This window comes from Massilia sp. CMS3.1 (genome assembly GCF_051262535.1).
GTDB lineage: Bacteria > Pseudomonadota > Gammaproteobacteria > Burkholderiales > Burkholderiaceae_D > Telluria.
Genome location: NZ_JBIMES010000010.1, coordinates 112,886 through 168,786, shown reverse-complemented (window position 1 = coordinate 168,786; position 55,901 = coordinate 112,886). Strand labels below are relative to the sequence as shown.

The window sequence follows — 55,901 nt, the reverse complement described above, 5'->3', positions numbered from 1 at the left end:
GTGCAGTTCGAGCGGGCGCTCGAGGTTGGGCGCGCAGGCGAGGCTGTAGGCGCGGCGCTTGCCGTCTTTTAGCAGGAATTCGACATACTGGCCGGCGCGGTAGGCGAGCGCCTCGTTGGCCGGCAACTGCAGCGTGACGATCGCCACGTCGGGCGCGGCGCGCGTGATCGATTGCACCCGGGTCGGCATCTTGCGGATCGGGTAATCGCTGCTGCCGCCGATTTCGCGCGCCTCGATCACGACGTCGCCCTCGGGCAGCGCGCAGCAGAACAGCGACATGCCCCCCAGCTTTTCCTGCTCGGAGAGGGCGCGCGCCTGGTGCGGCTTGTGCGTCACCGCACCGCCAACGACCTTGCCCTTGCATGAACCGCAGGCGCCGTTCTTGCAGCCGTACGGCAAGCCGACGCCGGCGCGAATCGCGGCCGACAGGACGGTTTCGTCGGCCTCGCACGCAAATTGGGTGCCGCTGGGCTGGACAGTGATCTGGAACGTCATACAATCCTCTAAATGAACTTCAATAATATGAACCACAGCACTACGAAGTGCCACAAAGGTCACCGGCTGGGACGTCCGCGCCTGCTGTTGATTGGCTGCGGCGATGTCGGCATGCGCCTGCTGCCGCTGCTGTGCGCGCGCTTTCGCATCTTTGCGGTGACGCGCGATCCGGACCATGCCGCGGCGATCCGTGCTGCCGGGGCGGTCCCGATCCTTGCGGACCTCGACCGGCCGGCCAGCCTGGCGCGCCTGCGCGGCCTGGCTCCCTACGTCGTACACCTGGCGCCGCCACGGCCGGAAGGCGCTCTCGATCTGCGTACACGCAATGTGACCGCCATTCTACCCGCGGGGGCGCACCTCGTGTATGTGAGCACGAGCGGGGTCTATGGCGATTGCGGCGGGGCGCTGATCGACGAGACGCGCACGGTGGCGCCGAAAAATGCGCGCGCCGCACGCCGCGTCGACGCCGAACGGGTGTTGCGCGCCTGGGCAAACCGCACGGGCGGCAGCGCCGCGATCCTGCGCGTGCCCGGCATTTATGCGCGCGAACGCTTGCCCCTCAAGCGCCTGCGCGAAGGCACGCCGGCGCTGCGCGCGGAAGACGACGTCTACACGAATCACATCCAGGCCGACGACCTGGCGCGCATCGTCGCGCTGGCGCTGTTTCGTGCGCGCCCGGGCCGGGTCTATCATGCGACCGATGACACGCGCCTCAAAATGGCCGACTATTTCGACGCCGTGGCCGACGCCCTCGGGCTGCAGCGTGCGCCGCGCCTGCCGCGCGCCGATTTGCGGCAGGTGGTCTCGCCGGTGCTGATGTCGTATATGTCGGAATCGCGCCGCCTCGACAACACCCGCATGCGCCGCGAGCTCGGCGTGCGCCTGCGCTATCCGGACGTCGGGCAGGCCCTGGCGGAATGGGCGCTGGTAGAATAGCGGCCCTCCCGAAAAGCATTTTACAAAGAGCTACCATCATGACGACCCTGACCTACGAAGCGTTCCTGGACGAAGTAACGACCCTGCTCACCGAGATCTACGAACTCGATGACGCCGCCGCCATCAAGCTGGTCGTGGATGCCCAGGATGACGATTATTTTGTGGCACACGATGATCACGAAGAAATGCGTACCGTCGAGCAGGCAAAAAAAGAGGCGACGGCCTTGTTCGAGGGTAAGCAGAACAAGGTGCGCACCCAGGAGCGGCAGCAGCTGCGCACGCGCCACAAGAAAGCGTAACGCCCCGCAAGCGGGGCGTCAGCACAGGCATGACTGCTGTGTTCCAGCGGTGGCCTGCCGCCGGAACCGCAGGCTCAGGCCGCCAGGGCCAGGGCAGGGGCCCGGCCGCACCAGGCGGTCTGCGCAGTTTCTGCTTTTACCGGAGCGCGGCCGCACCAGGCCGTCTGCGCGCCTTCGGCTTCCACCGGAGCACGGCCGCACCATGCCGTCTGCGCCTCTTCGGCTTTGACCGGAGCTCGGCCGCACCATGCCGTATTAGCCGCCGTGGACACGCCAGCCTCGGGAGCACGGCCGCACCAGGCCGTCTGCGTCCCTTCGGCTTTCACGGGCGCACGGCCACACCATGCCGTATTGGCCGCCGTGGACACGCCAGTCTCGGGAGCACGGCCACACCAGGCGCCTGCCGCGTCATACGAACGCAGATAGGCTTCACCGAAGGTCGCCTCGTACAGTTCGCGCATCCGGTCGCCGGCCTGTCCCTGCACGTCGGCGCCGTCCTCGCCTTCCAGGCCGAGGTAGGGATAGTGGTGTAGGAAATATCCGAAGGCCTGCTCGCAATCGCGGGCATACTTCATCGTGTCGAGGATGTGGTAGTGCCAGAAGGTGTCGACGTCGACCAGCGGCGCGGTCTGCTCGTTCGGGAACGCTTTCATCAGGTACAAGAAGCGGCGATACTCGGTTTCCATCCCATCCGCTTTTTCCAGCGACCAACCTTCGCCGGATTCCTTGTGCATCAGTTTGACTTTGATCGGGTTCAGGTCCAGCGCGGAAATGAGATCGACATCCTTGTTCGAGATCATGATTCATCCTTTAGTTTTGGATACTGCATCGTTTATTTTTGATTGTTTAGTACTAGGTTCGATGAAGTCGTGCTGGCAAATGGTCGATCCTCCTTGGTCGTTTGGGCGTAATTGACGAGAAGCATTGATATGGATTCTCTACCCCAAACTTCAGGAAATCGTTGATTTAACGCAAGTTGAACACCGTCAACTAATTTCTTGTGGTAAATGCGCCTACAGCGACTGGAGGCCGCTGATAGCCCGCTTGCAGGGCCGCCTATGGGTTCCCTTACAGGGAATGCCTACAAGCTGTCGACAGGGGTACGCGTGATGCCGGCCGGTGTGGGCACGGTTGCGATGGAAAGGAGATTCTCGGCCGCCGGGATCGAGACATGCACGGTCGTGCCGGCATTCGGACGGCTGCTGATGACGCATTTGCCGCCGAGTATCCGGACCCGCTCTTCGATGCCGACCAGGCCGAACGAGCCGGGCTTCTGGCGACCCGCCTTGTGCAGGCCGATGCCGTCGTCGCTGACCGTCATCGAGATCGAATCCGGGTCGACGGCGAGTTCCACCCGCACCGACGTCGCGCGGGCATGGCGCGACACGTTGGTCAGCGACTCTTGCAGGATGCGGAAGAGAGTGGTGGCGCAACGGTCGCTCACGTGCAGGTCGTGGTTGTCCGACACCAGCTCGCAGAGGACCCCCGTGCGGCGCTGGAACTCGGCAATCTGCCAGTCGACCGCGGCCGTCAGGCCGAGATCGAGCACATGTGGACGGAGGTCGTTGATGATCTGGCGCACGCTCTTGATCGTGGCGTCGATCTGTTCGAGCATCCAGCGCGTGCGCGCGTGCAGGCGCGGATGGCGCCCGGTGCGCGATGCCAGCAGGTCGACTTCGATGCGCAGCGCCAGCAGGTTTTGCCCGAGGTCGTCGTGGATCTCGCGGGCAATGCGCTTGCGCTCGCTTTCCTTGATGCTTTCCGCATGCGCGGCCAGGCGCCGCAGGTTTTCGTTGGTTCTCTGCAGTTTCGTTTCGCTGGCGCGCAATTCCTTGGTCATGTCCTCGGCCAGCACGATGGCGCGCCGGCGCGAGGAACTCAAGGTCTGGAACAGCGCGTACAGCAAAGCGGTGCCGATCATGCCGGCGAGCATTGCAGCCCAGGGCAGGAAACTGTCGATCTCGGAATACATGCTGCTCTTGCGCACGCTGAAGTCGATATCCCAGCCGCGCCCGCTGACGCCGACCGGCAGCAGCGCCCGGAACACCTTCGCTTCATCGAGCGCCACGCCGGGCTGGTTGTCGAAGTAGATCGCGCGCCGGTACACGCCGGGTGGTCCGCCCGGTTCTTCGATCGGGCTCATGCCGGCGATGACGAGCCGCGTCGCCGCTTGCGGCATGTTGTCGAGCACGCCCTGGGCGAGGCGCGCGACGGAAAAGCCGATGCCGACCGAACCCAGATAGGCGGCGCGGCGCTGGGCCACGTCGCCCAGCGCCATGGCCGGGCGGTAGACCGGCATCCGCATACCGAGGCCGCTCGGCGTGGAGGCGATCCGTACCCGGGTTCCCGAAGTCGATACTTCGCCGGTATCGCGCGAGTGCGCCAGTGCCAGTGCCACCGCGGGACGCGCCTGCAGGTCGACGCCGATGCGGTCGGCCCAGATTGTCCCCGGCTCGATGAAGGTGAGCACGGTGTATTCGGGCCGACGGCCGACGGGCACGATCAAAAAACTGCGGCGTCCGTCGACGTTGCGCAGCATCGTGGCTTCGAAGTCGGCGCGCCCGGCATCGACCACATGGGCGGCGAAATTGATCGTTTCGACGCCGGGAAAATTGTTCGTCATATCGAGCCCCGCCACATAGCGCCGGAACTGGTCGCGCGTGACGGTGTCGGTCGTCAGGAACAGGCTGGCGGTACCGCGCAGCAAGTCAGCGTAGGTCTTGATGCGGCTGTCGAGGATCGATTGCACACTGCGCGCCATGTCCTCGAAGCGTTGCTGAGCGTCATTTTCGATGGCCTGGCTGGTGCTGACATGCAAGCCTGCGCCGACCCCGAGCGACAGCAGGAGGCCCAGCCAGGAGCCGAGCCTGATCGCTTTGGTTCTTGCCAGCCAATCGGCCGTAGTTGCCATAATTCATCCAGGAATCGGAGCTCGTTTGATGTGGATCAGCATCGCGCAACCAGCCCGGAATGAGACCTAGCAGGCCTGATAGGTGAGCAGGCGGCAAAAGTGGACGTAAAAAAATCCCGCCGCGGAAAGCCCGGGGCGGGATGTGCTTCCGAATGGCCTTTACTTGCCCCAGCTATCCTTCAGCGTGGTGACGCGGTTGAAGACCGGCTTGCCTGGTGTCGAATCGACCTGGTCGGCGACGAAATAACCGTGGCGCTCGAACTGGAAGCGTTGCTCGGGCGTTGCCGCCGCCAGTCCCGGCTCGAGATAAGCGGTGATCGTTTCCAGCGCGTTCGGATTGAGCAGGGCTTTGAAATCCTTGCCGCCGGCGTCCGGCTGCGCATCGAGGAACAGGCGGTCGTACAGGCGCACTTCAGCTTCCAGTGCAGATGCAGCGCTGACCCAGGTGATGTTGCCCTTGACCTTGTAGTTGTCCGCACCCGGTGTGCCCGATTTCGAATCCGGGAAGTAATTTACGTGTACAGCGGTTATCTTACCGTCGGCATCCTTCTCGAACCCGGTGCACTCGACCACATAGCCGTACTTCAGGCGCACGCGGCTGCCCGGCTGGTCGCCCACCGGTGGCGTGAAGCGGAAATAGCCTTTGGTCGGGGTTTCCATGAAGTCTTCCTGCTCGATCCACAGCTCGCGCGTAAACGGGAAGGTGCGCACGCCCATCTCCGGATGGTGCGGGTGGACCGGCGAAGTGCAGGCATGCGCCTCGCCTTCAGGGAAGTTGCCTACGATCAGTTTCAACGGACGCAGCACGGCGATCGCGCGCGGCGCTTTTGGATCGAGGTCGTCGCGCAGTGCACCTTCGAGCGTGCTCATGTCGATCCAGCCATCGGACTTCGAGACGCCGATGCGTTCGCAGAACAACTGGATCGATTCGGGCGTATAGCCGCGCCGACGCAGGCCGACGATGGTCGGCATGCGCGGGTCGTCCCAGCCGGACACGATACCTTCGTCGACCAGCTGGCGCAGTTTGCGCTTGGACATGACTACGTACGTTAAGTTCAGCCGCGACATCTCGTACTGACGCGGCACCGGCGGTGTGAAGAAGCCGCCCTCGGTCACGGTGGCGATCAGCCAGTCGTAGAAGGGGCGGTGGTCCTGGAATTCGAGCGTGCAGATCGAATGGGTGATCGACTCGATCGCATCCGACAGCGGATGGGTGTAGTCGTACATCGGGTAGATGCACCAGTCGTCGCCCGTGCGGTGGTGGTGCGCATGGCGGATGCGGTACAGGGCCGGGTCGCGGTTGGTCATGTTCGGCGACGCCATCGCGTCCTCGCTCATCTTCGCGCGCAGGATGTGTTCGCCATCCTTGTACTTGCCGGCCTTCATGTCGCGGAACAGCTGCAAGGACTCCTCGACCGGGCGATTCCGGAACGGCGAATTGGTGCCGGGCGTGCCGAAGTTGCCGCGGTTACGGGCCATGTCTTCGGCGCTCTGGCTGTCGACATAGGCAAAACCTTGCTGGATCAGGTATTCCGCCATCGCGTAGAGCTGGTCGAAATAGTCGCTGGCGTAGTGCAGGTATTCGTCACCGCCTTGTTCCCAAGAAAAGCCGAGCCACTCGACGCTGTCCATGATGGTGTCGACGTATTCCTGGTCTTCCTTCTCCGGATTGGTGTCGTCGAAGCGCAGGTGACAGCGGCCGGTGTAATCGCGCGCCAGGCCGAAGTTCAGGCAGATCGATTTGGCGTGGCCGATGTGCAGGTAGCCGTTCGGCTCCGGCGGGAAGCGGGTGATCACCGAAGGCATGCCTTCGCGCGTGTGGGTACCGGCCGCCAGGTCGTTATCGATGATGGCGCGCAGGAAATTCGACGGGGGCACAGGCGCTGCCGCCGCCTTGTTCTTGTCGTTGCTCATGAATGGTATTTTGGATAGCTAAAGTTAATGGCATTTTACCGTAGACAGCCCGGGCAGGGGCCGCCTATGTGGTGGAGCGCACGGTTCGCCGCGTATGCAAAGTTCATACTGGGGGTACATTGGCCTCACTGAGGCTTTCTATAGGATAATCTCGTTTTGCCGTTGATTCGGCACCAGCCGGAGAGTTCCAAAGTGGAAAATTTATACGCGATTCTCGGCGTCGCGCCGAATGCCAGCGACGAAGAGATCAAGAAGGTCTACCGCTCGCTGGCAATGCGCTACCACCCCGACCGCAACGATGCGCCGGGCGCGGAAGCGCGCTTCAAAGCTGTGACCAAGGCCTACGAGATCCTGTCGGACGCCGCCAAACGCGACGAATACAACCAGAGTGTGAACCACCGCATCGTGCTCGACGCCGAAGCCGAAGCCTTCGAGCTGTGGCGCTCGCTGTTCGCGCTCAACGGCGTCACCTTGCAGGTCTGAGCTCCCCCATTACAGGACAGAACATGAAAAGAGTACATCCCGAATTCGCCTACCAATCGCGCGAGCTGGAGGGCCAGATCGACGGCACGCTGGGCGACCCGCCGAACCGCAAGAACTACACCATGATGGTCGACGCCCTGGTGTCGGAGTATGCCGGCGGATCGGGTATCGACGACGTCAACCTGATGGCCTTTGCCCTGGTCGACAAGATCAAGTTCCTCGATCCGAAGGGCCTGCTGCTCGAAGCGGCCGATTACGAAGGCGATGGTGCGGACAAGGTATTCGCGATGGCCGAATGCACGGGCGAGGAGGGCGCGGCGATGTACGCGTCGATGACGGCAAACCACCCTGAGCTGGCGCGCCAGGCGATCATCACCGCCTTCCTCTACAAGCACCAGCAGCGCTGGGAAGACGACGACCAGTCGCTCGAGCAGCTCGGCAGGAACGACGACGGCGACGACGCGAATGAAGACGAAGAAGGCATGGTCTCGGACGACTTCACCGGGATCTTCGACGGCGAAGGAGAACGCGAATGAGCGACAAAGCCAACCTGCCTGCGCTGACCCGCCAGGTCAGTGAACTGGTGCTGGCCGGCTCGCTGGGGCACGCCGAAGAGGCGTTCTCGAAGGCGGCCGACGAGCACGGCGACTACGCCGTGACCGAAGTGCTGGCGACGCTGCCGCCGCAAGTGACGGCGCTGCACCTGGCTGGCTTCGACGGCGGCAAGACTTCGCTGGCGACCCTGCTGGTGCCGCCGAAAGCCTGGGCCGACAGCCTGGCCTACATGGCCGCGACCTGGCCCGACAACATGATCGAGGACGACCCTGAGCGCATTGCCGAGGGCCTGTTCAACCACGTGCACGGCGTTGTCTACGCAACCGACGACGAAGACCGTCGCCACGAGCTGCTGCTGGAAGCCGCGGCCACCGACCACGGCGCGACCGTGTTCGCGATCCTGTGGTCGCTGGCGCCGAAAGAGATCCTCGAAGTGGCCGGCGAAATCATCTCGAAGGGCCGCTACGTGACGGGCCAGACCTCGTCCGACAGCGACATCGTGCCGATGGCGATCGACCTGGCGCGCGCCAGCGAAGATGGCTGGGAGCGCTCCCTGATCGAGCTGTTCCCGGAATTCCGCCACAGTGCCGAGATGGCCGACGCCGAGTTCCCGGACGACCCGGACGAAGACCCGAACTTCCAGCAGCGCAGCACGCGCGACCTGCTGTATCGCCTGCGCAAGCAGGTGCCGTCAGTGCGCACCATGCCAAGGCGCAGCACGCGCAAGAGCATCGGTTCGGACATCTTCTCGTGAGCGGAACGCCATCGATGCTGCCGGCAATCGTCATTGAAAAGCTGCCGCGCCTGGTCCGTGCGATCAGGCTGCTGCCGACCCATGCCGACGCTGAAGAAGCGATCGGCCTGGCCGACGAGCTCTCTTCGATCACCGCGATGGTGGCCGAGAAGTTCACCAACGACCGCACCGCCGAAGGCATCCAGCGCGCGCTGCTGCTGACGGTCGGTGGCATGTCGCTCGGCCTCGAGCACCTGATCGACGACGACAGCGACGAAACCGCGCTCGACATCCTGATCGCGGACGGCGCCGAGTACGTATTCCAGGCCGGTTTTCGCATGATCCGCGAACTGTCCGCGCTGCCCGAGGACAGCCTGGTCGGCGAATACGACAACGACCCGGTGTATTCTGGCCGGCGGTTAAAAGAGCTGTTCGTCGACATCTGCACCGCCGACCCGGGTGAAACCTGGACCGGCTACGAACGCTACCTGGGCCAGGTGCGCGTTCGCGAAGGCGTGCAGGCGATCGTCAACGCCGCCAGGTGGCTGCGCAAAAACCACTATGAAGGCGCGATTGCCGACCCGGACCTGAACGCCGAAGGCGTGCTCGCGCTGGCCGTGATCTTCGCCGTCGAAGGCGGCACGGTCGTCGCCCGCGCCGGCCAGAAGGATTTCGAGCGCTTCGTGAAATCGGTACGCAAGAACAATCCCGACTACGAGACCGGCTGGGCCGCGTTCCTGGAAAAGGTGCCCGCGCCGCACCGCGCGATCATCGCCGAGCGCGTTGCCTCGTATCGCGACCACTGCACGGTTTTGCAGAGCATCCGTACCAAGGCGCCGATGACGCAGCTGATCGCGGAGCTGGAGAATTATGTGGGGTCGGAGCTCGATACGGAATATCCGTAACGGCTGCATACCTTGAACGCGTGGGCGGGAGAACCCGTCCACCCTACGGCGCGTGCGGACGTTTTTCGGTATCATCCCCCGTCGAGTACCAGGATTGCCCATGTCTTCTCCCGCCATCGCCGCCGGCAGCCTTGAGTTCAAACGCATCAACCGCGCCATGGCCTTCGGTGGATTTTCCACCTTCGCGCTGCTCTACAGCGTCCAGCCCCTGATGCCACTGCTGGCACGCGACTTCGCACTCACGCCCGCCCAAAGCAGCCTGGCCCTGTCGATCTCCACCGCCACGCTGGCCATCTCGCTGCTGATTTCGAGCGTGCTGTCCGAACGCTTCGGACGCAAGCCCCTGATGGCTGCCTCCATGCTCAGCGGCGGCCTGCTGACGCTATTGGCCGCCTTCACCAGCGACTACACCCAGCTCCTGATCCTGCGCGCGCTGCTCGGCTTCATGCTCGGCGGGATGCCGGCCGTGGCGATGGCCTATCTCAGCGAAGAAATCGAAGGCGCTTCGCTCGGCCTGTCGATGGGCATGTACATCAGCGGCAGCGCCTTCGGCGGCATGTTCGGGCGCGTACTGGCCTCGGTAATCAGCGATTTCTGGTCATGGCGTTCGGCACTTGGCGTGCTGGGCGCGGCGGGACTCTACGCGGCCTGGGAATTCTGGCGCAGCTTGCCAGCCTCGAAGCGATTTCGCCCTGGGCAGGGCGGTTTCGGCGGCCTGGTCGAGGGCCTGCGCAGGCATGCACGCGACGCGGGTCTGCCCTGGCTGTTCGCCTTGTCCTTCCTGCTGATGGGCTCATTCGTGAGCCTGTACAACTACATCGGTTACCGCCTGCTCGGCCCGGAGTTTGGCCTGCGCCCGAGCGCGGTCGGCGCCTTGTCCGTGCTCTACCTGCTCGGCATCTTCAGCTCGATCTGGGCCGGGCGCCTGGCCGACCGGCTCGGGCGGCGCAACGTGCTGTGGCTGGTGATGTCGGTGATGTTCGCCGGCCTGCTGCTGACACTGTTCGGCAACCTGGTGGCGGTGGTCGTCGGCGTCGGCCTGTACACCTTCGGCTTTTTTGCCACGCACTCGGTGGCCAGCAGCTGGGTCGGCCGCCGTGCCAGGGCCCCGCAGGCGCTGGCCTCGGCGCTCTACCTGTTCTTCTACTATCTCGGCTCGAGCGTGGTCGGCTGGTTCTGCGGCTACGTCTGGGAACACGGCGGCTGGCCGGGCGTCGTCGGCCTGCTGGGTGCCGTGCTGCTCGGCGCCATGCTGATCGCATTGCGCCTGCGCGGCCTGGCGCCGCTCGACGCCACCCCGTCCGTCGTTCCCGCGCCACCACCCGCCTAAACTCGGCGCAGTGTTGACGCCAGTCAACCAGTACCCACCATCGCCATCTTTACGTCCGGTAGCATTGACGGTTGGTAAGCAGAAATGCTTGCGGTCGATTCTTCCGACGAAGGAGTTCGCGAGATGGCAATGCACTTCCCGCTGGCCGACGCATGAACGCGCCCGGCTTTCCCACCCTCGGCCTGTTCGGTACAGGCCTCTCCCAGCATGCACGGCTCATCACCCTCACCAGCGGCCAGGGCACCGACCTGCCCGAAGCGCTGGCGGCCGAACGGTTCGACGGGCGCGAGGCGCTCAACGAGCTCTTCTGCTTCGACATCGATGCACTCAGCACCTCGACCGACCTCGATATCGTGCAGTTCATCGGCGAAGAACTCACGCTCGAGCTGTTGCAGCCCGACGGCAGCCAGCGCGCCTGGCACGGGCTGTGCACCGGCGCCGCCTGGCTCGGCGCCGATGGCGGCGTCGCCCGCTACCGCCTGCGCCTGGAGCCGGCGCTGGCGCTGCTGGCGCGGCGCCGCGACAGCTACATCTTCCAGGACAAGAACGTACGCGACATCGTCACCGAACTGCTGGCCGACTATCCGCAAGTCGAGTTCGATTTCGACCTGACCCAGGACTTGCCGGCCCGCGCCATCTGCACCCAGTACCGCGAAAGCGACCTTGCATTCTTCGTGCGCCTGCTGGCCGCGGAGGGCCTGAGCTGGCGCTTCGAACACGAACCCCAGGGGCGGCACCGCCTCATCATCTTCGACAGCCGAGCGCAGGCACCCGGCACGCCAGGCGGCGACATCATCCGCTTCCATGGCGTGCGCGCCACCGAGCGCGACGATGCCATCGACGGCTTCAGCGCGCGCCGCCAGCTCGCCGCCAACGCGGTCGCCATCAGCAGCTGGGATCCGGCCCAGCTGATCGCCCCGGCGTTTGAGCAGCGCTCGAACGTGGATGCGGGCGAACTGCCGACCTTGTGGCTGTTCGACGGCAGCGGCGAACGTATCGCCAGCACGCGCGATACTGCCGATACGCACAGCGAACTGATGCTGCAGGCGCTCGAGTTCGAGAACAAGGTATTCGAGGGCACGGGCGCCGCGCGGCGCCTGGCCGCGGGACACGGCTTCCAGCTGACCCAGCACGACCACTATCCCGCGGGTGGGAACGCCTTCACGGTGGTGTGGGTGCGGCACGAGGCGCGCAACAACTTCGATACCGGTATCGCGGACGCTACGCGCGGCGGCATCGAAAAAGGCAGCTACCGCAACAGCTTCGGTTGCGTGCGCGATACGGTCGCCATCGTCCCTGCGCTGACGGCCGCGCCTTGTGAAATCACTGCACCCGGCGCGCAGTGCGCACTTGTCGTCGGGCTCGCCGATTCCGTCTCTACCACTACCCGTGACCACCAGGTCCGCATCCAGTTCGCCTGGCAGCGTGGCAGCCGGCCCAATCCTTGCGGCCTCGCCCATGACACTGACCAAAAGGGCTGCGCGCCGGGTGACGACCGCTCCGGCACCTGGGTGCGCGTTGCCGAAGCCCTCGCCGGCCCGAACTGGGGCACCTTGTTTACGCCACGTGTCGGGACCGAGGTATTGGTCGATTTTATCGAGGGCGATATCGACCGTCCCGTGATCGTGGCCCAGCTTTTTACCGGATCCGATCTTCCTCCGTTTGCCGCCGGCGTCGCGTCAGGCGTCGACCATGCGGGGACGCTGTCGGGCATCCACAGCCATAACTTCGATGGCGGGGGCTACAGCCAGTGGCAGCTCGATGACACGGCCGGGCAGGTACGCACGCGCCTCGCAACCAGCACGGCCAGCACGCAGCTGAACCTCGGCTACCTGATCCAGCAAGCGCCGGGATCGGCGCAGCGCGGCGCCTGTCGCGGCAGTGGTTTTGAACTCCGCACCGATGCGTGGGCCAGCGTGCGCGGCGGAGAAGGAGTGCTGCTGTCGACCAGCGCACGTTCGGAGCAGGGTTGCGGGGTCACATCGACGCAGATGGATGCGCTGGAAGCGGTATCCCTGCTGAAGGGCGCGCAGGCCCTGGGCAAGACGCTCGGGAACGCGGCAGCGCAGCAGCAGGCGCTGTTGAGCAAGGATGCGGCGGCGGCGCAGTCAGGGTTCATCGAACAGGTCGACCCGAAGGCGAAGGGGAAGTATGCCGGGGCTGTGAACGGACAGACGGCGCTCAAGAGCAAGCGTGGATCACGCGATCTCGACGCTGAACAGCCGGTCGAGAAATTCGGTGCGGCGGTCGTGCTGATGGATTCGGCGGCCAGCATCAACTGGGCCACGCCTGCTTCGACGCTCATCTACGCCGGACAGCAGCTGACCTGGACCACACAGTCGGACCTGCACATGACGGCCGCGCATACGGTGTCGTCGGTCGCCGCCAATGCGGCCAGCTTGTTTACGCACGGAGGAGGTATCCAGGCGATTGCCGGGAATGGACCGGTGTCGCTGCAGGCGCATACGGATGGGCTGGAGATTTTGGCGGACAAGGAGATCACGGTGATCTCGGTGAATGACTGTATCGAGATCAAGGCGAAGGAAAAGATCGTGCTGCAGGCGGGGCAGTCGGCGATCACGCTGGAGGGCGGGGATATTACGTTTGCTTGTCCGGGGAAGTTTTCGGTGAAGGGGGGGAAGCACTTCTTTGATCAGCGTAAGAATGCGGCGGCTGTGCTGGAATCGCTACCGACTCGCTTGGCGACCGTATCAAAGGAAACAGCCGAGGAACTGCGTACTCCGCAGTACGACGAACAGGTCGTCTACAAAGATACGCACGGCGACGCGATCGCAGATATCCCTTTCCTCCTGACAAATAAGGCTGATGACAGTCAGCGCCTAGTTAATAATACATCAGCGGATGGCGAATTGGATCGCCTCGTCACACCGAGCGCGCAGCCCATTGAATATGCTCTGCGATATGCAGAGTTCAATGTCAAACAGTAACTCGAAATTTTGTGAGGGCGGATAATGGCCAAGATTGAAGAGAAGGGCGTATCGATCGAAGTCCTCGGGACATGTACAACGAATACAACGGAAGGCTCAAAGCACGACGCAAAGGTCGAGTATCGGCATTTATGGTCGTATGCGCAGCAGGCAGCGCTTATTGCGGTAAGCGACAAGAATAGTCAGGACGGATCTTATCACCTCATCTCGGACCCGGAGCGAAGGGCAAAGCGCATCGCCGCACACTACGCACATCTGTACTTTGAAAGCGCTAAAAAGTCCGACACTAAAATCCAGTTTTACTGGCCCGCATTAGCAGCGTTCGTTGTTAAAGACATCGTTGAAGCGTATCGATTCGCACGTGAGGACGTACTGCACCGGGAATGGAAGAATATTGCAAGCGCCGTTCGAAACTCCAGCGCGTCCGATATCGGCAGTCTCCTCATGACCGAGGACTCGCCTTACCAACACGTTTTGCGCACTTACAGCGCTTTGGCGAAAGGAAATCTATGGCTGTTCATGGATATTTACCCCTGGCTCTGGTTTTTTTTGGAATATGTCATCAATGCTGATGGAAGTCTGCAGAACAAGCGGGTAAATGCTTGTCTAGTTGAACGAAATTGGAATACGTTTCAAAAGGCGACAAAGCGGGCGGTAGAGGAACTGCCTTTTGGCCCTAATTGGATGCGGCGACTTGCCAATAAAATAAGCAACGATGCAGTGTACAACAAAGCTGCCGAAAAATTTAGCGTTGTTCCGGAATGGTCCAGTGTAGTTGGTTACGGAAGCCACACCGTGATGGCCCATCAGGCGCATAATTATTGTCGCGTTCATATTAAAGAAAACAACATTGGGTATAGGACGCCTCCAGGAGAATACTGGGGGAAATTCAAGGAGGCGTTTTATGTTATGGAGTCCGAGCATCTCGAGCTAGGCCGTATGTGCAAGGATTCGGCTGCACTAGCGACCATCGAAAAGCTAAGAGATTTCCGTTCAACCGAGGCGATCTCTACGACTTACTCGCAGCTCATCAGGGAGCACGGTGCGCCCAATAAAGCTGCGCGGCAAGCAACTCAATTGAAGGAGCTGATTGCCATTGCCGAGCAAGAACAAATAAATGTGTTGCAGCCATTAATATACGCTGATCCCCTCCTCAAAACCACGATGGATGTTAATCATCGTTTCAGTCGCTTAACGAACGGCTGGTTGTCTCCAAAATTCAATTTTATATACCGCGCGGATGCGAGAAACGTTGATCCGGAACTAGAAACTGTGTTCGATGCTTCAAAATCGCTTATGGATCGATTATCAGGCCCAACGAAAAGTTTGCCAAACAAAAGTGACCGAATGAACTTCGTGGCGGAAATCGCTGCAGACTTTGATCGACTTATGCGTACAAAACGCAGCTTCATGGAAGATGAGCTCAGAAAAATTTGCGGCTGGCTGAACGCATGAGTAAGGAAATGTGGATAGCGGTTTTCGTTGTAATCTCTCTTGCGATTGTAGGTTTTATCGATTTTAAGGCGAATGACATGCTAGAAATTAAATTTGAAATGGGAAAAAACATTCATGAAACTGCCAAGCGGAGTGGGGCGCCCGAGTATGCAACAAGAAACGTTGCTGGGCTCGTTAGCTACAAATTGAGTGATTTACCATCTAATATCGCACTCGTATATGACGTCCCAGGTTATAAGATTAACTCATTGCCAATTTTCGGGTTTACACTATACGCGGATAAGGACAGTAATAACAACTTGGCTGTCGAGGCAGCCAGTCTCCAGTTTAATGCGGACACAATTAATTCGCACGAATCTGCTAACGCTTTTGTGGAACTGTTGACTACGCAATTTAACGGAGGGAAATGGAAGCAGTTTGTTCCTGAGTTATGTCCCGCCGTAACGGGTCGTTCGTCTTTCTTGGACGAGGAGGAGCAGGTTGATCAAATATGGAATTGTCCACTTGATCCGAAATACCAGATTGCGATGGATGATTGGGTTAAATTGATGGTAATGACTCAGAATTTTCAATGGATCGGTGATGGCGTTCTTGCAACTCTTACTGTCGGATTTAGTAATGGTAGTCGGGGAATTACTTATTTAATCCGGCTGGAGTTTGAGGATCTTTCTACAAAGGCACGTAGAGAAAACAAAAGTGAACGCGAGGAATTAGAGAAGGGTGATTCTGAAGGCAGGAATAGCTCTGCCAAGCACATCGCCGAAGTGATGAAAGCAAAGGCTCGAATAGCTCGTCTCGAGGAAAATGCAATAAGACGCGGAGACCCGCTTCTTTCCCGTGAACATAGGTAAAAATGCTCTAGCACTAGTACGCGGAGACGCAGTTCTTCCTCGCCAAGACTCGGTAACAGTGTTTTCACATTTTCAGTGACGAATGATTATTCCGTCTTGCTGTACGCTCCGTATCTGACCAAGTTCGTAGCACGTGTATTCTAGGCTTGAGACATGGAGAAGAAGACGCGCTAGAAATAAAACTTTGGAAGTCAAAATGAAGCATTTCGTTACTTTAATGATCTAAATTAGCATATGCATCACGATGCTTATTCAGATTTCAGGAGCTAATCAGATGAGTGAAGTACAGTTAAATATCGGTATGAAGATTATTGAAGCATCGAAGGCAAGCGGAGCGAGAGGCTATTCCTCACAAAATATCGAAGGCTTGCTTATGTATGACTTCAATCTGTGTCCTGAGGTCCCCGTGCGATACGCCAGGCCTGGCCATGAGATCACTGTCTCGCCAATATTTTAATTAACACTTTATGCGGACAAGAAGATGAACAATAACATTGCTATCCAAAGTGCTTCTTTGCGAGCATCGACGCGCACAATCAAGTCCCACTTCGCTGCGAAGGAGTTCGTGGAGGAATTAAAACTGCAGTTTAAAAAAGGAAGATGGCAGCGGTATATCGACGAGCTATGTTCCGCTCTGACCGGTCGATCTACATTCCTCAATGAAATCGGGAAGATCGAGCAACTAGAAGCATGTGCTCTTGATCCAGATTACAAACTGTCTGATAAAGAGTGGAAGTTTTTAATGCAATCAACGCAAAATTATGAGTGGATTGGAGACGGCGTGTTAGCGAAGTTAACGGTTGGCTTCAACGATTTTGTGCGGGGCCTGGAGTATCCAGTCGATTTTGACTTTGATGATTTTTTGTTAAAACTAAGAGAGGCAAAGAAAACCTTTTAGAACAGTTATCTGCAGGGGATGCGAAAGGTTGGCGAAGCACCGAAAGTCATCTGAAAGATATGACTGAGATGAAAATGAAAATTGCAGTTATAAAAAAAATTCTATACGTCGAGGAGATGAATTAATCCTGCGTCGATAAGCAGGCCGTTGCCCAGGCATTACGCAGTTACTCCTTCGGTTTATCCCAGAAGCGGGGCGAAACGTCTAAGGCCGTTCAGCACGGGCCTTTAAATTTTTCAGTAGCATTGCTTGTCCTAAAAGGAAAAGATGAGGTTTCCAACAGTTTTCGTGATCGGTTTTGTATCCGGCGTTTCTGCTATGGCGGTATGTATTTTTTTATGGAACGCTGAAAAATAACTAAGGTGCACACATTAAATCAACCATTGATTATTACGAGTGATCATGCTGGGAACGCTTTGCATATGCTTCCGGTCGGCACGACGCTTTATTTTGATCGAAGTTTTCCTGAAGGTTTCACACGTTACAAGGTATATGTCAATATCGATCGTATGCCTCTTACTCTCCGCAAACTACCCGACTCAAACGAAATTGAACCGATCGAGGCTCGTGCGTTCTATAAGCCCTAAGCGTTGTCACGCGAAATGTGTATGTAAAACAGGCATCTACGGCGATGTTAGTTCGGGCTCGTAATGGATGTGTTTTAGCCTGTTGATGCCAGCTAACGCACACCGCGCGCACGCCTTTTTGATCCAGCGCTAAAATCAATCCTCTCACTTCATGTTGAGGAGTTGATCATGCTGCAAGCCAACGAAATCCAGCAGCGCTACAGCCACCTGCAGCAGACCCTCGGCGAAGCCGAGCAGGCCTGCAAGGCGTCGCAGGACACACCGCCGGAGATGCGCGATTGTATCGAGCGTATTTCACGGGAGCTGAATCAGGCGCGCGATGTAATGCAGTCGAACGATGAGGCACGCATCGTTCAGTGCGTCGACAGCCTGGAAGACATGGGCGACGAGGCCAAGCGCATCAGCCGGTCATCGCCGCACATGCCGGCGCACCTGGAGGCGGTCGTCACCCGCGTGCACGCCGAGCTGTCCGACTTCAAGCACAAGCTGCACTAAGCGTTTTTCACCATCCGAGATGCCGGTTTAACGCAGGACGCGCCAGGCCGGCGGACACGGAGCACCACACGCCGACATGCACGCATGTCGGCGTACCAAACGGCCCGGCCGCTTACACCACCCCTTGCGCGCGCAGCGCCGCAATCTCGTCGCCGGTCCTGTTCAACACATCGCGCAGCACTTCGTCGGTGTGCTGGCCCAAGAGCGGCGGCGCCTTGTCGCTTGTCGCCGGTGTACCCGACATCTTCATCGGACTGCGCACCAGGGTAACCTTGCCGGCTGACGGATGCGCCAGCTCGACCGCCATCCCGCGCGCCTGTACCTGCTCGTTCGCGAACACTTCGCCGACGTCGTTGATCGGCCCGCAAGGCACGCCGACCGCTTCCAGCAGCGCGATCCATGCGTCGCGGCTGCGCGTAGCCACCATCTCCGCCAGCAGCGGCACGAGCACGTCGCGATGCTGAACACGCAACGGGTTCGTTGCAAAGCGCGGATCGACAGCCAATTCAGGGCGGCCCCCGGCTTCGACGAATTTCTGATACTGGCCGTCGTTACCGGCGGCGACGATGATGTGGCCATCAAGGCAGGCGAAGGTCTGGTAGGGCACGATGTTGGCGTGGGCGTTGCCCCAGCGTTGCGGCGCCTTGCCGCTGTTGAGGTAATTGCTGCCGACATTGGCCAGCATCGCCACTTGCGTATCGAGCAGCGCCATGTCGATGTACTGGCCTTCGCCGGTGCGATCGCGGTGCGTGAGCGCCGCCAGCACGGCGATCGTCGCGTACATGCCGGTCATCAGGTCGGTCAGCGCGACGCCGGCCTTTTGCGGGCCGCCGCCCGGCAGTTCGTCGCGTTCGCCCGTCACGGACATCAGGCCGCCCATGCCCTGGATCAGGAAGTCGTAGCCGGCGCGGTGCGCATACGGGCCATCCTGGCCGAAGCCGGTGATCGAGCAGTAGACGAGGTCCGGCTTCACGGCTTTCAGCGACGCGTAATCGAGCCCATAGCGTTTCAGCTGTCCAACCTTGTAGTTCTCGATCACCACGTCCGCATGGCGCGCCAGATCGCGGATCAGGTCCTGTCCCTCGGGACTGGCGATATCGACCGTCACCGAGCGCTTGCCGCGGTTCGCCGACAAATAGTATGCCGCTTCGCTCGTGTTGTTCCCGTCGGCGTCCTTCGCATATGGCGGACCCCAGGCGCGGGTGTCGTCGCCGCAGCCGGGGCGCTCGATCTTGATCACGTCGGCGCCGAGGTCGGCCAGGTTTTGCGAACACCAGGGGCCGGCCAGCACGCGCGACAAGTCGAGCACGCGGATATGGCCCAGTGCCTTGGGCGCGCCACCTACGTTAGCGGAAGCTATCATGATGTTTTTCTTGCCAGGTTGGTCGAGCCGCGATTATAGCTGGCCGCGTTCGACGGTCCGCACGGACCGCGACTGCGGCTGCAGGCTCGCTTCGATCAGGTCGAGCGCCAATGCGGGGCGCGCCGCGCCGCACATGAAAATGTCGGCCGCTGCAAAGCCGACCTCCGGCCAGGTATGGATCGAGATGTGGGATTCGGCCAGCAGCAGCACGCCGGTCACGCCCATGCCGGGACCGAAGGTGTGGAAGTGGCTGTGCAGGATGCGCGCGCCCGCTGCCAGTGCCGCTTCGCGCAGCAGGGCGTCGATGCGGCCGGCATCGGTCAGCAGGTCGGGCGCAATGCCGTGCAGGTCGGCGAGCAGGTGGATGCCCGCCGGGCGATGGGGCGTCGTCACTTGTTGTCCCCTCCTGCCACCCGCCAGTTGAAGGCGCCCACCGCATGGATCACCTGCGCCTGATAGTCGTACTGGCGGCGGTAGGTGGTCTGGTCGAGGCTGACCGACAGCGCGTCCGGGTCGGCCGGCTGCGGCCAGCCATCGAGCACAGTGGCACCGTGGATGGTGGCTAACTTCATCATGCACAAGGCGCCGCGCGAAGAGGGCGACCTGCCGCTGGCCTGGGACAACGTGGTGCAGTCCGAGCCGGGCCTCGGTTACGTGGTGTCGGCCCACCAGGACATTCGCGTGCACAGCGCCGAGCGCAGCGTGTTCACCGCCTATCTTGCGCTGTCGGATCGCAGCCCGGCAGAGGCGCGCGCCTGGATGCAGAAGGCGGCGCCCGACGAATTGATCGCGCTGGCGAGCATGGACTTGAAAGCAGCCTATGGCTGGAAGCTGGCGCCCTGCGTCGAGCGCGTCGACATCACCTTGCGCGCGCACGCGATGGCGATCCCGGCACCGGGTTTTCGGTCGAATGCGGGACTGGCGGCCTTGCGCGACGTGGATGGCCCGATCCTGTTCGCGCACGCCGACCTCACGGGCTTTTCGGTCTTCGAGGAAGCCGCGCGGTGGGGCTGGCGCGCGGCCGAATGCGCGCTAGGTGCGTGAACCGGGTTCGCGTAACCCGGCATCATTGAGCTGCTCGGCGAACAGATCGCGCTCGCGGTCGACGATGTTGTCGACGGTGCGCTCGTCCAGCCCCATCGCTTCGAGCACGAAGGCCGACAACTGCAGGCTCGCCTCCAGCGTTTCCGGCACCACGACAGTCGCGCCGGCGCGTTTCAGCAGGCGCGCCTGGCGCTCGTCGCGCGAACGCACGAACAGCGGCACCTCGGCAAATTCACGGCGGATGCCGCGCACGGCCTGCATGGCCGACGCCGGATTGTCCATGGTGAGCACGATTGCCGGCGCCTGGTCGGCCTGCACGAGGCGTAGCAGCTCGGGACGCGCGGCATTGCCGAAGTAGACCGGCATGCCTTGCGCGTGCAATTTCGAAACCAGGGTCGCGTCGTTTTCGAACGCGATAAAAGGGATGTTCTGGGCCGTCAGCAGCTTGGCCAATTGCTGCCCGACGCGCCCGAAGCCGGCGATGATGATCTGGCCGCGTTTCGAGGCAAATGTACCCTCGTGGTGCTGCGCTTCACGCTCGCGTACGGCGCGCTCGCCGCCGTCGCCGATCGCCCGTCCCAGGCGCGCCAGCAGTGGCGTGATGAACATCGACAGGCCGACAGCGAGCATCGCGCTGCTACCCAGACCGGAGTCGAGCAGCTTCGTGCTGACCGCGTAGCCGAGCACGATGAAGGCAAATTCGCCACCCTGGGCAAGCAGCAGCCCACCCTCCATCGCGCGGCCCCATGGCAGGCGTCCGGCGCGAAACAGCAGCGTCACCACCAGCGCCTTGATCAGCACCAGGCCGCACACGGCCGCGGCCAGCCACAAGGGCTCCGCCACGATCTGGCGCGTGTCCATGCCCATCCCGACCGTCATGAAGAACAGGCCCATGAGCAGGCCCTTGAACGGCTCGATCATCAGCTCGACTTCGTGCCGGAACTCGGTCTCGGCCAGCAGCAGGCCGGCGATCAGCGCACCCAGCGCCATCGACAGGCCGGCGGCCGCCGACAATCCGGCGATGCCGAAGGTACTGAGCAGGATCAGCGCCATGAACACGTCAGGCTGACGGTGGCGTGCAAAGGCCTTGAACAGCGGCGGGATGATGCGTCCCCCCACGATATAGATCAGGGCGATGGCGCCGCCGGCTTTGGCCAGCGTAATGAGCGCCAGGGTCGCGGCGCCGTCGCCGCTGCCGCGCGCCAGCACGCTAATGACCACGAGGATCGGCACCACCGCCAGGTCCTGCAGCATCAGGACGGCAAACGCCGCCTGCCCGAGGCGGCTGCCGCTGCTGTTTTGCTCGCGCATCAGCTGCATCACGACGGCGGTGGAAGAGAGCGACAGCACCAGGCCGAGGATGGCGGCGGTGGCAAAGGACTGGCCAAGCAGTATGACGGCCCCGCCGATCAGCGCCGCGCTGGCCAGGACCTGCACCGTGCCGGCGCCGAAGACCCAGGCCCGCATCGCCCACAGGCGCGCCGCCGACAGCTCGAGTCCGATCATGAACATCAGGAACAGCACGCCGATTTCGGCCAGCATCGAGATGCCCTGGCCGCTGGGGAAGGTGAGCCAGGCCAGCCAGGGGAACTGCGCTGCGAACAGGCCCAGGCCGAACGGGCCGACCAGCACGCCGACCGCCAGGAAGCCAAGCACCTGGTTGATGCGCAGCCGCTGCAACGTGGGAATGAGGATGCCGGCGAGGATCAGGAAAAGGATGATTTCCCGGATAAACGGAAAAGCGTGTTGCTCTTGCACGGGTGGGAACCTTCGAGGTTGGGGAGGGCGGCGTCATTGTATAGCGCCGGGCAGTCCGGCCGCGTGCCGTTCGCGCGCCGCGACGAACAGGCCTTCGGTGCGCACCAGGCTGTTCCACTCGCGCAGCGAGCGGCCGCTGAATGACTTGATGCGGCGCTCGACATGGCGCGGGCTGTGCATGGGGCAGCACCTGGCGCTGGCCGAGCTGGTGGTGATCGCGGCGATGTTCCTGCAGCGTTTTTCGGTGACGGCGCAGCAGGGCACGGCGCCACCCGAACCTGTCTTCAATATCACGCTGCGTCCGCGCGCAGCGCTGCATCTGCGTGTGACGCGCCGCGCCGCATGAGGATCGTGCGCTACATCCGCCTGTCGTTCCCGCTCAGAACCCGCCGTGCACCGCTTCGGGCGGCGTTTCTTGCAGCTGGCGATTGCCGCCGGCGGCAGGCACCCGCGTTTCCGCGGTCTTGGCCAGTTCTTCGTACTCCGGATCGTCGACGCCGCGCAGTTCGATGTAGCGCTCGAGTGCGTTTTCCAGCGTCGGCAGCAGCACGCCGCGTTCGCTGTGCAGCACGCTGTAGGCCGGGCGCGCAGCAAGCATGCCGAGCGTACTCGATGCCTGCGGCGCCAGGGGGGCCGCATCGATGCCGGCCTTCTCCGCTGCCAGCCTGGCCAGTTCGAACCAGGTGACCGAGCCGCCATTGTTCAGGTGCCAGACGCCGCATTCGCGGTCGATGGCGAGATCCAGGCAGGTGTGCACCAGGTCTGGCACATAGGTCGGCGAGACGGTCATGTCGTTGGCCGCGACAAAGGTCTCGCCGCGCTCCAGGGCGTTCAGCGCCTGGGTCACGAAATTATGCTTGTCCCAGGGGCCGAAGAAGGCACTGGTGCGCACGACCAGGGCGCCCGGGTGCTGCGCCAGCACGGCGGCTTCCGACTCGGCCTTGCTGCGGCCGTAGACGCCCAGCGGCGTGAGCGGATCGCTTTCGACATACGGGGAGTCTTTACGCCCGTCGAACACCAGGTCGCTCGAGAAAGTCGTCAGGTGCACGCCAAGGCGGGCGCAGGCTTCGGCCAGGATGGAGGCGCCGTGGGTGTTCTCGCGCATGCAGCGCTCGACCTCGTTCTCCGCGTCGTCCACGCGCACATAACCGCTGGTGTTGATCAGGGCCCAGGGCTTGTAGTGCGCCAGCGCGCGTTCGACGCAGGCCGGGTCGGCGATGTCCATGTCATGGCGCGACAGCAGCTTATAGGCGAGGTTGCGCTTCTGGCAGACGCGCGCAAAGGCGCGGCCCAGGGTGCCGGTGGCGCCCGTGATCAGGATCGGAGCGACGCCGGCGCCGAGCAGGCGGTGGCCGTCGGCCGATATCGAGGTCAGCGCGGCAGGCGTGGCGACCGGCGTGCACAGGAAGCGGCCCGGACGGCGCCACCAGCCCTGGCCGCGCAGCACCGGGTGCGACAGCGGCTGGCCGGCGGATAATTCGCGCATCATCGCGGCCAGCGCGGTCGGGCGCGGTAGCGGCGAGCGCACGTCGAAGGGGCCGGGTTCGTAGTAACCCTTGTCTTGCGTAACCAGGCTGTTCCAGTCGAAGGAGCCCAGCAGCGCCCACACCGTGACCGCGCGCAGGTCGACGCCGTTGGCGCGCGAGGTCTGCGCCGCCTCCCAAATTTCCAGTAGCCAGCGCAATTGATCTTCGCGGTTGGCGTCGATGTGCGCTTCGGTAATGGCGAGGGGCAAACGGTAGCGGTCCCAGATTTCGGTGAGCAGGGGACCGATGCCGGCGGTCGGCGTGGCCAGCGCGCGCGACGCTTCGATGTCGGCGCACGGGATGCCGTCGGCCAGGCCGCGGTGGTGTTGCGCGTAACGCTCCGGACGGTGGTCGAGCCAGCGCTCGCTGGTCACGTAGTAGTTCACGCCGATGATGTCCGGCGGGCAGGTGTTGTCGCGGAACCAGAGCAGGTCGGCCTCGCTGGCGCCGGAGCGGATCAGGTACTTCCAGAGCGCATGTTCCGGGCCGACCATTCCGCACAGCAGGTCCCAGGCGAGCCAGCGGCGCTCGTTGTAGAACGCGGCCATCTCGGCCATCTCCGGGGTGCTGTAGGTCTTGCCGAGGTCATCCGTTTGCACCAGTTTGGCGTTCGGATTGACCTTGCGGATTTCGCGCATGCACAGCACCACGGCGCGGCACTGGATCAGCAGGGCCTGGATGAAACTCTTGTCGTCGCGCGCATGCGGGTACCAGACCCCGTACAGGCCGGCGAAGCGCGCGGTGGTGCAGGGTTCGTTGACAGGGGTGTAGTACTCGAGCCACGGATAGCGCGCGGCGACCGCGCCGGCGTAGTCGGCCAGGCGTTCCGGGAAGGCGGGGTCGAGCAGGCTGGTGTCGCGCGGGCCGCTGCCGTGGTGGATCAGGCCGGCGATCGGCGTCACGCCGGCGTCGCGCAGGGCAGGGAGGCGTTCGTCGGGCCAGGACCAGTCAGCCTTGTCCAGCCCCTCGGGCGCGGTGCGCTCCCAGAGGATGGGGTAGCGGATGGCGCGGATGCCGAGCGAGGCAAAGCGTTTGATGTCGCAGTTGCGCAGGGCGTGGCCGTTACGGTCGAGCTGGCTGAAGTAGTCGTCTTGCACACGGTTGACCGTGCATTCGAGGCCGCCCCACAACTCGAGGGGGCGGGGTTGGCTGTTCGGGCTCGTGTTATTCATGATTTCACCACTTGTTAAAATTTTTACAACAAAAAACTTTTAGACGGCCGCCGAAAACATAAAGTTCGGAATAAGTGACCGTTTGGATCAGGTGCCGCACCTTGGAGGACAAGCGTCCAGGCACCCTTATGTCTGACTCTGTCGCGTTCGGCTCGACTATCGGTTGACAGCGCGCCGTCAACCTGCAAACATGCCATCCATGAAATTTATCAACCCACACTTGTCGTTTTGCACCTGGTGGCGCCGCTGACGACGCGCGGCCCAGACGAGAAGATGTGACTCACATGAACGCCGCCTCGATTCAGGTGGCGTTTTTTTTGGCGCGGCGGGAATCGGGGCACACACAAGGAAACCGATGAATTCTCCAGCAGCCAATTCCCCCGCACCCGTCATCCTGACCGGAGATCGTCCGACCGGTCCTTTGCACCTCGGCCACTTCGTGGGCAGCCTGCGCAATCGCGTTGCCTATCAGGACGAATACCGTCAGTTCGTCATGCTGGCCGACGCCCAGGCGCTTACCGACAACATGGATGACACCGGAAAGGTACACCGGAACGTTGTCGAAGTGGCGCTCGATTACCTCGCCGTCGGGATCGATCCGACACGCTCGACGATCTTCATCCAGTCGCAGGTTCCTGAACTTGCAGAGTTGACATTCTATTATCTTAATCTCGTGACTGTCGCCCGTTTGGAACGCAACCCGACGGTCAAGGCGGAGATCGTGCTGCGCGGCTTCGAGCGCGACATCCCGGCCGGCTTCCTGACCTATCCGGCCAGCCAGGCTGCCGACATCAGCGCCTTCAAGGCGACCCTGGTGCCGGTCGGCGACGACCAGATCCCGATGATCGAGCAGTGTAACGAGATCGTGCGCCGCTTCAACCGTCTGGCGAACAAGGACATCCTGGTCGAATGCAAGGCGCTGGTGCCCGAAATCGGCCGCCTGCCCGGCATCGACGGCAAGGCCAAGATGAGCAAGTCGCTCGGCAACACGATCAACCTGGGCGACAGCGCCGACCAGATCCGCGCCGCCGTGAAACAGGTCTATACCGACCCCTTGCACCTGAAGGTCTCGGATCCGGGCCATGTGGAGGGCAATGTGGCCTTCCTGTACCTCGATGCGTTCGACACCGACAAGGCCGCGCTCGAAGAGATGAAGGCGCACTACACGCGCGGGGGTCTGGGCGACAGCATCGTCAAGAAGCGTCTCGACACCGTGCTGCAGGAGATGCTGGCCCCGATCCGCGCCCGCCGCGAAGAGTTCGCGCAGGACAAGGGGCAGGTGCTGCAGATGCTCAAGGAAGGCACGATGAAGGCGCGCGAAGTGGCTGCCGGCACGGTCGACGAAGTGCGTCGCGCGCTGGGCTTGTCGTACTTCTGATTGACGGGTCATATCACCGGCCGCTTGAACGCGTGGGCGGCGCATAGGCCAACGTGAGATCCTGCCGCCGGGTGGAGCCGTCCACACGTTCAACGCACGTCGGAACCGCCTCGGCGTGTCGTACAGCGCCCCCTCCCGTATCGTCCCACGCTCCTCCACATCGCACGCTTGGCTTCCCGCCTTGAGCCATGACAAGCTCCGTCCCGCTGCATTGCCTGAACATCGCTGTTCATCTTGACTGGGGGAAATCATGAGCAAAGGATTGAGGCTGACCGAGAAATGGCTGCACCGGGCCCTGTGGCTGGTGGCATTCGCATTCGCCAGTTTTCTCATCGGCCTGGGCGGGAAACTGGTTGAAAACATGGCCGATGTCGAAGAAGTGCCGACCATCGAGCAATTCATCGATCCGGCCCAGCTGGCCGCCGTGCGTGCCGACGAAGAAGCGGCTGACAAGCGCCAGACCGCCGCCCGCGAGCACCACGAGCAGGCCACCGAAAAACACGAGGTGGCCACATCGAATACCCGCTCCGCGCGCGCCACCTTCGACAACTGGCTGGCCACCCGCAGCGTCACCGCGCGTCCCGACCAGGATGCCGAGTTGATCGCCCGGACCGAAGCGCTCGACGTGCTCGAAGCGGAGGAGCGGCGCGCACTAGGGGTGGTAGAAGGCCAGCGCCAGGCGCTGCTCGATGCGACCCAGCAGGCCGAACGCGCGACGCGGCGCCGCGCCGACCTCGAACTCCCCGCAATTGACAAGCGCGACGCGGCCATCGAGTCGCTGAACCTGCGCGTGTTCGCCTACCGGCTGGCGCTGACCCTGCCGCTGCTGCTCGCAGCCGGCTGGCTGTTCAAACACAAGCGCAAGGGGCCGTCCTGGCCGTTCGCCTGGGGATTCATCTTCTTCGCGCTGTTCGCGTTCTTCTTCGAGCTGGTGCCTTACCTGCCCAGCTATGGCGGTTACGTGCGTTACATCGTGGGGATTATCGTGACGGTGGTCGCAGGGCGCTATGCCATCCAGGCGCTGCAGCGCTACCTGGCGCGCCAGAAGGAGAGCGAGGCGCTGCCCGACGCGCAGCGGCGCCAGACGCTGAGCTACGACACGGTGATGGTGCGGCTGGGGAAGAGTGTGTGCCCGGGATGCGAGCGCCAGGTCGACCTGAAGGATGGCGCCACCGATTTTTGCCCGCATTGCGGCATCGGCTTGTTCAACCGCTGCGGCGGCTGCGCAACGCGCAAGAATGCGTTCGGGCGGTTCTGCTTTGCGTGCGGAACCGCGGCGAGCACAAGCCTGGCGGATTAAGCTGAGCCGGCCCGTCGGACCGGCTCATTCGTTCATGACACTGACCGATCAGTCTTTCAGGTCGGCCGGTACTTTACCGCCGTTGGCGGCCAGCTTGTTCATCACTTGCCTGTGCAGCCAGATGTTCATCGACGCCGAATCGCTGGTGTCGCCCGAATAGTTCAGCTCGGCGGCCAGTTCCTTGCGCGACTGCAGGCTGCTGTCGAGGTCGAGCAGTTTCAGCAGGTCGACAATCGAGGAGCGCCAGTTCAGCTGCTGCCCCGAGGCCTGCAGCTTGCTGTTCAGAATGGCTTCGACGTCGACCTGCTCCATCGCCGCCGGGGCGGGGGCTGCCGTCGGCGCAGCAGGAGCGGCGCCGGTTGTCGGACGCGCTGCTGCCGGCGCGTTTTGCGCCTGAGCTTGTGCCTGTGCTTCTGCCTGCGCCTGTTTAGCCGCGTTTGAGTTTGGGAAGATTTTGTTGAAGATATTGCTCAGAATGCCCATGTGATGCTCCTTTGTTGTTGGTAGGTAGATTGAAACGAATTAACGGCGCTGGAAGCCCTGCGCCATGTGTGCCAGTGCAATTGCGAGTGCCGCGCCGCCAAGACCTTTGACGACGTTCGGGTGTTCGGCGTAGAAGTCGCCCATACGCTCGACCACGCCAGGGTTCTCTTGTTCCGCCTTTTGGGCGATTTCTTGCACTTGTTCAGGCGAAAGTTGCGAAGCCTGTTCCGGCGTGATCTGCGGCGGAGTTGTGCCGCCATTGCCGCCGCCGAGCAGGCCGCCGAGAATGCCTCCCAGGCCGCCGAGGCCGCCTGCGCCGCCCAAGCTGCCAAGGCCACCGCCCATGCCGCCCCCACCGCCGCGGCCCGAGAGCATGCCGATCAGCGAAGGACCTGCAGCGGCAATCAATTGATTAAGCATGCCGGCTTGCTGGTTCGGATTACTTTGGCCAAACATCTGCCCGACCATTTGCGGAAACGGCGGCGTTTGGTCCGAGCGGAAGGCCTGGGTCACGCCTTGCGCGACCTGCTCGCGCGGCGCCGCCTGGGCGACGCGGTCGAAGTCTTCTTCAGCGCGGGTATTGTCGGCGCCGGAGGCGCCACCCATGTATTGCTGCAACAGATTTCCTAAATCGAAAGCCATGACTTCCTCCTGCTTGAATGACAAGGTGAAGGAGGAGGGTAGGGCGTGCCCCTGCTTGACTCGGTACGGTAGCGAACGTAGTAGCGATAAAACAAGCACAACGGTGCCGACTAGCAATTGCGTGCGTGTCGCGCTAAGCTGACGGGATGCCCTATCTGCCTATTCTGATATTCGCCGCGATCTATGCAGCTGCCATGCTGGTGTGGGACTTGCCCTGGCTGGTCGCGGGCGCCTACCTGATGACCAGCATCTCCTGCTTCGTCGCCTACGCGGTCGACAAGTCCGCCGCCCGCAATGGCAACTGGCGCACGCCCGAGCGCACCTTGCTGGTGCTCGGCCTGGTCGGCGGCTGGCCGGGCGGGGTGCTGGCCCAGCAGTGGCTGCGCCACAAGACATCGAAGCGTTCGTTCCAGCAGATGTTCTGGTGTAGCGTGGTCGCCAACATCGTCGGCTTCCTCTGGCTGTCGTCACGGGTGTTCGCCAACTAGCATGGCGACGCTGCCCGGCTCCTGGCCCTATCCACGGGTGCTGGCCCACCGGGGCGGGGGCACGCTGGCGCCGGAAAACACCCTCGCCGGAATGCGCGAGGGCTTGCGGCGCGGCTACCGCGCCATCGAATACGACATCATGCTGGCGCGCGACGGGGTGCCGGTGGTACTGCACGATCCATATCTTGGCCGCACGGTGGCCGGGTCCGGCAAGGTTGTCGATTATGACGCGTCCGAGCTGGCGCTGTTGGACGCCGGCGGCTGGTTCGCGCGGAAATTCGAGGGCGAACCGGTGCCGCTGTTCGTCGAGTTCGCGCAATATTGCAAGGCGCATGGGGTCTGGATGAACATGGAGATCAAGCCGGCGCCCGGGTACGACATCGAGACCGGCGGCACGGTAGCGCGCATCGCCGCCGCGTTGTTCGCCGAGGACATCGCGGCAGGCGACATGGCGGCGGTGCCGCTGCTCTCGTCGTTCAGCATGCTGGCTTTGGCATCGGCACGCGACCTCGCGCCCCAGGTGCCGCGTGCCTGTTTGATGAGCGAACTGGCGCCGGATTGGGAGCGCCGCGCCAGGGAAGTAGAGGCGATCGCGATCCACACCAACCACAAGCACCTGACGCCCCAGCTGGCGCAAGAGGTGCGGGCGGCCGGTTACGGGCTGTTTTGCTATACGGTGAACGAGCCGCGCCGCGCGCGCGAATTGCTTTCCTGGGGCGTCGAGGCTTTCTGCACCGACCGTATCGACCTGTTCAAGCCGGATTTTTCGTAGGGTAGTAGGGCTGTTGCCTGTTCCGCTATTGGTCCGCACGATCCGCGTGGCACTTGTGCCCACGCGGATTCAACGTACCGATAACAGGGCAGGCAACAGCCCCACTGACCACGCCGAATTTCGTCTGATTCGAGCCCCCGCAGTGCCATGTAAACAAGTCACCAGCGACTGATATAATCGTTGCTTTATCTACCGTACTGCGCTCTTTCCGCACCCACCAACATGAAATCTTCCGAAATTCGCGAAAAGTTCCTCAAGTTCTTTGAGTCCAAGGGCCATACGATCGTACGGTCCAGCCCCCTCGTGCCGGGCAACGATCCGACCATGTTGTTGACCAACAGCGGAATGGTGCAGTTCAAGGACGTTTTCCTCGGTCTCGATTCGCGCCCGTATTCGCGCGCGACGAGCGTGCAGCGCTGCGTGCGCGCCGGCGGCAAGCACAACGACCTGGAAAACGTCGGCTACACCGCGCGTCACCACACCTTCTTCGAGATGCTGGGCAACTTCAGTTTCGGCGACTATTTCAAGCGCAACGCTATCAACTACTGCTGGGAACTGCTGACCAAGGTCTACCAGCTCCCTGCCGAGAAGCTGACCGTCACCGTGTATTTCGAGGACGACGAAGCCTATGACATCTGGGCCAACGAAATCGGCGTGCCGACTGAGCGCATCATCCGTATCGGCGACAACAAGGGTGCGCGCTACGCGTCGGACAATTTCTGGCAGATGGCCGACACCGGCCCCTGCGGCCCGTGCACCGAAGTGTTCTACGACCACGGCGCCGACATCTGGGGCGGCCCTCCGGGTTCGCCTGACGAAGACGGCGACCGCTTCATCGAGATCTGGAACCTGGTGTTCATGCAGTTCAATCGCGATGAATCGGGCGTCCTGACCCCACTGCCAAAACCGTCGATCGACACCGGCATGGGCATGGAACGCCTGGCCGCCGTGCTGCAGAACGTGCACAGCAACTACGAGATCGACCTGTTCCAGGCACTGATCAAGGCCGCCGCGCGCGAAACCGGCGCAACGGACCTCGAGAACAATTCGCTGAAGGTGATCGCCGACCACATCCGCGCGGCCTCCTTCATGATCGTCGACGGCATCATCCCGAGCAGCGAAGGCCACGGCTACGTCCTGCGCCGCATCATCCGCCGCGCACTGCGCCATGGCCACAAGCTGGGCCAGACCCGTCCGTTCTTCTTCAAGCTGGTCGAAGACCTGAATGGCGAGATGGGCACGGCCTACCCGGAACTGCTGGACGCGAAAGACCGCGTTGCGCAAGTCTTGAAGGCCGAGGAAGAGCGCTTCGGCGAGACGCTGGAAAACGGCATGAAGATCCTGGAAGCGCAACTCTCGAAGGACGCGAAGAACCTCGACGGCGGCACCGCCTTCACGCTGTACGACACCTACGGCTTCCCGCTTGACCTCACCGCCGACATCTGCCGCGAACGCGGCGTGACGCTGGACGAAGCGGGCTTCACCGCCGCGATGGAACAGCAGAAGAAGACCGCACGCGCCGCCGGCAAGTTCAAGATGGCCGCCAAGGTGGAATACGCGGGCGAAAAGACCAAGTTCGTCGGCTACGAGTCGCTGGTGCATAACACCCACGTGCTGGCCTTGTACTCCGAAGGCGTCTCGGTGCAGGAACTGAAAGCCGGCCAGGAAGGCATCGTCGTGCTCGACACAACGCCGTTCTACGCCGAGTCGGGCGGCCAGGTCGGCGACCACGGTTCGATCGCATCGAACGGCAACGCGTTCGAAGTCGAAGACACGCTGAAGATCCAGGCCGAGGTATTCGGCCACCACGGCGTGCTGCGCTCCGGTTCGCTGAAAGTCGGCGACACGGTCGATGCGCAGGTCGACCAGGCCAAGCGCGCCCGCACCATCCGCAACCACTCGGCGACGCACCTGATGCACAAGGCGCTGCGCGAAGTCTTGGGCGGCCACGTCCAGCAAAAGGGTTCGCTGGTCGATCCTGACAAAACCCGTTTCGACTTCAGCCACAACGCACCGGTGACTGCCGAACAAATCGCCCAGGTCGAGATGATCGTCAATCGCGAGATCCTCGAGAACCATGCGACGCAAGCGCAGAACATGTCGTTCGACGACGCCGTGAAACATGGCGCGATGGCGCTGTTCGGCGAGAAGTACGGCGACGAAGTGCGCGTGCTCGACATCGGCACCTCGAAGGAACTCTGTGGCGGCGTCCACGTGACGCGTACCGGCGACATCGGCCTGTTCAAGATCGTGTCGGAAGGCGGCGTTGCTGCCGGCATCCGCCGCATCGAAGCGGTGACGGGCGAGGGCGCGCTGGCCTGGGTGCAAGCTACCAACGCCAGGCTGCTGGCCGCCGCCGGCGCGCTCAAGACGGCGCCGGAAGAACTGCCGTCGCGCATCGCCCAGGTGCAGGACCAGGTCAAACTGCTCGAGAAAGAAGTCGCTGCGCTCAAGTCGAAGCTGGCCTCGGGCCAGGGCGACGAGCTGGTGAGCCAGGCGGTTGACGTGTACGGCATCAAGGTGCTGGCCGCGACGATGGACGGCGCCGATGCGACGAGCCTGCGCGAGACGATGGACAAGCTGAAAGACAAGCTGGGGACGGCGGCCATCGTGCTGGCCAGCGTGGCTGAAGGCAAGGTCAGCCTGATCGCGGGCGTGACCAAGGATGCCACCGGCAAGGTCAAGGCCGGCGAGCTGGTCAACTTTGTGGCCCAGCAGGTGGGCGGCAAGGGCGGCGGGCGTCCGGACATGGCGCAGGCGGGCGGTACCGATCCGTCGGGCTTGCCGGCCGCGCTGGCTGGCGTGGCGGCCTGGGTCGGCGAGCGCGCCTAAAGCGCTTTCGCAGGGTGGACGGCGTTGCCGTCCACCTGTAAACAGATTCCTTTTAGATATTGCAACCCTAATTGCATGCAGTTGTGACAACGCAACATTTCGTGACTATTTTGGTGCGGCGCGTCATAATCCAGAAATTGGAGTAGACTCCGAATCCAGTATCACCACCTAAGCAGGCATGCGATGAGCGACACCATTCTCGACACTGACACGATTCTCTTCCAGTTGGACCTGGACGCGCGCGGCCTGAACTGTCCGCTGCCAATCTTGAAAGCCAAGAAGGCGCTGGCTGAACTGGCGTCCGGCGAGGTGCTGCGCATCACGGCCACCGACACCGGGTCCGTCCGCGACTTCCAGGCCTTCGCCAAGCAGACCGGCAACGCGCTGCTGTCCCACTCGCACAGCAATGGCGAGTTCGTGTTCCTGATGCGCCGCAAGTAAACAGCGTTCCGAGGCGGGGGCACGACAAGGTCCCGCCAGTACTTCTGTTGTCCCGCCAGCGTGTATTTTGGAAGCATCCCTCTAGCCAAAAATCGCACGATCGTGCTTTAATTTGGTTCTGTACCGGTTTATCTCATATAATCTAGGCCACTTTAGCTTAAGTCTACCTCTTCAATTTTTCAAAGGCACACCTATGAAAGTCCTGGTACCCGTCAAACGCGTGGTCGACTATAACGTCAAGGTCCGCGTCAAGTCCGACGGCAGCGGCGTGGATATCGCCAACGTCAAGATGTCGATGAACCCGTTCGACGAAATCGCGCTCGAGGAAGCGACCCGTTTGAAGGAAGCCGGCAAGGTCACCGAAGTGGTGGCCGTCTCGATCGGCGTGCCGCAGTGCCAGGAAACCCTGCGCACCGGTATGGCGATCGGCGCCGACCGCGGCATCCTGGTCGAAACCAATGGCGAGACCGAGCCCCTGGGCGTGGCCAAGATCCTGAAGGCACTGGCCGATAAAGAGCAGCCGCAGCTGATCATTCTCGGCAAGCAGGCGATCGACGACGACTCCAACCAGACCGGCCAGATGCTGGCAGCCCTGCTGGGCTGGCCGCAAGCCACCTTCGCATCGAAAGTCGTGCTCGAGGACGGCAAAGTGACCGTGACGCGCGAAGTCGACGGCGGCCTGGAAACCGTGTCGCTCACGCTGCCGGCCATCGTCACCACCGACCTGCGCCTGAACGAGCCGCGCTACGTCACGCTGCCGAACATCATGAAGGCCAAGAAAAAGCCGCTGGAAACGATCAAGCCGGAAGAGCTGGGCGTCGACGTGACGGCCCGCCTGAAGACCCTGAAGGTCGTCGAGCCGGCCAAGCGCTCGGCAGGCATCATGGTGCCGGACGTCGCGACGCTGGTCGCCAAGCTGCGCAACGAAGCCAAAGTCATCTGACCGGCCAACGCCTCCACTACAAAATATAGGAAACATCATGGTCGCATTAGTTATCGCTGAACACGACAATGGCTCGCTGAAAGGCAGCACCCACCACACCGTGACCGCGGCCGCCCAGTGCGGCGGCGACGTCCACGTGCTGGTCGCCGGTTCCAACTGCGCCGCCGCCGCCGAAGCCGCCGCGCAGATCGCCGGCGTGTCGAAAGTGCTGGTCGCCGACGCGGCCTGGTTCGCCGACGGCCTGGCAGAAAACGTGGCCGAGCAGATCCTGGCCATCGCCGGTTCGTACTCGCACATCCTGGCGCCCGCCACCGCCTACGGCAAGAACATTCTGCCGCGCGTGGCCGCCAAGCTGGACGTGGCCCAGATCTCGGAAATCACCAAGGTCGATTCCCCTGACACCTTCGAGCGTCCGATCTACGCCGGCAACGCCATCGCCACCGTGCAGTCGACCGACAGCATCAAGGTCATTACCGTGCGCGGCACCGGCTTCGACTCGGCACCTGCTACCGGTGGTTCGGCTGCCGTCGAATCGATCGCCGCCGCCGCCGACTTCGGCAAATCGACCTTCGTCGGCCGCGAGCTGGCGAAGTCGGACCGTCCGGAACTGACCGCTGCAAAAATCATTGTCTCCGGTGGCCGCGGCATGGGCTCGGGCGACAACTTCAAGCTGCTCGAACCACTGGCCGACAAGCTGGGCGCCGCCATGGGTGCTTCGCGCGCCGCAGTCGACGCCGGCTACGTGCCGAACGACTGGCAGGTTGGCCAGACCGGCAAGATCGTCGCGCCGTCGCTGTACATCGCCGTCGGCATCTCGGGCGCGATCCAGCACCTGGCCGGCATGAAGGATTCGAAGACGATCGTTGCGATCAACAAGGATCCGGAAGCGCCGATCTTCTCGGTGGCTGATTACGGCCTGGTCGGCGATCTGTTCGAAGTGATCCCTGAACTGGTCAAAGAACTCGGCTAAATCGTAGAAAACGCACTACACAGGCCACGCTGGTCCGGCATCACACCCGGCTGCCGTGGCCTGTTTTACGAGCGCCAAACAGAACCCTCATGGCGGCGTTGCACCGTCTTGTCGTACAAGCGTACCGCCTTTGACGCTGCGCCTTGCCCTGAGGGCTCTGTTTGACGCTCTTACATCTAATTCTGAGGAGATCAAGTGAGCTATCAAGCCCCGATCAAAGACATCCTGTTCGTCCTGAACGAACTGGCCGGTTTGCAGCAGGTGAGCCAGCTGCCAGGCTGCGAAGACGCGACCGCCGACACCGTGGAAGCGGTGCTGGAAGAGAATGCGAAATTCTGCGGCGAAGTCGTCGCCCCACTGAATCACCCGAGCGACAAGGAGCCGAGCTTCTGGCACGACGGCCGGGTCACGACCTCCGCCGGCTTCAAGGTCGCCTTCCAGGCCTTCGGAGAATCCGGCTGGCAGGGGATCGGGCACCCGACCGAATTCGGCGGACAGGGTTTGCCGAAACTGGTCAGCACGCCGTGTACCGAGATGCTGAACGCCGCATCGATCTCGTTCGCACTGGTCGCGCTGCTGACCGACGGCGCCATCGAGGCGCTGCTCACCGCTGGTTCCGACGAACAGAAAGCCCTGTACCTCGCGCCGCTCATCACCGGCAAGTGGACCGGCACCATGAACCTGACCGAACCGCAGGCCGGTTCCGACCTGGCCGCCGTGCGCACCCGCGCCGTGCCGCAGGGTGACGGTACGTATAAAATTTTCGGCACCAAGATCTACATCACCTACGGCGAGCATGACATGGCCGAGAACATCATCCACCTGGTGCTGGCCCGTACGCCGGATGCGCCATCGGGGGTGAAGGGGATCTCGCTGTTCATCGTGCCGAAGTTCCTTGTCAATGAAGACGGAACGCCGGGCGCGCGCAACGATGCCCACTGCGTCTCGATCGAACACAAGCTCGGCATCAAGGCCAGCCCGACCGCCGTACTGCAGTTCGGCGACAACGGCGGCGCCATCGGCACCCTGGTCGGCGAAGAAAACCGTGGCCTGGAATACATGTTCATCATGATGAATGCGGCCCGCTTCGGGGTCGGCATGCAGGGCATCGGCCTGGCCGAACGCGCCTACCAGCAGGCAGTGGCGTTTGCCAAGGACCGCGTGCAATCGCGCGACCTGGCTGGGTCCGCCGGTCCGGTCGCCATCATCCATCACCCGGACGTGCGCCGCATGCTGATGTCGATGCGCGCCCAAACGGAAGCGGCGCGTGCGCTGGCCTATGTCGGCGCCGGTATCTCGGACCTCGCCCACCATCACGCGGACGAAGCGACGCGCAAGGCGAACCTGGCTGTCTACGAATACCTGGTCCCGATCATCAAGGGCTGGTCGACCGAGATGAGCGAACACGTCGCGCGCGACGGTGTGCAGGTGCATGGCGGCATGGGTTTCATCGAAGAGACTGGCGCGGCGCAGCACTATCGCGACGCCAAGATCCTGACGATCTACGAAGGCACGACCGCGATCCAGGCAAACGACCTGGTCGGCCGAAAGACCGTGCGTGACGGTGGCGCGGTGGCCAAGTCGATCATTGCCCAGGTGCGTGCGACCGAGGCGGCGCTGGGCGAAGTGCAGGGCGCCGATGTCGTGGCGATCCGCAAGCAGCTGGTGCAGGGTTCGGCAGCGCTGGAGGAAGTCATCGACTTCGTCGTCGCCAACGTCAAGCTTGACGTCAAGGGCGTCTTTGCCGGTTCCGTGCTCTACCTGAAGCTGGCCGGCATCGTGCTGGGCGGCTGGCAGATGGCGCGCGCGGCATTGGTCGCGCAGCAGAAGCTCGATGCGGGCGAGGGCGACGCGTCTTTTCTCCGCGCAAAGATCGCCACTGCGCGCTTCTTCGCCGACCACATCCTGTCGGGTGCGGGCGGCCTGCGTTCGGCCATCGTCGAAGGCAGCGCCGGCGTGCTGGCGCTGGACGTCGAGCAGTTCTGAGGCGGGCGGGGCTTCGTCCCCGGGGTGTGACGAAAGCGGCCTGCGGGCCGCTTTTTTCATGCCCAGCGACACGCGGATGCTCAATCCGCTGAGCTTGATCCAGGTTAAACGGAATATGACGGCCGCGTCCGTAAAGTGGTTTTACCCATCCATTCCTGGAGCCCGCCATGCCCTTCACACCTGCGCGAACGATCCGTTTACCGGTCCTGGCCGTATCAATCCTGGTCTCCCTCTCTGCCTGCGGCGGCGGAGGTTCCGACCCCGAGCCGGTCGTGACCAACCCGGTGCCTGTCCAGCCGAGTCCGCCTCCCACGCCGCCGGCGCCCGAGCCGACGCTCGCCGCCGCTTTTACCGAGCTCGTTGCCGGCACCATCAACAGCACGCCCGGCTGGAACGCCTGGGTGACCCCGGCCGGCCGCGTGCCTGTGAGCGGCGTCGGCTGCCTCGGTACCATCAACTACCATCAGCACTCGCTCGTGTCGATCTACAAGGAAGGGACGCGGCTCGGCCTGCCCGACAACGTCGGCCGCAGCGGCTGCACCTACGAATTGCACACCCATGACGTCATGGGCATGGTGCACATGGAGGCCGATGTGGCGAAGAAGTTCACGCTGGGACAGTTTTTTGCGGTGTGGAACCAGCCGTTGGGAGCAGCTGGCGTCGCCGGCCTGGCAGGACCGATCCGGTTCTATCTGATCGAGAACGACAGACTGACGCGTTATACGGGTGATCCCGCCGTCCTGGAGCTGATGCCGCACCGCGAAATCGTCATCATCAGCGGCGCCGCACCGGCCGTGTTGCCGAAGTATCGCTGGCCGACGGGTCTTTGAGGAAAGGGGGGCGCCAAGCGCTCAGCCGTAGGCGCCGCCCGTGTACATCAGGTCGAACAGCCGCGAAATGGTGGCAATCAGCACGGTCGTGCCGACCAGCAGGGTTGTCACCAGCAGCACGGCCAGTATCCACGTCGAGCGCGACTGGGTTCCCGCATTGAAGCGTGCATCCCATTTTTCGTCCGGCGTCAGGCCGATGACCAGCGCCTCGATGCAGGCGGCGATCCCGGAAATGAGGAGCGGCAGCAGTACATAGAAAACATTAATGCCGTGCGCATTGCTGTAGATGAGGCCAGCGATCGGCAGGCTGCTGACGTGCAGCAAGCCAGCGCGGTCAACGCCGCCGTGCAGGTAAAAGCGGTGTGCCCCCAGCGCTCCCAGGGTGAGCGCCAGCGCGGTAGCGAGCGTCTTGTTCTTGTGTGCCATGCAGAAGCAGATGTGGTAAGCGGGTGTGTTGCCCCGAAAGAAGAAAGTATCGTTTATAAACGTGACAAAAGCATTACTTTTAATGTAAATGCAATGTATCAACATGTAGCAGCAGATCGGGAAGTCAGCAGGCAGGTAGCGGTCGCGCCAAAAATAGCGGATAATGCTCGATTCGGCCGGGACCGCGCGCCCTGTTGTCATTACTGCTTGCTGCTCTGTGGCATTGCGCGCTATAATCGTCGGCTTTCTCCGCCCAGCACAACTTTTTGGAATTATTATGGTCGTTATTCGTTTAGCTCGTGGAGGCGCCAAGAAGCGCCCGTTCTTCAACATCGTTGCAACCGATTCGCGTAACCGTCGCGATGGCCGTTTCATCGAGCGCATCGGTTTCTACAACCCGATGGCCTCGGGCGCCGAAGTGGGCCTGCGTATCACCGCTGACCGTCTGGCCTACTGGCAAGGCGTGGGCGCACAACTGTCGCCGACCGTTGCTCGCCTGGTCGCTCAGCAGACCCCAGTCGCAGCTGCTTAAAGCAAGGTTCCAGGTTTGACCGATTCAGTTGCCTCAGTTGCAGGTGGGGCGCAAGCCCCCGACGACCTGACTCAGGTCGGGTATGTGGCCGGTGCCTATGGCATCGCCGGCGCCATCCGCGTCACGCCGTTCTCGACGGATGCCGATGCGCTGCTGAATATTAAAACCTGGTGGCTCGATAAACCGAGCCTGCGGTCCGTCAGCGTGCGGACCACGAAAATGCATGGCGGCGACGTGGTCGCCACCCTCGTCGGGACGGCGGGCCGCGATGCGGCGGAGGCGCTGAAAGGCGCCGCCGTGCATGTATCGCGAAGCGAATTTCCCGCGCTTGAGGAAGACGAGTATTACTGGTCCGACCTGATCGGTCTGGATGTCGTGAACCTGCAGGGCGAAGCTCTCGGCAAGGTCATTGACATGATGAGCAACGGTCCGCAGTCGATTCTGCGCATCGAGCCCATATCCGAGCAGGGAAGTACTGAAAAGGCGCCCGAGCGCCTCGTTCCGTATGTAGATCAGTTCGTCAAGACCGTCGACCTCAAGGCTAAACTGATTACATTAGACTGGGGCCTGGATTATTAGAGCGTCTAACAAAACCGCCATGGCTGCGTTGCATGCGTCTCGCCGTACGAGCGTACTGTCTTCGACGATGCGCCTTGCCCTGACGATTTTGTTAGACGTTCTTAAGTCGGTTTTCATGAAACGAGGTCTCGATGCAATTTGACGTCGTGAGCTTGTTTCCCGAAATGTTTGCCGCGTTGACGCAGTCCGGTGTCACCCGCCGCGCCTTCGAGCAGGAACGCTGGGGCCTTACCTTGTGGAATCCACGCGATTTCACAAGCGATCGCCACCGCACCGTGGATGACCGCCCGTATGGCGGCGGCCCCGGCATGGTGATGATGGCCAGGCCGCTCGAAGCGACAATCAATGCGGCCAAGGCGCGCCAGGTCGAGCGTGGCCTGCCGCCGCCGCGCGTGGTGTTCATGTCGCCGCAAGGCAAACCGCTGACGCACGAACGCGTCATGGCCTTGAAGGACGAGCCTGGCCTTGTCGTCCTGTGCGGCCGCTACGAAGCGGTCGACCAGCGCCTGCTGGACCGCGTGGTTGACGAGGAAATTTCGCTCGGCGACTTCGTGCTCTCCGGCGGCGAATTGCCGGCGATGGCCTTGATGGATGCAGTGGTGCGGCAATTGCCCGGTGTGCTGGGCGACGACGCCTCGGCGGTCGAAGACAGTTTTGTCAAAGGCCTGCTCGATTCGCCGCACTATACCCGCCCCGACGTGTACGAGGGCGTGCCGGTGCCGCCGGTCCTGATGGGCGGGAACCATGCCGAGATTATCAAGTGGCGCCGCCAGCGTATGCTGGAAGCGACCGCGAAAAAACGGCCGGAATTGTTGGACAAAGCCCGTGGCGCGGGCCAGTTGACGCCGGCCGACGAAAAGTTTTTGACCTCACTCCGTCCTGCGGAGTAATGTCGGAAAATGCACCATAGCGGTGCGAGACGTGTGGGCATGTTGCTCTTACGTTCAACCCCATCCTCTACTGGGCAACGCATTTGCAGTATCAAGCGCCAGCAAGATGGTTAATGGAGTCATAAGAATGAATCTGATTCAACAACTCGAGCAGGAAGAAATTGCGCGCCTCGGCCGCAAGATTCCTGATTTCGCACCTGGCGACACCGTCATCGTCAACGTCAACGTCGTCGAAGGCACCCGCAAGCGCGCCCAGGCATACGAAGGCGTCGTCATTTCGCGTCGCAACCGCGGCTTGAACTCGAACTTCATCGTTCGCAAGATCTCGTCCGGCGAAGGTGTCGAGCGTACGTTCCAGCTGTATTCGCCGCTGATCGCTTCGATCGAAGTGAAACGCCGCGGTGACGTGCGTCGCGCCAAGTTGTACTACCTGCGTGAGCGTTCGGGCAAGTCGGCACGTATCAAAGAGAAACTGCCGCAGCGCAAAGTCTCAACCGCCCCAGTCGCTAAGTAATCGCGTCTGTGGAGTGAAAAAAGGCATCCCCCGGGATGCCTTTTTCTTTTCAACCAGGAGAAATGCTTTTGGTTAAGGTTCATCTGGATCCATCCCGCTTGCCGGTCGACGCCATCGCCGGCGAACCGGCCATCGACCCCGCATTCTTGACGGCGCCAAGCCTGCGTGCGCGCTTCGCCCGTTCGCGCCTGGCCTGGGAGCCGGAAGCCCCGGACGAGTCGTGGGTGAGGCCGGGCTTCAAACTGCGCCGTGCCGCCGTTCTGGTGCCGATCGTCGAGCGTCCCGACGGCCTGAACGTGCTGCTGACCCTGCGCACCGACCACCTGAGCAGCCACGCCGGGCAGATCGCCTTTCCGGGCGGGCGCGCCGAGGAGCTCGATTCCTCGCCGATCGAGACCGCGCTGCGCGAGTCGGAAGAGGAAATCGGCCTGCACCGGCGCCACGTGTCGATCGTCGGGGTGCTGCCCGACTACATCACCGGCAGCGCCTACCGCGTCGCGCCCGTGGTCGCATTGGTCAAGCCGCCCTTCGACTTGACGGCCGATCCGAACGAAGTGGCCGAGATCTTCGAAGTGCCGCTCGCCTTCCTGATGAACGGCCTGCACCACCAGCGCATGTCCTTCGAGCTGCCGGACGGGCAGGGCACGCGCCGTTTTTATGCGATGCCGTATGAACGTTTCTTCATCTGGGGAGCGACAGCCGGCATGCTGCGCAATCTGTTCCATTTCTTGCGCGCATGAGAGCTGCTCTGGGGATTCTTGCCAGAGCCGATTTGATTATGGCGGTGACCTGCGCTATCGTAGCGGGCAGCGCGGTATTGCCATAACAAAAGAAGGACTTGCATGACATTTTTCTCCATCCTGTGCGCATTGCTGATCGAGCAGCTCAAACCGCTGCGCGCGGATAACCAGGTCTACGGCGGCATCAAGGGCCTGGCGATGCGGATCGAAGGCTGGTTCAACGCCGGCGAACCGAAGAACGGCCGCATGGGCTGGTTCCTGATGATGACCGTGCTGGTCTTGCCGGTCGCGCTCGTCTACTGGGTGCTGCAATACTTCGGCCTCGTGTTCCTCGCCTTTGCCTGGAACGTGGTGATCGTCTACCTGACGCTGGGCTTTCGCCATTACAGCCATTATTTCACCTCGATCCAGCTGGCCCTGAACAGCGGCGACGAAGCCGCGGCGCGCGCGCTGCTAGCCGAGTGGACACGCATCGACACGGTCGGCATGGATGCGACCGAAATTGCCCGTGTCGCCGTCGAGAAATCGCTCATCACGACCCACCGCAGCGTGTTCGGCGTGTTCTTCTGGTTCCTGATGCCGGCCGGGCCGGCTTGTGCGGTGCTGTACCGGGTCTCCGAATACCTGGCGCGTGCCTGGAACGAGCCCGAGCACATGCGCAATGAAGCCTTCGGCCAGTTCGCCGCCAGGGCCTTCTACTGGATCGACTGGATCCCGGTGCGCCTGACGGCGATCGCCTTTGCCGTGGTCGGCAATTTCGAGGACGCCATCTATGCCTGGCGCAATTTCGCCAACCGCTGGGCGGACGAGTCGCGCGGCATCATCCTCGCCGCCGGCGGCGGCGCGATGGGCGTGCGCCTCGGCACCCCGAACGAAAACGCGCCCCAGCTGCTGCCGGTCGACGCCGCCATGGTCGACCTGAGCGACGCCGACACCGACGTGCTGCCGGGCGAGGAGCCGAGCCTGCGCGCACTGCAAAGCACGGTAGGACTTGTCTGGCGCGCCCTGATACTATGGATGATTCTGTTGCTTTTGTTGTCCAGTATGGTCTGGCTTGGCTAGACAAGCCTCGTCCTCAAGTCTTCTATAAGATATAATACCGGCTCTCCTCCACGCAGCATTCTTGTATCAGCAAGCAGCACTATGGCCGAGTTACCGCACACCGGGAATGAAGGCGCCGTCGGCGAATTCTTCATCCTGGGCCTCACGAGCAATGGCAAGCAGTTCCGCCCCAGCGACTGGGCGGAGCGCCTGTGCGGCGTCATGTCCTGCTTTCGGCCCGAAGGCAGCGGCGGCCGCCATGCCCACCTCCAGTTCTCTCCCTACGTCCACCCGACCGTGATCGACGGCGTCAAGGCCGTGGTCGTCAACAATGCGCTGAAAAAAGCCGAACCGCTGGCTTACCACTTCGTTGTCAATTTCGCCAAGGACAACGACCTGCAGGTGGTCGACGCCTGCTTCGTCGAGTTGCCTGGCGTTCCGAAGGTCTGAGCTTCAGCATTTGAGCTAGATCAAGCCCTGCGCGTGTTGCTGCACTAGCTTAAATCGTAGGCCAAACGATCAGCCTGGGGAGGAAGCCATGAACATCCGCGACATCTGCACCATCCAGACCATCAGCTGCAACCGCGACGAAACCGTGCAGGGCGCGGCGCTCCTGATGCGCAAGCACCATGTGGGCGACCTGGTCGTGGTCGACGGCAGCGATGGTGACGCCATTCCCGCAGGCATGGTCACCGACCGCGACATCGTCGTGTCGGTCGTCGCGCTCGGACTCGATCCGGCCAGCCTGCAAGTGGGCGACATCATGAGCGACGACCTGCTGACCTGCCGCGAAGACGACGACGTCTACCAGACCATCGAGCACATGCGCCTGCGCGGCATCCGCCGGGTGCCGGTGGTGAACGCCAACGGCGCGCTGGCCGGCATCGTCAGCGCCGACGACCTGCTCGAATTCCTGGCCGAGGAAATGGGCGACCTGTCGCGCATCAGCGGCAGCCAGCAGGCCCACGAGAAGCGGGCTCGGCACTAGGACAGGCTGTCCCGCCCCCGGGCACCAAACCAGTGCGTGGCGGCATCATCCCGTACGACCATCTGTTACCATCGCCGCTGGCGCGCCGCTCCAGGCGCACGAGACTAGCGGGATGACATGAATTTGACGAGTACCCAGCGCGGCCTGCGCGCGCACCTGATCGCTGGCGGCTTTGCCTTCTTCGCCGCCGGCGCCGTCCTCGCCGCGCCAAAGGCGCCGCCGCCTGGTGCGGCCCTTCCGAAAGGGGTGACGCTCGGCGCCTCGGTCGAAGGCATCACCGAATACCGGCTCGCGAACGGCCTGAAAGTGCTGCTGTTCCCGGATACCTCGCGTCCCACCGTCACCGTCAATGTCACCTACATGGTCGGCTCGCGCCATGAGAACTACGGCGAGACCGGCATGGCGCACCTGCTCGAACACCTGTTGTTCAAGGGGTCGAAGAAGAACCCGGACATCACGCGCCAGTTCGCGGACCGCGGCATGGATTTCAACGGCACCACTTCGCTCGACCGCACCAATTATTACGAAGTGTTCCAGGCGTCGCCGGCGAACCTGGACTGGGCGCTGCAGATGGAAGCGGACCGGATGACCGGTTCCTTCATCGCCCAGAAAGACCTCGATTCCGAGATGACGGTCGTGCGCAACGAGTTCGAAAGCGGCGAGAATTCACCGTCCGGCGTTCTCATGAAGCGCATGCAGAGCATCGCCTACGACTGGCACAGCTACGGCCGCTCGACGATCGGCAACCGCAGCGACATCGAGAACGTCAGGCTGAGCAACCTGCAGGCCTTCTACCGCACCTGGTACCAGCCCGACAATGCGGTGCTGCTGGTGGCCGGCAAGTTCGATGCGGATGCGACGCTCGCCAAAGTCGCGCGCCTGTTCGGTGCGATCCCGAAACCGAAGCGCACGCTGCCCGCGTTCTGGACGGTCGAGCCGACCCAGGACGGCGAACGCAGCTTCGCGGTGCGGCGCCAGGGCGATGTCCAGATCGTCATGCTCGGCTATAAAGTGCCATCGAGCCTGCACGACGACAGCGACGTGATGGCGTTCGCCTCGGCCATCCTGGGCGACGTGCCGACCGGCCGCCTGCACAAACAGCTGGTCGAAACGGGCAAGGCCAGCCAGGTGTTCAGCTTTGGCGAAACCGGTTACGCGCCGGGCCTGCAGTATGTCGGCGCGGTGGTGAAGAAGGGAGAAGCGCTCGAACCGGTGCGCGCGGCGCTGACCGAGGCGGTGGAGAGCTTCGGCGCGACACCCCCGACAAATGACGAGATGGCGCGCATTCGCCGCATGTACGAGAACGACATGGAGCGCAGCCTGAACGATCCGCAGCGCGTTGGCGTGGCACTGTCGGAGACGATCGCGCTGGGCGACTGGCGCCTGTTCTTCACGGGACGCGAGCGCATCAAGACGATCACGCCGGAAGAAGTGGCGGGGGTGGCCAGGCGCTACTTGCGGCGCGACAACCGGGTCACCGGCACCTTCCTGCCCGAGGACACGCCGCAGCGCGCCATCATTCCGCCGGCGCCGAGCGTCGAGAGCATCCTGAAGGAATTCAAACCCAGGGCGTCGACCCTGATCTCGGAAGACTTCGTGCCGACCCAGGAAAACATCCTGAAACGGACCCAGTTGACGACGAAAGGCGGCGTCAAGCTGGCGCTGCTGCCTAAAAAGAATCGCGGCGAAGCGGTGACGGTCAACCTGCGCCAGCACATCGGCGACGAGAAGAATTTGTTCGGCAAGGGCGCCGTGCCCGAGCTGACCGGCGCCATGCTCATGCGCGGTACCAGCCGCTATACGCGCGAGCAGCTCGCCGACGAATTCGACCGCCTGAAAATCGCCGGCGGCCCGGCCCACTTCCAGACCACGCGCGAGCACTTGCCGGCGGCCTTGCGCCTGGTCGCGCACGTGCTGAAAGAGCCTGCCTTCCCGGCGCCGGAATTCGACCAGCTGCGGCGCCAGTCGCTGGTCGCCCTGGAAGCGAGCCGCGCCGAGCCGCAGGCAGTGGCCGCGCGTGCGCTGGCGCGCCATTTCGACCTGTATCCGAAGGGCGACGTGCGCCACGCGAACAGTTTCGACGAAGACCTGGCCGAGCTGACCGCGGCGCGCCTGGAGGACCTGCGCGTCTTCCACCGCGCCTTCTACGGCAGCGTGCCGGCCGAGATGGCGATCGTCGGCGACTTCGATGCGGCAGCGATCGTGCCGCTGGTGGACGAGTTGTTCGGCGCCTGGCGCGCTCCCGAGAACGTGGCGCCGGTCCTGCGCCGCCACGCCGATATCGCCCCCCTGAAAACCACGCTGAACACGCCGGACAAGGAAAACGGTGTTTATACCGCGCGCCTGAACCTCGACCTGAACATCGACGACCCCGACTATCCGGCTTTGACCCTGGCCAATTACATTTTCGGCGAGGGCGGCCTGCGTTCGCGCCTGATGGACCGCATCCGCCAGAAGGATGGCCTGTCGTACGGCGGCGGTTCGCAGCTCGACGCCGGAGACCTCGACCGCGCCGGGGCGTTTGGCATCAGTGCGATTGCCGCGCCGCAGAACCTGCAGCGCCTGGACGCCGCGATCCGCGCGGAACTGGCGCGCGCGGTGAAGGACGGCTTTACCGCCAGCGAGCTGGCCGGCGCCAAGTCGGGTCTGATGCAGCAGCGCCAGCAGACCCGCGCCGACGATGGCGCGCTGGCCGCCGGCTGGACGGCTTACCTGTACCGCGACCGCACCTACGAATGGTCGCGCCAGTTCGAGGCAAAGTTGATGGCCGTCACGCTGCCCCAGCTGAACGCCGCCTTCCGCAAGGCGATCGACCCGTCGAAACTGTCGGTGGTGATGGCAGGCGACCAGGACAAGGTCAAGCCCACGCCCTGAATGCAACGCCCGTGCCCGGCGGTGGCGCCTGCGCTTGGTGAATCCGTGCCGGGACGTTAGAATGTTGCCCGTTGGAACCATCGAACATCCGCGTCGGTGACCGAGCAGGAGCGGCACATGAAGGGCAAGAAAGAGCAGGGGCAAGAGCAGCAGTACGCGGGTAGTTCGTTTGCCGGCAAAGTGGTGTTGGTGACGGGTGCGGCGAGCGGCATCGGCCGCGCGGTGGCGCTGGCCTTCGGGCGCGCCGGCGCGGCGGTGGTCGTGGCCGACATCGCCGTCGACGGCGGCCATTCGACGGCGGCCATGATCGTCGAGAACGGCGGCAAGGCGCTGTTCGTGGCGGTCAACGTCACCCGCGCGCTTGAAGTCGAATCGATGGTCGACAAGACGGTCCACCATTACGGCCGGCTCGACTGCGCCGTCAACTGCGCGGGTGTATTCGAGGAAGGCGCACGGCTGGCCGAGACCGAGGAAGCCATCTACGACCGCATCATGGACGTCAACGTCAAGGGCGTCTGGCTGTCGATGAAATACCAGCTGCGCCAGATGGAGCGCCAGGGCAGCGGGGCGATCGTCAACCTGTCCTCGGCTTTCGGCGCGGTCGGCGTATCGGGTCAAGCCGTCTACGCGGCCAGCAAGCACGCGCTGGCCGGGCTGACCAGGAGCGCGGCGATCGAATACGCGAAAGAGGGCATCCGCGTCAATGCGCTCTGTCCGGGCGCGGTACGCACGCCGATGCTGGCGCGCGCGCTCGGGCGCGAACCGGCGCTGGAAAAGAAGCTGCGCGCAGCGCACCCGATGGGGCGCTTCGCCGAGCCGGCCGAGATCGCGAATGCGGTGTTGTGGCTGTGCTCCGGGCAGTCGTCGTTCGTGACCGGGCACGAGCTGTCGGTCGATGGCGGGTTCACGGCGATGTGAAACCCACAGGGACGTAAAAAAGCGGGCGGCGCCAGTGGCGCCGCCCGCTTTTCATTGAGGCTGCGGGATTACTTGACCGGTGCTGGTGCGACGGTCGTGGTCAATGCCGCCGCTGGAGCAACTGCGCCGCTTGGCTGCTTCAGGCTCATGACCCAGACGCGTGCCACATCCGACAGGCCGCCGCCGGCCTTCACGCTTTCGAAGGTCTTGATCGCTTCGTCCTTGCGGCCGGCCTTGACCTGGGCCGCGCCCAGGCGCAGTCGGGCTTCGTCAGGTTGCTTCAGGCTGCCCTTGGCGATACCCTGCTGGATGAAGCCGATGCCCTTGTCGTGCTGGCCCATCGTCGAGTACGCCCAGCCGAGGTTGACCAGGCCGGCGCCGGTCTTCGCCTTCGCTGCCGAGGCTTCGCCGGCGGCGATGTTCTTCGCATCGTCGGCGGCGCCCTTGTCGGCACGGCCGCGCAGGGCGGTGTGGGCCTTGGCGTTGCCGCCCTTGCCCAGCACGCCCGCGGCGTAGCCGGCGTCCATCACGTTTTTCGCTTCGGTCGGGAAGCCGTCGCGCATGGCGGTTTCGGCCAGGTCGACATAGTCTTCTTCACGCATGACCTTGGTGGCGGCAAACTGCAAACGCAGCAGCGGCAGGTAGTTGTCCTGGTTGAAGCCCGGCTTGCGGATCACGCTCACCCGAATCAGCTCGTTCCAGTACTCGTCGCTCGGGTAGTAGTTCACCAGCTTCTGGATGGCAGTCTCGAAGGCGGCAGTGTCCTTTGCCTGCTGCGCGGCGCTCAGCATCAGCTTCAGGTCTTCCTGCGACGGCGCCTTGCCGGCCTTTTCTGACTCGGCGATCAATTGCTGCAGCGGTGGCAGGGAACCGGCATAGTCCTTGTTCAGGTACAGGGCGCGCGACTGCAGCGCGCGGGCCTCTGCCATGTTGCCGCCCAGCGATTCAAAGCGCTTGACCTGTTCGGCGGCGGCGCCGTAATTCTTCGCGTTGTACTGGATGTTGGCAATCGCCAGTACCAGCTTGGCCTGCATATCCTTCGGCTCGAATCCGGACTTCACTACTTCTTCGGCAGCGGTCATGATGCCCGCCTCGTTGCCGGTCATCGACGCATGCGCCATCTTGATGCGGTTGAGAATGTAGGTCTCGTACGGTGTCTTGTTCGGGATTGCTTCGGCCTGGGTGATACGGTTCTGCACTTCTGCCGCGTTTTTGGCAGCGATCAAGGGCTGAATGGTATTCGAATCGAGCACCTTGGCCAGCTCGGGACGCACGGTGTTGGCCGGCGCGGCAGGCGCCGCTTCTTTCTGGGCATGGGCGCTCGTCATCAGGGCAGGCGCGGTGTTCAGGCCGACGGCAGCCAGCAGCAGGCAAAGGCGAGCAAGGCGGAAATGGGACATGAGTGATCCTTCTAAAAAGATGAGCGGTACAATCCGCAGCAAAATGGCATTTTTGCCAAGCTTGAGCAAACGCGCATTGTCCCATAATTAGCCAATAAGCGGCCGGGACCCTGCTGCGCAATTGTGCCGCAGCCGCACGGCAGCCGGGGCTGCCGTTACATTGCGTTACCGTCGACTACCTCAGAAGCCCGGCACCGGGCAGTGGCCGGTGGCCTCGATCTCGCCCGCCAGCCAGGCGTTCACCGCGGCCAGCGCCGGGGCAGCGAACCCATAGGTCATCAGGGCCGGGGCATCGAAGTCGAGCGCCTGATAGGGATTCCACAGCGCCAGGTGCAGGTCCGGATGCCAGGTCGCGCGCAGGTGCGGGGCATGGCGGCGGCGCGAAGTCGAGGCCAGGATCGTGAAGCGGCCGTCCTGCGGCAGCGCATTCCAGTCGAAGGTGTCGGGGTCGGCGAAGGTCACCAGTTCGACCTCGAAGAGCTGGGCCAGCGAAGCGGCGATCGATGCCGCCGGCACGCCGGCTTCCGAGACGCCGTCGCTGACCACGTCCTGGCGCGCCACCAGGCGCACCCGGCTGCCTGCGGCGGGACGGCGCACCGCGCCCATGCTGCTCAAGCCGCGCTGCCAGGCGCGCGCCATCAGGGCGCGGTCGTCGATGTCGGTGGTGTAGATCGGCGCTTCGTCGGCGCCGGGCGCCGCGTCTGCCATGACCTCGCAGCTCGCTGGCACCGCAATGCCGGCGCCCGGACGCGCCACGCCGCCGGCCGGATGCGCCGCCGCCAGCTTTGCCAGGCGTGCCAGGCGCGCTTTCACCTCGATCATCGGCAGCTCACCCGAGGCAATCGCGGCGGCGATGGCGTCGATCGTCTCGATCTGGGTGTCGCGCGAGCCGATCGCCATCACCATGTCGGCGCCGGCAACGAGCGAGCGCACTGCGGCCTGGCCGACACCGAAGCGGTGCGCGATTGCATGCATGTCCATGCCGTCGGTGATGATCACGCCCTCATACTTCCACTGTTCGCGCAGGATGCCGGTCAGGATAGGGCGCGACATGGTTGCCGGATACTCGGCATCGATCGCGGGATAGACGATGTGGGCGGTCATCATCGCCGGCGCCGGATATTCTCCCTGCGCGGCCATGCGGAAGGGCGCGAATTCGAAGCGCTCCAGTTCCGCCAAGGGCTTGTCGACGGTGGGCAGCGCACGGTGCGAGTCGACGTGGGTGTCGCCATGGCCGGGGAAGTGCTTGACGCAGCAGGCCACACCCTCGGATTGGCTGCCTTCCATCCAGGCCAGGGCAATGCGCGTCGCGGTCTGCGGATCTGCGCCGAACGAGCGCTCGGCGATGACAGGGTTGTGCGGGTTGTTGTTCAGGTCCAGCACCGGCGCGAAGTTCCAGTTGAAGCCGAGCGAACGGACCGCGCGCGCCACGGCCGCGCCGACGGCGCGCGCGAGTTCCGGATCGTTCGCCGCACCGAGCGCCATCGCCGATGGCGGCGCCGGCACCCAGGTCGAGCGCACCACGGCGCCGCCTTCCTGGTCGAGCGCGATCAGGGCCTCGGGTCCCATCACGTCGCGCAGCGCGCTGGTGAGACGCGTGAGCTGGGTGGCGTCCTGCATGTTCTGGCGGAACAGGCAGGCACCGCGCACGCCGTTCTGCGCCATGAAGGCAGCTGTGTCGGCATCGAGTTCGGTGCCGAACAGGCGCACCATGATCAGCTGTCCGGCGATTTTCTTCAGGTCGTCCATGTGCTCGGCTTCAGTGTGTTTTAGTTGGTCTTGGTGACTTTGCTCAGGTGGCGCGGGCGGTCCGGATCCATGCCGCGTGCTTTCGACAGGTTCGCCGCCATCACATAAAAGGCCTGGATGGCGACGATCGGGTCGAGATCCGGCGTGGCGGCGACCGGCAGCGTCAGATCACGCTCGGCGATGTCCTCGGGCGCAGCCAGCAGCACGCGCGCACCGCGTCCGCGCATCTCCGTCGCCAGCGCAACGAGACCGGCCTGCGCCGGACCGCGCGTGGCGAAGATCAGGAGCGGATAGCCGTCTTCGATCAGCGCCATGGGGCCGTGCTTGATCTCGGCGCCCGAGAAGGCTTCGGCCTGCAGCGCTGAGGTTTCCTTGAATTTCAAGGCCGCTTCCAGCGCGATCGGGAAACTGATGCCGCGCCCGACCACCATGATGTTGCGTGCCGGCGCCAGCACCTCGATCGCGGCCGACCAGTCGATCCTTGACGCGGCGCGCAGGTCGTCGGGCAGGGCGGCAAGACCGGCTTTCAGTTCGTCGTCGTCCTGCCATTCGGCCACCAGGCGCGCACCGGCCACCAGGCTCGTAATAAAACTCTTGGTCGCCGCTACGCTGTGCTCCTTGCCGGCGTGCAGGGGCATGCTCCAGGCGGCGCTCTGCGCCAGCGGCGACTCGGCATCGTTCACCAGCGCCACCGTGGTGGCGCCACCGGCGCGGAAGTACTGGATGGGCTCGACCACGTCCGGGCTCTGGCCCGATTGCGAGATCGCGATCGCCAGCGTGTCCTGCGTCACCAGGGGCGACTTGTAGAGCGTCACCAGCGACATCGGCAAGGAAGTGACCAGGCGGCCCATGCGCGACATGATCAGGTAGGCGACATAGCCCGAGGCATGGTCCGAGCTGCCGCGCGCAACCGTCACCGCGCTGTTGAAATTGGTCCCCCGCAGCGTACGCCCCAGCGCCGCATAGCGTTCCACGTCCTGGGACAGCTGCAGGGCGACGCAGTCGCCGGCGGACATGGCTTCCTGCAGCATGAGCGATGTTTCAGGTACGGTCACAGCGCTTCTCCTTCGATATACACGGCTTTGATATTCAGGGCGCGATCGAGCACGACGAAGTCGGCATGGCAGCCGGGGGCGAGGCGCCCGCGCCGGGTTTCGCCGAGGTAGTCGGCGGCGTGCGTCGAGACGCGCCGTGAGGCTTCCTCGATCGACAGGCCGATTTTCACGAGGTTGCGCAGCGCGCCATCCATCGTCAGCGTGGAGCCGGCCAGCGTCCCGTCGGCCAGGCGCACGCCGCCCATGCATTTGTGGACGGTCTGCCGCCCCAGCATGTATTCGCCATCGGGCATGCCGGCGGCCGCCGTGGAATCGGTCACGCAGAACAGCTGCGGGATCGAGCGCAGCGCCACCTTGATCGCGCCCGGATGCACGTGCAGCAGGTCGGGGATGATCTCGGCGTACTGCGCATGGGCGAGCGCGGCGCCGACCATGCCCGGTTCGCGGTGGTGCAGGCCCGGCATCGCATTGAACAGGTGGGTGAAACCGGACGCGCCGTGTTCCAGCGCCTTGAGGCCGTCTTCGTACGAGCCGCTGGTGTGTCCAATCTGGACCCGGATGCCCTGGTCGCTCAAGTGCCGCACCAGTTCCAGGTGGCCGTGGATCTCGGGCGCGACAGTGATCACGCGCAGCGGCGCCTGGCGAGCCCAGGCTTCGACTTCAAGCAGCGTGGCTTCCTTCGCGAACGGCGGCTGGGCCCCCAGCTTGGCCGCGTTGATGTAGGGCCCCTCCAGGTGCACGCCGAGGATACGCGCCTCATGCTTGCCGCGCTCCCTGCAGGCCGCGCCGATGGCGCTCAAGGCACGCTCGATGTCTTCTAGCGGCGCGGTCATCGTCGTGGCCAGCAGGCTGGTGGTGCCGTGCTTCGCGTGCAGGGCGGCGATCACGTGCGGCGCGTCGCCCCCCTCCATCATGTCGCGCCCGGCGCCGCCGTGCACGTGGACGTCGATGAAGCCGGGCAGGATGTAGTCGTCGCCGTTGTCGTCAGGGTCGGCCAAGCGGCCTTCGACGCCATCGATCGTGGCGCCGAAATGCAGCTCGCCGCGGATCCAGCCCTCGGGCGTGAGGATATTGCCTTTCATTGGGTGTCCTTCAAATGGCGTTCGATCATGAGGAGGGCGCCCCTGGCGGAGTCGCCCTGGGCCGGCAGGCACCGCGCGCGTGTTTCCGGCGGCAGCCAGGCCAGCAGCACTTCGCCCAGGCCGCCGCACAAGGCCAGCGGCAGCGCGTGCCCTGGGTCGAGCGCGTTGGCGATGTGCGCCACTTCCTGCCCGGCGTGCTGGAGGATCGCACGCGCCACCGGATCGGTTGCGCCGTGCATGACGACGAAGCGCGCCAGGCCCGCATACGCGGTCTGGTTGGCGCGCCCGAGCCAGATCTGCACCGCGTCGCGGTTGCCGCCGCAGGCGTCGATCACGTCAACCGCCAGGGGGCCGCCAGGCACGCGGCCGTCGAGCACCTGTTCGATATGGTTCAGCGCGCGCAGGCCCATCCAGGCGCCGCTCGCCTCGTCGCCGGCGGGGAAGCCCCAGCCGCCGACTTCGACCTTGGTGCCGTCTGCCAGCATGGCTTCGCCGACGCTGCCGGTGCCGATCGCCACGATCGCGCCGGGCTCGCCGCCGTGGGCGCCCATCAGCGTGGAAAAGCCGTCGGTATCGAGCACCAGCGCGACAAAGCCGGGATCGGCGGCGACGAATTGCGCCGCCCAGTCCTTGTTGTGCACGCCGGCCAGACCCAGGCCGATCGCCATCGAGGACAGGGGAGGGGAGCCGATGTCGGCGAGCGCGCAGGCTTCGCCGATGGCCGACAGGATGGTGGTCCAGGCATTTGCAATGCCGTGGGAAAGGCCGGAAGGGCCGGCGCTGGCCTGGGCCAGTTCGTTGCCGTTGGCATGGGCCAGGCGCACGCGGGTGCCGGTGCCGCCGCCATCGACGCCGATGAGGTATTCGATCATGGGGAAATGAGTGCCGGGGAGGTCAGCGCACTATAGGGAGGCGGGTTGAGCTTGTCAACAGGTATTTAATTGGTATTGGATTGCCTGCTGTGCTGGCGCTGCCATGGCTTGGTTTTCCTATGGAAAAACCGGATCGCAGGTGGTATGCAAAGTGGTATTGCTGCGCTGCGACCCCGAATCAGGTTACAAACTACCGACACCCTTTACTTTCCCGCACTGTAGTCGATACGTCGATCGAACAATCAATTGACCTGACGCCGCCCGCCACGCTCGACTTGCACCAGGGGCAATGCATTGAAAATCTGGTTCGGCTGCAATGGGCTGGCCTGGCATCTGCCCAAGCCGGCGCTGGAATATTTCTCGCTATCGTTTCATCCTTGGCAACACGACAACCGCGAATCGATCGAGGCGTGGCTCGAGCGCAACAAGTCAGCATGGCGGCCGGTGCGTCCCTCAGCACCTTGAAGCGCCGCGGCGCTGTTCCCGGGCGCGGCAAGTGTCATAATGCGTCTCCGTTACGGCATGTCGAGTGGGAGATACAAGTGATTCGTTACATGGGCACGCGCAAGAACAGCGAAGGCGCCACCGTCTACGTCTTCATCGTGAATGGCCTCGAGAAAGAGGTGCGCGAAGGGGCGCTCAAGCAACACCCCGGCTGCTACGAGGCCTTGCCGGCATCGGCCAAGGCGAAGATCGCCGCCAACCGCAACTGGCTGTCGAAGCTGTGACCCTTGTCGGCCGCACCGCCACCGGCGTGCTGCTGGCGCTTGCCTGCTGCGGGGTGCAGGCGATGCCTTCCACTTTCGGTCCCGTCATCGGCAGCGCACTGCTGTGCCGCGACCACCTCGAGAATGCATATTTTCATTCTTACCTGAGCACCGCTTTCGGTCCGGCCATCAAACACGAGGGCGGCGCCTTCTGGTTCAAGGGCGATGCGACGCTGTGGGGCAAGCAAGTGCTCGAAGTGATGGTCAGCGACGACACGCATCCGATGGTGTTCATTGCCGCTGTTCTCGACAGCAAGCCGGAAGAGCTGGAAGCAGCGATCCGCGCCGCTGCCGGATTGCGGCACAAGGTTGTTGATGCCGCGCAGTATCCGTTGCGGGTGTCGAACCCGGGCAGCGTCATCGCTTATCACAACGACAAATCCAAAATATACTGCGCGAGGTATAAACCTTTCCCGCCAGGCCGCTGACTTCATGTACACCAATTACTTCCACCTGAAGGGCGCGCCGTTCTCGATCGCTCCCGACCCGCGCTACCTGTTCATGAGCGAGCGCCACCGCGAGGCGCTGGCGCACCTGCTGTATGGCATCAACAGCGGCGGCGGCTTCGTGCTGCTGACGGGCGAGATCGGTGCGGGTAAAACCACGGTCTGCCGCTGCTTCATCGAGCAGATCCCCGACAACTGTCGTCTCGCCTATATCTTCAACCCGAAGCTGAGCGTCGGCGAACTGCTGCAGTCGGTCTGCGAAGAGTTCCGCATCGCCACGCCGGGCGAGCAGGGCGGCGTGAAGGGTTATGTCGACGCCATCAACGCCTATCTGCTCGCTTCGCATGCCCAGGGCCGGAATAACGTGCTCGTCATCGATGAGGCCCAGAACCTGGCGCCGGACGTGCTCGAACAACTGCGTCTGCTGACCAACCTCGAGACGAGCGAGCGCAAGCTGCTGCAAATCATCCTGATCGGACAGCCGGAACTGCGTACCATGCTGGCGCGCCCCGAACTCGAACAGCTGGCGCAGCGCGTGATCGCCCGTTATCACCTGGGGCCGCTGCTCGAGCCCGAGACCGGCGCCTATATCGCGCACCGGATGGCCGTGGCCGGGGCGCAGGGCGCACCCGTATTTCCGGCCTCGATCGTGCCGGCCGTGCATCGCATCACGGGAGGCGTTCCGCGCCGCATCAACCTGCTGTGCGACCGCGCGCTGCTCGGCGCCTATGTCGAGAACAGCCGCGAAGTGACGCGCGTCATCCTGCGCAAGGCGGCCGAGGAAGTGTTTGCGGGCGATGCCGTGCCGCCTTCACGCACGGCGCGCTGGCCGCTGGTGGCCGGGGGGCTGCTGGCCGGCGCGGTCCTGAGTGCCGCCGCTGCCTGGCAAGTGCTGCCGCATCGCGCAGTATCGGTGGACGCGAAGGGGGGTGTGGTCAAGGGTGCGTTCGTCCAGGCCACCTCCCTGGCGTCGCCCGCTGCCGGCCTGCCGCGCGGTCACGCCGACGAAGCGGTGGCCCTGCGTGCCCTCGGTTCGCTCTGGGGTGCGTCCTTGCCGGCTGGGGAGCCTTGCCCGGCCGCGCTCCGGTTCGACATGCGCTGCCATGTGGGCCGTGGCGGCATCTATGAATTGCGCCAGCTCGACCGTCCGGCCGTCATCCAGCTGCGCGACGGGCGCGCCACCAGCTATGCCGTCCTTGCCGGCATGGACGAGCGCAGCGTGACCTTGCTTGTCGACGGCAAGCGTGAACGGGTCGAGCTCGCCGCACTGGTACCGCGTTTCACGGGCGAATACACGACCTTCTG

General features: G+C 63.2%; 55 protein-coding genes and 1 pseudogene (2 of these 56 running past the window's edge). 38 read left to right on the top strand and 18 right to left on the bottom strand.

All coding sequences use genetic code 11. The annotated features are described in order from the left end of the window. A protein-coding gene (locus ACHAC9_RS17290; protein WP_435761592.1) for a CDP-6-deoxy-delta-3,4-glucoseen reductase crosses the window boundary here: on the bottom strand, positions 1-495 show its 5' portion. It extends 528 nt beyond the left edge of the window; 495 of the gene's 1,023 nt are visible here — the first part of the coding sequence; it begins with the start codon at positions 493-495; the stop codon falls past the left edge of the window. 12 nt (positions 496-507) lie between these two features. Here ACHAC9_RS17290 and ACHAC9_RS17285 point away from each other — a divergent pair, with 12 nt between their 5' ends. Then, a complete protein-coding gene (locus ACHAC9_RS17285; RefSeq protein ID WP_435761590.1) occupies positions 508-1,431 on the top strand; it encodes a sugar nucleotide-binding protein in 924 nt (307 codons plus the stop codon). A gap of 47 nt (positions 1,432-1,478) precedes the next feature. Next, positions 1,479-1,730: a hypothetical protein gene (locus tag ACHAC9_RS17280; RefSeq protein ID WP_435761674.1), complete on the top strand. Its 252-nt coding sequence runs from the start codon at positions 1,479-1,481 to the stop codon at positions 1,728-1,730. A 74-nt stretch (positions 1,731-1,804) separates the two neighbouring features. Here ACHAC9_RS17280 and ACHAC9_RS17275 read toward each other — a convergent pair whose 3' ends face one another. From ACHAC9_RS17275 to ACHAC9_RS17265, 3 genes are all read right to left on the bottom strand, one after another. Next, complete coding sequence (locus ACHAC9_RS17275) at positions 1,805-2,530, bottom strand: glycine-rich domain-containing protein-like (protein ID WP_435761588.1); 726 nt, start codon at positions 2,528-2,530, stop codon at positions 1,805-1,807. A 281-nt stretch (positions 2,531-2,811) separates the two neighbouring features. Then, positions 2,812-4,641, bottom strand: a complete 1,830-nt coding sequence (locus ACHAC9_RS17270; protein WP_435761586.1) for a CHASE domain-containing protein — start codon at positions 4,639-4,641, stop codon at positions 2,812-2,814. A gap of 159 nt (positions 4,642-4,800) precedes the next feature. After that, positions 4,801-6,555 carry a glutamine--tRNA ligase/YqeY domain fusion protein gene (locus ACHAC9_RS17265; protein WP_435761584.1) on the bottom strand — a complete coding sequence of 585 codons (1,755 nt, stop codon included), beginning with the start codon at positions 6,553-6,555 and terminating at the stop codon, positions 4,801-4,803. Positions 6,556-6,747: 192 nt separating this feature from the next. Here ACHAC9_RS17265 and ACHAC9_RS17260 point away from each other — a divergent pair, with 192 nt between their 5' ends. The 10 genes from ACHAC9_RS17260 to ACHAC9_RS17215 all read left to right on the top strand — a co-directional run bounded on the left by ACHAC9_RS17260 (position 6,748) and on the right by ACHAC9_RS17215 (position 17,795). Then, positions 6,748-7,038 carry a DnaJ domain-containing protein gene (locus ACHAC9_RS17260; RefSeq protein WP_435761582.1) on the top strand — a complete coding sequence of 97 codons (291 nt, stop codon included), beginning with the start codon at positions 6,748-6,750 and terminating at the stop codon, positions 7,036-7,038. Positions 7,039-7,061: 23 nt separating this feature from the next. Continuing rightward, positions 7,062-7,574: a hypothetical protein gene (locus ACHAC9_RS17255; RefSeq protein ID WP_435761580.1), complete on the top strand. Its 513-nt coding sequence runs from the start codon at positions 7,062-7,064 to the stop codon at positions 7,572-7,574. Further along, positions 7,571-8,347, top strand: a complete 777-nt coding sequence (locus tag ACHAC9_RS17250) for a hypothetical protein (RefSeq protein ID WP_435761579.1) — start codon at positions 7,571-7,573, stop codon at positions 8,345-8,347. The genes ACHAC9_RS17255 and ACHAC9_RS17250 overlap by 4 nt, the downstream gene beginning before the upstream one ends. A 14-nt stretch (positions 8,348-8,361) precedes the next feature. Then, a complete protein-coding gene (locus ACHAC9_RS17245) occupies positions 8,362-9,231 on the top strand; it encodes a hypothetical protein (RefSeq protein WP_435761672.1) in 870 nt (289 codons plus the stop codon). Between the two features lie 100 nt (positions 9,232-9,331). Next, positions 9,332-10,561 carry an MFS transporter gene (locus tag ACHAC9_RS17240; protein WP_435761577.1) on the top strand — a complete coding sequence of 410 codons (1,230 nt, stop codon included), beginning with the start codon at positions 9,332-9,334 and terminating at the stop codon, positions 10,559-10,561. A gap of 152 nt (positions 10,562-10,713) precedes the next feature. Then, complete coding sequence (locus ACHAC9_RS17235) at positions 10,714-13,509, top strand: type VI secretion system Vgr family protein (protein ID WP_435761575.1); 2,796 nt, start codon at positions 10,714-10,716, stop codon at positions 13,507-13,509. Positions 13,510-13,533: 24 nt separating this feature from the next. Next, entirely contained in the window at positions 13,534-14,964 is a 1,431-nt protein-coding gene (locus tag ACHAC9_RS17230) for a DUF2515 family protein (protein WP_435761573.1), read from the top strand. After that, complete coding sequence (locus ACHAC9_RS17225; RefSeq protein ID WP_435761571.1) at positions 14,961-15,815, top strand: hypothetical protein; 855 nt, start codon at positions 14,961-14,963, stop codon at positions 15,813-15,815. Before ACHAC9_RS17230 ends, ACHAC9_RS17225 begins: the two co-directional genes overlap by 4 nt. Before the next feature lie 481 nt (positions 15,816-16,296). Then, entirely contained in the window at positions 16,297-16,713 is a 417-nt protein-coding gene (locus tag ACHAC9_RS17220; RefSeq protein ID WP_435761569.1) for a hypothetical protein, read from the top strand. Between the two features lie 755 nt (positions 16,714-17,468). Then, positions 17,469-17,795, top strand: coding sequence for a hypothetical protein (locus tag ACHAC9_RS17215; protein ID WP_435761567.1), 327 nt, complete (start codon positions 17,469-17,471; stop codon positions 17,793-17,795). A gap of 112 nt (positions 17,796-17,907) precedes the next feature. Here the strand turns inward: ACHAC9_RS17215 and ACHAC9_RS17210 are convergent, their stop codons facing one another. From ACHAC9_RS17210 to ACHAC9_RS17200, 3 genes are read right to left on the bottom strand one after another with little or no spacing between them, the layout of a single operon-like run. Further along, complete coding sequence (locus tag ACHAC9_RS17210; protein ID WP_435761565.1) at positions 17,908-19,158, bottom strand: CaiB/BaiF CoA transferase family protein; 1,251 nt, start codon at positions 19,156-19,158, stop codon at positions 17,908-17,910. A gap of 33 nt (positions 19,159-19,191) precedes the next feature. Continuing rightward, a complete protein-coding gene (speD, locus tag ACHAC9_RS17205; RefSeq protein ID WP_435761563.1) occupies positions 19,192-19,551 on the bottom strand; it encodes an adenosylmethionine decarboxylase in 360 nt (119 codons plus the stop codon). Continuing rightward, a complete protein-coding gene (locus ACHAC9_RS17200) occupies positions 19,548-19,733 on the bottom strand; it encodes a hypothetical protein (RefSeq protein WP_435761561.1) in 186 nt (61 codons plus the stop codon). The genes speD and ACHAC9_RS17200 overlap by 4 nt, the downstream gene beginning before the upstream one ends. Here ACHAC9_RS17200 and ACHAC9_RS17195 point away from each other — a divergent pair. Beyond that, a complete protein-coding gene (locus tag ACHAC9_RS17195) occupies positions 19,732-20,202 on the top strand; it encodes a hypothetical protein (RefSeq protein ID WP_435761559.1) in 471 nt (156 codons plus the stop codon). The genes ACHAC9_RS17200 and ACHAC9_RS17195 overlap by 2 nt on opposite strands. Here ACHAC9_RS17195 and ACHAC9_RS17190 read toward each other — a convergent pair. Both ACHAC9_RS17190 and ACHAC9_RS17185 read right to left on the bottom strand, forming a co-directional pair. Continuing rightward, positions 20,191-21,960, bottom strand: coding sequence for a cation:proton antiporter domain-containing protein (locus ACHAC9_RS17190; protein WP_435761557.1), 1,770 nt, complete (start codon positions 21,958-21,960; stop codon positions 20,191-20,193). The two genes, ACHAC9_RS17195 and ACHAC9_RS17190, sit on opposite strands and share 12 nt — an antisense overlap. 54 nt (positions 21,961-22,014) lie before the next feature. Beyond that, positions 22,015-22,137 (bottom strand): annotated as a pseudogene (locus tag ACHAC9_RS17185) (AraC family transcriptional regulator); the annotation flags it as partial. Position 22,138: 1 nt separating this feature from the next. Between ACHAC9_RS17185 and ACHAC9_RS17180 the strand changes: the two are divergent. Continuing rightward, positions 22,139-22,306, top strand: a complete 168-nt coding sequence (locus ACHAC9_RS17180) for a hypothetical protein (protein ID WP_435761555.1) — start codon at positions 22,139-22,141, stop codon at positions 22,304-22,306. A 33-nt stretch (positions 22,307-22,339) separates the two neighbouring features. Here ACHAC9_RS17180 and ACHAC9_RS17175 read toward each other — a convergent pair whose 3' ends face one another. Then, entirely contained in the window at positions 22,340-24,658 is a 2,319-nt protein-coding gene (locus tag ACHAC9_RS17175; RefSeq protein WP_435761553.1) for a family 1 glycosylhydrolase, read from the bottom strand. Between the two features lie 355 nt (positions 24,659-25,013). Between ACHAC9_RS17175 and trpS the strand changes: the two genes are divergently transcribed. Both trpS and ACHAC9_RS17165 read left to right on the top strand, forming a co-directional pair. Continuing rightward, on the top strand, positions 25,014-26,036 hold the full coding sequence (gene trpS / locus ACHAC9_RS17170) for a tryptophan--tRNA ligase (protein WP_435761551.1): 1,023 nt from the start codon (positions 25,014-25,016) through the stop codon (positions 26,034-26,036). 250 nt (positions 26,037-26,286) lie between these two features. Beyond that, positions 26,287-27,336 carry a serine endopeptidase gene (locus ACHAC9_RS17165; RefSeq protein WP_435761549.1) on the top strand — a complete coding sequence of 350 codons (1,050 nt, stop codon included), beginning with the start codon at positions 26,287-26,289 and terminating at the stop codon, positions 27,334-27,336. Between the two features lie 48 nt (positions 27,337-27,384). Here ACHAC9_RS17165 and ACHAC9_RS17160 read toward each other — a convergent pair whose 3' ends face one another. Both ACHAC9_RS17160 and ACHAC9_RS17155 read right to left on the bottom strand, forming a co-directional pair. Beyond that, entirely contained in the window at positions 27,385-27,819 is a 435-nt protein-coding gene (locus tag ACHAC9_RS17160) for a DUF3597 domain-containing protein (RefSeq protein ID WP_435761547.1), read from the bottom strand. Positions 27,820-27,858: 39 nt separating this feature from the next. Then, entirely contained in the window at positions 27,859-28,461 is a 603-nt protein-coding gene (locus ACHAC9_RS17155; RefSeq protein WP_435761545.1) for a hypothetical protein, read from the bottom strand. Between the two features lie 146 nt (positions 28,462-28,607). Here ACHAC9_RS17155 and ACHAC9_RS17150 point away from each other — a divergent pair, with 146 nt between their 5' ends. The 8 genes from ACHAC9_RS17150 (at position 28,608) to ACHAC9_RS17115 (ending at position 37,723) form a co-directional block, all read left to right on the top strand. Beyond that, a complete protein-coding gene (locus ACHAC9_RS17150; RefSeq protein ID WP_435761543.1) occupies positions 28,608-28,949 on the top strand; it encodes a DUF1294 domain-containing protein in 342 nt (113 codons plus the stop codon). Between the two features lies 1 nt (position 28,950). Then, positions 28,951-29,721 carry a glycerophosphodiester phosphodiesterase gene (gene ugpQ, locus ACHAC9_RS17145; RefSeq protein ID WP_435761541.1) on the top strand — a complete coding sequence of 257 codons (771 nt, stop codon included), beginning with the start codon at positions 28,951-28,953 and terminating at the stop codon, positions 29,719-29,721. 222 nt (positions 29,722-29,943) lie between these two features. Continuing rightward, complete coding sequence (gene alaS, locus ACHAC9_RS17140; RefSeq protein ID WP_435761539.1) at positions 29,944-32,553, top strand: alanine--tRNA ligase; 2,610 nt, start codon at positions 29,944-29,946, stop codon at positions 32,551-32,553. Between the two features lie 183 nt (positions 32,554-32,736). Next, positions 32,737-32,994 (top strand): sulfurtransferase TusA family protein, encoded by a 258-nt coding sequence (locus ACHAC9_RS17135; protein ID WP_435761537.1) that lies wholly within the window; start codon positions 32,737-32,739, stop codon positions 32,992-32,994. 193 nt (positions 32,995-33,187) lie between these two features. Then, positions 33,188-33,937, top strand: coding sequence for an electron transfer flavoprotein subunit beta/FixA family protein (locus ACHAC9_RS17130; protein ID WP_435761535.1), 750 nt, complete (start codon positions 33,188-33,190; stop codon positions 33,935-33,937). A 37-nt stretch (positions 33,938-33,974) separates the two neighbouring features. Then, positions 33,975-34,907 carry an electron transfer flavoprotein subunit alpha/FixB family protein gene (locus ACHAC9_RS17125; RefSeq protein ID WP_435761533.1) on the top strand — a complete coding sequence of 311 codons (933 nt, stop codon included), beginning with the start codon at positions 33,975-33,977 and terminating at the stop codon, positions 34,905-34,907. Positions 34,908-35,102: 195 nt separating this feature from the next. Then, entirely contained in the window at positions 35,103-36,893 is a 1,791-nt protein-coding gene (locus ACHAC9_RS17120) for an acyl-CoA dehydrogenase (RefSeq protein ID WP_435761531.1), read from the top strand. 167 nt (positions 36,894-37,060) lie between these two features. Next, entirely contained in the window at positions 37,061-37,723 is a 663-nt protein-coding gene (locus ACHAC9_RS17115; protein ID WP_435761529.1) for a hypothetical protein, read from the top strand. A 21-nt stretch (positions 37,724-37,744) separates the two neighbouring features. Here the strand turns inward: ACHAC9_RS17115 and ACHAC9_RS17110 are convergent, their stop codons facing one another. After that, entirely contained in the window at positions 37,745-38,149 is a 405-nt protein-coding gene (locus ACHAC9_RS17110) for an NINE protein (protein ID WP_435761527.1), read from the bottom strand. A gap of 277 nt (positions 38,150-38,426) precedes the next feature. Between ACHAC9_RS17110 and rpsP the strand changes: the two genes are divergently transcribed. The 10 genes from rpsP to ACHAC9_RS17060 all read left to right on the top strand — a co-directional run bounded on the left by rpsP (position 38,427) and on the right by ACHAC9_RS17060 (position 47,225). Next, the gene (rpsP, locus tag ACHAC9_RS17105; RefSeq protein ID WP_192054370.1) at positions 38,427-38,681 is read left to right on the top strand and encodes a 30S ribosomal protein S16; all 255 of its coding nucleotides are present in this window, start codon (positions 38,427-38,429) and stop codon (positions 38,679-38,681) included. A 15-nt stretch (positions 38,682-38,696) separates the two neighbouring features. Next, the gene (gene rimM, locus ACHAC9_RS17100) at positions 38,697-39,260 is read left to right on the top strand and encodes a ribosome maturation factor RimM (protein WP_435761524.1); all 564 of its coding nucleotides are present in this window, start codon (positions 38,697-38,699) and stop codon (positions 39,258-39,260) included. A 131-nt stretch (positions 39,261-39,391) separates the two neighbouring features. After that, positions 39,392-40,150: a tRNA (guanosine(37)-N1)-methyltransferase TrmD gene (gene trmD, locus ACHAC9_RS17095; RefSeq protein ID WP_435761522.1), complete on the top strand. Its 759-nt coding sequence runs from the start codon at positions 39,392-39,394 to the stop codon at positions 40,148-40,150. Positions 40,151-40,277: 127 nt separating this feature from the next. Continuing rightward, positions 40,278-40,664 carry a 50S ribosomal protein L19 gene (rplS, locus tag ACHAC9_RS17090; protein WP_435761520.1) on the top strand — a complete coding sequence of 129 codons (387 nt, stop codon included), beginning with the start codon at positions 40,278-40,280 and terminating at the stop codon, positions 40,662-40,664. A gap of 62 nt (positions 40,665-40,726) precedes the next feature. Beyond that, positions 40,727-41,404, top strand: coding sequence for a CoA pyrophosphatase (locus tag ACHAC9_RS17085; protein WP_435761518.1), 678 nt, complete (start codon positions 40,727-40,729; stop codon positions 41,402-41,404). 102 nt (positions 41,405-41,506) lie between these two features. After that, on the top strand, positions 41,507-42,466 hold the full coding sequence (locus ACHAC9_RS17080; RefSeq protein ID WP_435761516.1) for a CobD/CbiB family protein: 960 nt from the start codon (positions 41,507-41,509) through the stop codon (positions 42,464-42,466). Positions 42,467-42,547: 81 nt separating this feature from the next. Continuing rightward, on the top strand, positions 42,548-42,895 hold the full coding sequence (locus tag ACHAC9_RS17075; RefSeq protein ID WP_435761514.1) for a DUF3579 domain-containing protein: 348 nt from the start codon (positions 42,548-42,550) through the stop codon (positions 42,893-42,895). A gap of 88 nt (positions 42,896-42,983) precedes the next feature. Next, entirely contained in the window at positions 42,984-43,433 is a 450-nt protein-coding gene (locus ACHAC9_RS17070; protein ID WP_435761512.1) for a CBS domain-containing protein, read from the top strand. 117 nt (positions 43,434-43,550) lie between these two features. Then, the gene (locus ACHAC9_RS17065; RefSeq protein ID WP_435761510.1) at positions 43,551-46,307 is read left to right on the top strand and encodes a M16 family metallopeptidase; all 2,757 of its coding nucleotides are present in this window, start codon (positions 43,551-43,553) and stop codon (positions 46,305-46,307) included. A gap of 117 nt (positions 46,308-46,424) precedes the next feature. Beyond that, positions 46,425-47,225 (top strand): SDR family oxidoreductase, encoded by an 801-nt coding sequence (locus ACHAC9_RS17060; protein ID WP_435761508.1) that lies wholly within the window; start codon positions 46,425-46,427, stop codon positions 47,223-47,225. Positions 47,226-47,293: 68 nt separating this feature from the next. Here the strand turns inward: ACHAC9_RS17060 and ACHAC9_RS17055 are convergent, their stop codons facing one another. From ACHAC9_RS17055 to ACHAC9_RS17035, 5 genes are all read right to left on the bottom strand, one after another. Next, entirely contained in the window at positions 47,294-48,625 is a 1,332-nt protein-coding gene (locus ACHAC9_RS17055; RefSeq protein WP_435761506.1) for a tetratricopeptide repeat protein, read from the bottom strand. 180 nt (positions 48,626-48,805) lie between these two features. Further along, positions 48,806-50,374, bottom strand: coding sequence for a beta-N-acetylhexosaminidase (gene nagZ / locus ACHAC9_RS17050; RefSeq protein ID WP_435761504.1), 1,569 nt, complete (start codon positions 50,372-50,374; stop codon positions 48,806-48,808). 20 nt (positions 50,375-50,394) lie between these two features. Further along, complete coding sequence (locus tag ACHAC9_RS17045) at positions 50,395-51,405, bottom strand: SIS domain-containing protein (protein WP_435761670.1); 1,011 nt, start codon at positions 51,403-51,405, stop codon at positions 50,395-50,397. A gap of 20 nt (positions 51,406-51,425) precedes the next feature. Beyond that, the gene (gene nagA, locus ACHAC9_RS17040) at positions 51,426-52,511 is read right to left on the bottom strand and encodes an N-acetylglucosamine-6-phosphate deacetylase (RefSeq protein WP_435761502.1); all 1,086 of its coding nucleotides are present in this window, start codon (positions 52,509-52,511) and stop codon (positions 51,426-51,428) included. After that, entirely contained in the window at positions 52,508-53,383 is an 876-nt protein-coding gene (locus ACHAC9_RS17035; protein ID WP_435761500.1) for a BadF/BadG/BcrA/BcrD ATPase family protein, read from the bottom strand. The genes nagA and ACHAC9_RS17035 overlap by 4 nt, the downstream gene beginning before the upstream one ends. A gap of 294 nt (positions 53,384-53,677) precedes the next feature. Here ACHAC9_RS17035 and ACHAC9_RS17030 point away from each other — a divergent pair, with 294 nt between their 5' ends. The 4 genes from ACHAC9_RS17030 to ACHAC9_RS17015 all read left to right on the top strand — a co-directional run. Continuing rightward, the gene (locus ACHAC9_RS17030) at positions 53,678-53,848 is read left to right on the top strand and encodes a hypothetical protein (protein ID WP_435761498.1); all 171 of its coding nucleotides are present in this window, start codon (positions 53,678-53,680) and stop codon (positions 53,846-53,848) included. Between the two features lie 77 nt (positions 53,849-53,925). Further along, complete coding sequence (locus tag ACHAC9_RS17025) at positions 53,926-54,111, top strand: hypothetical protein (RefSeq protein WP_435761496.1); 186 nt, start codon at positions 53,926-53,928, stop codon at positions 54,109-54,111. Further along, the gene (locus ACHAC9_RS17020) at positions 54,108-54,578 is read left to right on the top strand and encodes a hypothetical protein (RefSeq protein WP_435761495.1); all 471 of its coding nucleotides are present in this window, start codon (positions 54,108-54,110) and stop codon (positions 54,576-54,578) included. The genes ACHAC9_RS17025 and ACHAC9_RS17020 overlap by 4 nt, the downstream gene beginning before the upstream one ends. 4 nt (positions 54,579-54,582) lie before the next feature. Beyond that, on the top strand, positions 54,583-55,901 hold the 5' portion of the coding sequence (locus ACHAC9_RS17015) for an AAA family ATPase (protein WP_435761493.1). Its footprint extends 274 nt past the window's final position; only the first 1,319 of its 1,593 coding nucleotides appear in the window; its start codon is at positions 54,583-54,585; its stop codon lies beyond the right edge, outside the window.

Excerpts from the sequence above, each read along its gene's own strand:
- ACHAC9_RS17285 (WP_435761590.1), top strand. The coding sequence starts at position 508 with ATGAACTTCAATAATATGAACCACAGCACTACGAAGTGCCACAAAGGT.
- ACHAC9_RS17275 (WP_435761588.1), bottom strand. The coding sequence starts at position 2,530 with ATGATCTCGAACAAGGATGTCGATCTCATTTCCGCGCTGGACCTGAAC.
- ACHAC9_RS17270 (WP_435761586.1), bottom strand. The coding sequence starts at position 4,641 with ATGGCAACTACGGCCGATTGGCTGGCAAGAACCAAAGCGATCAGGCTC.
- ACHAC9_RS17265 (WP_435761584.1), bottom strand. The coding sequence starts at position 6,555 with ATGAGCAACGACAAGAACAAGGCGGCGGCAGCGCCTGTGCCCCCGTCG.
- ACHAC9_RS17255 (WP_435761580.1), top strand. The coding sequence starts at position 7,062 with ATGAAAAGAGTACATCCCGAATTCGCCTACCAATCGCGCGAGCTGGAG.
- ACHAC9_RS17250 (WP_435761579.1), top strand. The coding sequence starts at position 7,571 with ATGAGCGACAAAGCCAACCTGCCTGCGCTGACCCGCCAGGTCAGTGAA.
- ACHAC9_RS17245 (WP_435761672.1), top strand. The coding sequence starts at position 8,362 with ATGCTGCCGGCAATCGTCATTGAAAAGCTGCCGCGCCTGGTCCGTGCG.
- ACHAC9_RS17240 (WP_435761577.1), top strand. The coding sequence starts at position 9,332 with ATGTCTTCTCCCGCCATCGCCGCCGGCAGCCTTGAGTTCAAACGCATC.
- ACHAC9_RS17235 (WP_435761575.1), top strand. The coding sequence starts at position 10,714 with ATGAACGCGCCCGGCTTTCCCACCCTCGGCCTGTTCGGTACAGGCCTC.
- ACHAC9_RS17230 (WP_435761573.1), top strand. The coding sequence starts at position 13,534 with ATGGCCAAGATTGAAGAGAAGGGCGTATCGATCGAAGTCCTCGGGACA.
- ACHAC9_RS17225 (WP_435761571.1), top strand. The coding sequence starts at position 14,961 with ATGAGTAAGGAAATGTGGATAGCGGTTTTCGTTGTAATCTCTCTTGCG.
- ACHAC9_RS17220 (WP_435761569.1), top strand. The coding sequence starts at position 16,297 with ATGAACAATAACATTGCTATCCAAAGTGCTTCTTTGCGAGCATCGACG.
- ACHAC9_RS17215 (WP_435761567.1), top strand. The coding sequence starts at position 17,469 with ATGCTGCAAGCCAACGAAATCCAGCAGCGCTACAGCCACCTGCAGCAG.
- ACHAC9_RS17210 (WP_435761565.1), bottom strand. The coding sequence starts at position 19,158 with ATGATAGCTTCCGCTAACGTAGGTGGCGCGCCCAAGGCACTGGGCCAT.
- ACHAC9_RS17195 (WP_435761559.1), top strand. The coding sequence starts at position 19,732 with ATGCACAAGGCGCCGCGCGAAGAGGGCGACCTGCCGCTGGCCTGGGAC.
- ACHAC9_RS17200 (WP_435761561.1), bottom strand. The coding sequence starts at position 19,733 with ATGATGAAGTTAGCCACCATCCACGGTGCCACTGTGCTCGATGGCTGG.
- ACHAC9_RS17180 (WP_435761555.1), top strand. The coding sequence starts at position 22,139 with ATGGGGCAGCACCTGGCGCTGGCCGAGCTGGTGGTGATCGCGGCGATG.
- ACHAC9_RS17175 (WP_435761553.1), bottom strand. The coding sequence starts at position 24,658 with ATGAATAACACGAGCCCGAACAGCCAACCCCGCCCCCTCGAGTTGTGG.
- trpS (WP_435761551.1), top strand. The coding sequence starts at position 25,014 with ATGAATTCTCCAGCAGCCAATTCCCCCGCACCCGTCATCCTGACCGGA.
- ACHAC9_RS17165 (WP_435761549.1), top strand. The coding sequence starts at position 26,287 with ATGAGCAAAGGATTGAGGCTGACCGAGAAATGGCTGCACCGGGCCCTG.
- ACHAC9_RS17160 (WP_435761547.1), bottom strand. The coding sequence starts at position 27,819 with ATGGGCATTCTGAGCAATATCTTCAACAAAATCTTCCCAAACTCAAAC.
- ACHAC9_RS17155 (WP_435761545.1), bottom strand. The coding sequence starts at position 28,461 with ATGGCTTTCGATTTAGGAAATCTGTTGCAGCAATACATGGGTGGCGCC.
- ACHAC9_RS17150 (WP_435761543.1), top strand. The coding sequence starts at position 28,608 with ATGCCCTATCTGCCTATTCTGATATTCGCCGCGATCTATGCAGCTGCC.
- ugpQ (WP_435761541.1), top strand. The coding sequence starts at position 28,951 with ATGGCGACGCTGCCCGGCTCCTGGCCCTATCCACGGGTGCTGGCCCAC.
- alaS (WP_435761539.1), top strand. The coding sequence starts at position 29,944 with ATGAAATCTTCCGAAATTCGCGAAAAGTTCCTCAAGTTCTTTGAGTCC.
- ACHAC9_RS17135 (WP_435761537.1), top strand. The coding sequence starts at position 32,737 with ATGAGCGACACCATTCTCGACACTGACACGATTCTCTTCCAGTTGGAC.
- ACHAC9_RS17130 (WP_435761535.1), top strand. The coding sequence starts at position 33,188 with ATGAAAGTCCTGGTACCCGTCAAACGCGTGGTCGACTATAACGTCAAG.
- ACHAC9_RS17125 (WP_435761533.1), top strand. The coding sequence starts at position 33,975 with ATGGTCGCATTAGTTATCGCTGAACACGACAATGGCTCGCTGAAAGGC.
- ACHAC9_RS17115 (WP_435761529.1), top strand. The coding sequence starts at position 37,061 with ATGCCCTTCACACCTGCGCGAACGATCCGTTTACCGGTCCTGGCCGTA.
- ACHAC9_RS17110 (WP_435761527.1), bottom strand. The coding sequence starts at position 38,149 with ATGGCACACAAGAACAAGACGCTCGCTACCGCGCTGGCGCTCACCCTG.
- rpsP (WP_192054370.1), top strand. The coding sequence starts at position 38,427 with ATGGTCGTTATTCGTTTAGCTCGTGGAGGCGCCAAGAAGCGCCCGTTC.
- trmD (WP_435761522.1), top strand. The coding sequence starts at position 39,392 with ATGCAATTTGACGTCGTGAGCTTGTTTCCCGAAATGTTTGCCGCGTTG.
- rplS (WP_435761520.1), top strand. The coding sequence starts at position 40,278 with ATGAATCTGATTCAACAACTCGAGCAGGAAGAAATTGCGCGCCTCGGC.
- ACHAC9_RS17085 (WP_435761518.1), top strand. The coding sequence starts at position 40,727 with ATGCTTTTGGTTAAGGTTCATCTGGATCCATCCCGCTTGCCGGTCGAC.
- ACHAC9_RS17080 (WP_435761516.1), top strand. The coding sequence starts at position 41,507 with ATGACATTTTTCTCCATCCTGTGCGCATTGCTGATCGAGCAGCTCAAA.
- ACHAC9_RS17075 (WP_435761514.1), top strand. The coding sequence starts at position 42,548 with ATGGCCGAGTTACCGCACACCGGGAATGAAGGCGCCGTCGGCGAATTC.
- ACHAC9_RS17070 (WP_435761512.1), top strand. The coding sequence starts at position 42,984 with ATGAACATCCGCGACATCTGCACCATCCAGACCATCAGCTGCAACCGC.
- ACHAC9_RS17065 (WP_435761510.1), top strand. The coding sequence starts at position 43,551 with ATGAATTTGACGAGTACCCAGCGCGGCCTGCGCGCGCACCTGATCGCT.
- ACHAC9_RS17060 (WP_435761508.1), top strand. The coding sequence starts at position 46,425 with ATGAAGGGCAAGAAAGAGCAGGGGCAAGAGCAGCAGTACGCGGGTAGT.
- ACHAC9_RS17055 (WP_435761506.1), bottom strand. The coding sequence starts at position 48,625 with ATGTCCCATTTCCGCCTTGCTCGCCTTTGCCTGCTGCTGGCTGCCGTC.
- nagZ (WP_435761504.1), bottom strand. The coding sequence starts at position 50,374 with ATGGACGACCTGAAGAAAATCGCCGGACAGCTGATCATGGTGCGCCTG.
- ACHAC9_RS17045 (WP_435761670.1), bottom strand. The coding sequence starts at position 51,405 with ATGCTGCAGGAAGCCATGTCCGCCGGCGACTGCGTCGCCCTGCAGCTG.
- nagA (WP_435761502.1), bottom strand. The coding sequence starts at position 52,511 with ATGAAAGGCAATATCCTCACGCCCGAGGGCTGGATCCGCGGCGAGCTG.
- ACHAC9_RS17035 (WP_435761500.1), bottom strand. The coding sequence starts at position 53,383 with ATGATCGAATACCTCATCGGCGTCGATGGCGGCGGCACCGGCACCCGC.